Annotated in this window: 52 protein-coding genes, 2 tRNA genes and 1 other RNA gene (1 of these 55 running past the window's edge); 27 read left to right on the plus strand and 28 right to left on the minus strand. The window is 59.3% G+C overall.

Annotated features, from left to right (window positions below; genetic code table 11):
• The 7 genes from sucB to WMQ00_RS11110 all read left to right on the plus strand — a co-directional run.
• On the plus strand, positions 1-1136 hold a 1136-nt coding region (gene sucB, locus WMQ00_RS11080; RefSeq protein ID WP_340441040.1), incomplete at its 5' end, for a 2-oxoglutarate dehydrogenase, E2 component, dihydrolipoamide succinyltransferase.
• A 292-nt stretch (positions 1137-1428) separates the two neighbouring features.
• The gene (gene gcvP, locus WMQ00_RS11085; protein ID WP_340441041.1) at positions 1429-4272 is read left to right on the plus strand and encodes an aminomethyl-transferring glycine dehydrogenase; all 2844 of its coding nucleotides are present in this window, start codon (positions 1429-1431) and stop codon (positions 4270-4272) included.
• Between the two features lie 2 nt (positions 4273-4274).
• On the plus strand, positions 4275-5387 hold the full coding sequence (gene gcvT, locus WMQ00_RS11090; protein ID WP_023021160.1) for a glycine cleavage system aminomethyltransferase GcvT: 1113 nt from the start codon (positions 4275-4277) through the stop codon (positions 5385-5387).
• Between the two features lie 36 nt (positions 5388-5423).
• A complete protein-coding gene (gene gcvH / locus WMQ00_RS11095) occupies positions 5424-5816 on the plus strand; it encodes a glycine cleavage system protein GcvH (protein WP_023021159.1) in 393 nt (130 codons plus the stop codon).
• An 80-nt stretch (positions 5817-5896) separates the two neighbouring features.
• Positions 5897-6706: a lipoyl(octanoyl) transferase LipB gene (gene lipB / locus WMQ00_RS11100; protein WP_340441042.1), complete on the plus strand. Its 810-nt coding sequence runs from the start codon at positions 5897-5899 to the stop codon at positions 6704-6706.
• A gap of 121 nt (positions 6707-6827) precedes the next feature.
• Complete coding sequence (gene lipA, locus WMQ00_RS11105) at positions 6828-7892, plus strand: lipoyl synthase (protein WP_023021157.1); 1065 nt, start codon at positions 6828-6830, stop codon at positions 7890-7892.
• An 81-nt stretch (positions 7893-7973) separates the two neighbouring features.
• Positions 7974-8759 carry a DUF4191 domain-containing protein gene (locus WMQ00_RS11110; protein ID WP_239207506.1) on the plus strand — a complete coding sequence of 262 codons (786 nt, stop codon included), beginning with the start codon at positions 7974-7976 and terminating at the stop codon, positions 8757-8759.
• Positions 8760-8835: 76 nt separating this feature from the next.
• Here WMQ00_RS11110 and WMQ00_RS11115 read toward each other — a convergent pair whose 3' ends face one another.
• Positions 8836-9309: an RDD family protein gene (locus tag WMQ00_RS11115; RefSeq protein ID WP_023021155.1), complete on the minus strand. Its 474-nt coding sequence runs from the start codon at positions 9307-9309 to the stop codon at positions 8836-8838.
• A 118-nt stretch (positions 9310-9427) separates the two neighbouring features.
• Between WMQ00_RS11115 and glnA the strand changes: the two genes are divergently transcribed.
• From glnA to WMQ00_RS11130, 3 genes are all read left to right on the plus strand, one after another.
• Positions 9428-10861, plus strand: a complete 1434-nt coding sequence (gene glnA, locus WMQ00_RS11120; RefSeq protein ID WP_239207505.1) for a type I glutamate--ammonia ligase — start codon at positions 9428-9430, stop codon at positions 10859-10861.
• A gap of 241 nt (positions 10862-11102) precedes the next feature.
• Positions 11103-12068 carry a TDT family transporter gene (locus WMQ00_RS11125; protein ID WP_084279088.1) on the plus strand — a complete coding sequence of 322 codons (966 nt, stop codon included), beginning with the start codon at positions 11103-11105 and terminating at the stop codon, positions 12066-12068.
• 74 nt (positions 12069-12142) lie between these two features.
• A complete protein-coding gene (locus WMQ00_RS11130; RefSeq protein ID WP_023021152.1) occupies positions 12143-12523 on the plus strand; it encodes a hypothetical protein in 381 nt (126 codons plus the stop codon).
• Here WMQ00_RS11130 and WMQ00_RS11135 read toward each other — a convergent pair.
• From WMQ00_RS11135 to thrC, 4 genes are read right to left on the minus strand one after another with little or no spacing between them, the layout of a single operon-like run.
• The gene (locus WMQ00_RS11135) at positions 12520-13065 is read right to left on the minus strand and encodes an NUDIX hydrolase (protein WP_200288843.1); all 546 of its coding nucleotides are present in this window, start codon (positions 13063-13065) and stop codon (positions 12520-12522) included. The two genes, WMQ00_RS11130 and WMQ00_RS11135, sit on opposite strands and share 4 nt — an antisense overlap.
• 29 nt (positions 13066-13094) lie before the next feature.
• Positions 13095-13883 (minus strand): trypsin-like serine protease, encoded by a 789-nt coding sequence (locus tag WMQ00_RS11140; RefSeq protein ID WP_340441043.1) that lies wholly within the window; start codon positions 13881-13883, stop codon positions 13095-13097.
• A 22-nt stretch (positions 13884-13905) separates the two neighbouring features.
• Complete coding sequence (locus WMQ00_RS11145) at positions 13906-14052, minus strand: hypothetical protein (RefSeq protein WP_023021149.1); 147 nt, start codon at positions 14050-14052, stop codon at positions 13906-13908.
• A gap of 3 nt (positions 14053-14055) precedes the next feature.
• Positions 14056-15498, minus strand: a complete 1443-nt coding sequence (thrC, locus tag WMQ00_RS11150) for a threonine synthase (RefSeq protein ID WP_340441044.1) — start codon at positions 15496-15498, stop codon at positions 14056-14058.
• Between the two features lie 39 nt (positions 15499-15537).
• On the opposite strand from thrC, the gene WMQ00_RS11155 reads away from it, so the two are divergent.
• Entirely contained in the window at positions 15538-16845 is a 1308-nt protein-coding gene (locus tag WMQ00_RS11155) for an MFS transporter (RefSeq protein WP_049361303.1), read from the plus strand.
• A gap of 14 nt (positions 16846-16859) precedes the next feature.
• On the opposite strand, the gene WMQ00_RS11160 is transcribed toward WMQ00_RS11155, so the two are convergent.
• From WMQ00_RS11160 to WMQ00_RS11185, 6 genes are all read right to left on the minus strand, one after another.
• Positions 16860-17567 carry an AAA family ATPase gene (locus WMQ00_RS11160; RefSeq protein WP_023021146.1) on the minus strand — a complete coding sequence of 236 codons (708 nt, stop codon included), beginning with the start codon at positions 17565-17567 and terminating at the stop codon, positions 16860-16862.
• Positions 17568-17577: 10 nt separating this feature from the next.
• Positions 17578-17796, minus strand: a complete 219-nt coding sequence (locus WMQ00_RS11165; protein ID WP_023021145.1) for a hypothetical protein — start codon at positions 17794-17796, stop codon at positions 17578-17580.
• Between the two features lie 145 nt (positions 17797-17941).
• On the minus strand, positions 17942-18445 hold the full coding sequence (locus tag WMQ00_RS11170) for a hypothetical protein (RefSeq protein ID WP_023027875.1): 504 nt from the start codon (positions 18443-18445) through the stop codon (positions 17942-17944).
• Positions 18402-18746: a hypothetical protein gene (locus tag WMQ00_RS11175; RefSeq protein ID WP_023021143.1), complete on the minus strand. Its 345-nt coding sequence runs from the start codon at positions 18744-18746 to the stop codon at positions 18402-18404. Before WMQ00_RS11175 ends, WMQ00_RS11170 begins: the two co-directional genes overlap by 44 nt.
• Positions 18747-18843: 97 nt before the next feature.
• Complete coding sequence (locus WMQ00_RS11180) at positions 18844-21915, minus strand: bifunctional [glutamine synthetase] adenylyltransferase/[glutamine synthetase]-adenylyl-L-tyrosine phosphorylase (protein ID WP_316360604.1); 3072 nt, start codon at positions 21913-21915, stop codon at positions 18844-18846.
• 7 nt (positions 21916-21922) lie between these two features.
• Positions 21923-23260, minus strand: a complete 1338-nt coding sequence (locus tag WMQ00_RS11185; protein WP_023021141.1) for a glutamine synthetase family protein — start codon at positions 23258-23260, stop codon at positions 21923-21925.
• A gap of 192 nt (positions 23261-23452) precedes the next feature.
• Between WMQ00_RS11185 and WMQ00_RS11190 the strand changes: the two genes are divergently transcribed.
• On the plus strand, positions 23453-24511 hold the full coding sequence (locus WMQ00_RS11190; protein ID WP_316360782.1) for a DUF2786 domain-containing protein: 1059 nt from the start codon (positions 23453-23455) through the stop codon (positions 24509-24511).
• Positions 24512-24646: 135 nt separating this feature from the next.
• Positions 24647-26377 (plus strand): CYTH and CHAD domain-containing protein, encoded by a 1731-nt coding sequence (locus tag WMQ00_RS11195; RefSeq protein WP_086587349.1) that lies wholly within the window; start codon positions 24647-24649, stop codon positions 26375-26377.
• A gap of 58 nt (positions 26378-26435) precedes the next feature.
• Here WMQ00_RS11195 and WMQ00_RS11200 read toward each other — a convergent pair whose 3' ends face one another.
• Positions 26436-26624: a hypothetical protein gene (locus WMQ00_RS11200; protein WP_023021138.1), complete on the minus strand. Its 189-nt coding sequence runs from the start codon at positions 26622-26624 to the stop codon at positions 26436-26438.
• Between the two features lie 259 nt (positions 26625-26883).
• Between WMQ00_RS11200 and WMQ00_RS11205 the strand changes: the two genes are divergently transcribed.
• Positions 26884-28158: a galactokinase family protein gene (locus WMQ00_RS11205; protein ID WP_023021137.1), complete on the plus strand. Its 1275-nt coding sequence runs from the start codon at positions 26884-26886 to the stop codon at positions 28156-28158.
• Positions 28159-28170: 12 nt separating this feature from the next.
• Here the strand turns inward: WMQ00_RS11205 and WMQ00_RS11210 are convergent, their stop codons facing one another.
• From WMQ00_RS11210 to WMQ00_RS11230, 5 genes are all read right to left on the minus strand, one after another.
• A complete protein-coding gene (locus WMQ00_RS11210; protein WP_239204450.1) occupies positions 28171-29565 on the minus strand; it encodes a ribonuclease catalytic domain-containing protein in 1395 nt (464 codons plus the stop codon).
• Between the two features lie 25 nt (positions 29566-29590).
• An RNA gene (gene rnpB, locus WMQ00_RS11215) (RNase P RNA component class A) lies at positions 29591-30040 on the minus strand.
• A gap of 15 nt (positions 30041-30055) precedes the next feature.
• Positions 30056-31189 (minus strand): bifunctional RNase H/acid phosphatase, encoded by a 1134-nt coding sequence (locus WMQ00_RS11220; protein WP_316360632.1) that lies wholly within the window; start codon positions 31187-31189, stop codon positions 30056-30058.
• Entirely contained in the window at positions 31189-31905 is a 717-nt protein-coding gene (locus WMQ00_RS11225; protein WP_086587344.1) for a zinc ribbon domain-containing protein, read from the minus strand. The genes WMQ00_RS11220 and WMQ00_RS11225 overlap by 1 nt, the downstream gene beginning before the upstream one ends.
• A complete protein-coding gene (locus WMQ00_RS11230) occupies positions 31906-33045 on the minus strand; it encodes a Nif3-like dinuclear metal center hexameric protein (protein ID WP_200288831.1) in 1140 nt (379 codons plus the stop codon).
• Positions 33046-33140: 95 nt separating this feature from the next.
• Between WMQ00_RS11230 and WMQ00_RS11235 the strand changes: the two genes are divergently transcribed.
• Together WMQ00_RS11235 and WMQ00_RS11240 are read left to right on the plus strand one after the other, a co-directional pair.
• Positions 33141-33632: a low molecular weight protein-tyrosine-phosphatase gene (locus WMQ00_RS11235; protein WP_316360482.1), complete on the plus strand. Its 492-nt coding sequence runs from the start codon at positions 33141-33143 to the stop codon at positions 33630-33632.
• A 10-nt stretch (positions 33633-33642) separates the two neighbouring features.
• Positions 33643-34647: an SURF1 family cytochrome oxidase biogenesis protein gene (locus tag WMQ00_RS11240; protein WP_284799222.1), complete on the plus strand. Its 1005-nt coding sequence runs from the start codon at positions 33643-33645 to the stop codon at positions 34645-34647.
• 218 nt (positions 34648-34865) lie between these two features.
• Here the strand turns inward: WMQ00_RS11240 and WMQ00_RS11245 are convergent.
• Positions 34866-34938, minus strand: a tRNA-Val gene (locus WMQ00_RS11245).
• A 68-nt stretch (positions 34939-35006) separates the two neighbouring features.
• The gene (locus WMQ00_RS11250; protein WP_023021130.1) at positions 35007-35405 is read right to left on the minus strand and encodes a DUF3052 domain-containing protein; all 399 of its coding nucleotides are present in this window, start codon (positions 35403-35405) and stop codon (positions 35007-35009) included.
• 337 nt (positions 35406-35742) lie between these two features.
• Between WMQ00_RS11250 and aceE the strand changes: the two genes are divergently transcribed.
• Positions 35743-38490 carry a pyruvate dehydrogenase (acetyl-transferring), homodimeric type gene (gene aceE, locus WMQ00_RS11255; protein ID WP_200288829.1) on the plus strand — a complete coding sequence of 916 codons (2748 nt, stop codon included), beginning with the start codon at positions 35743-35745 and terminating at the stop codon, positions 38488-38490.
• A 115-nt stretch (positions 38491-38605) separates the two neighbouring features.
• Here aceE and WMQ00_RS11260 read toward each other — a convergent pair whose 3' ends face one another.
• Positions 38606-39604, minus strand: a complete 999-nt coding sequence (locus WMQ00_RS11260; RefSeq protein ID WP_023021128.1) for an alpha/beta fold hydrolase — start codon at positions 39602-39604, stop codon at positions 38606-38608.
• A gap of 27 nt (positions 39605-39631) precedes the next feature.
• Between WMQ00_RS11260 and WMQ00_RS11265 the strand changes: the two genes are divergently transcribed.
• Together WMQ00_RS11265 and WMQ00_RS11270 are read left to right on the plus strand one after the other, a co-directional pair.
• On the plus strand, positions 39632-39925 hold the full coding sequence (locus WMQ00_RS11265; RefSeq protein ID WP_023021127.1) for an acyl carrier protein: 294 nt from the start codon (positions 39632-39634) through the stop codon (positions 39923-39925).
• Positions 39922-40707, plus strand: coding sequence for an HAD-IIA family hydrolase (locus WMQ00_RS11270; RefSeq protein ID WP_023021126.1), 786 nt, complete (start codon positions 39922-39924; stop codon positions 40705-40707). Before WMQ00_RS11265 ends, WMQ00_RS11270 begins: the two co-directional genes overlap by 4 nt.
• 82 nt (positions 40708-40789) lie before the next feature.
• Here WMQ00_RS11270 and WMQ00_RS11275 read toward each other — a convergent pair whose 3' ends face one another.
• The gene (locus tag WMQ00_RS11275) at positions 40790-41200 is read right to left on the minus strand and encodes a hypothetical protein (RefSeq protein ID WP_051138330.1); all 411 of its coding nucleotides are present in this window, start codon (positions 41198-41200) and stop codon (positions 40790-40792) included.
• Positions 41201-41700: 500 nt separating this feature from the next.
• Positions 41701-42495, minus strand: a complete 795-nt coding sequence (locus WMQ00_RS11280; protein WP_200288828.1) for a serine hydrolase domain-containing protein — start codon at positions 42493-42495, stop codon at positions 41701-41703.
• Between the two features lie 156 nt (positions 42496-42651).
• Between WMQ00_RS11280 and WMQ00_RS11285 the strand changes: the two genes are divergently transcribed.
• Positions 42652-44343: an alkaline phosphatase D family protein gene (locus WMQ00_RS11285; protein WP_200288827.1), complete on the plus strand. Its 1692-nt coding sequence runs from the start codon at positions 42652-42654 to the stop codon at positions 44341-44343.
• Positions 44344-44490: 147 nt separating this feature from the next.
• On the opposite strand, the gene WMQ00_RS11290 is transcribed toward WMQ00_RS11285, so the two are convergent.
• Entirely contained in the window at positions 44491-45579 is a 1089-nt protein-coding gene (locus tag WMQ00_RS11290) for an alkene reductase (RefSeq protein ID WP_340441045.1), read from the minus strand.
• Positions 45580-45722: 143 nt separating this feature from the next.
• Entirely contained in the window at positions 45723-47330 is a 1608-nt protein-coding gene (locus tag WMQ00_RS11295) for a mechanosensitive ion channel domain-containing protein (RefSeq protein ID WP_316360480.1), read from the minus strand.
• A 147-nt stretch (positions 47331-47477) separates the two neighbouring features.
• Between WMQ00_RS11295 and WMQ00_RS11300 the strand changes: the two genes are divergently transcribed.
• Positions 47478-47999 (plus strand): hypothetical protein, encoded by a 522-nt coding sequence (locus tag WMQ00_RS11300; protein ID WP_232212601.1) that lies wholly within the window; start codon positions 47478-47480, stop codon positions 47997-47999.
• Positions 48000-48023: 24 nt separating this feature from the next.
• Here WMQ00_RS11300 and WMQ00_RS11305 read toward each other — a convergent pair whose 3' ends face one another.
• Complete coding sequence (locus tag WMQ00_RS11305; protein WP_340441046.1) at positions 48024-49079, minus strand: trimeric intracellular cation channel family protein; 1056 nt, start codon at positions 49077-49079, stop codon at positions 48024-48026.
• Between the two features lie 106 nt (positions 49080-49185).
• Positions 49186-49259: transfer RNA gene (locus tag WMQ00_RS11310), tRNA-Ile, on the minus strand.
• Positions 49260-49391: 132 nt separating this feature from the next.
• Here WMQ00_RS11310 and WMQ00_RS11315 point away from each other — a divergent pair.
• The 4 genes from WMQ00_RS11315 (at position 49392) to WMQ00_RS11330 (ending at position 53807) form a co-directional block, all read left to right on the plus strand.
• Entirely contained in the window at positions 49392-50297 is a 906-nt protein-coding gene (locus WMQ00_RS11315) for a DUF5067 domain-containing protein (RefSeq protein WP_340441047.1), read from the plus strand.
• 456 nt (positions 50298-50753) lie between these two features.
• Complete coding sequence (locus WMQ00_RS11320) at positions 50754-51569, plus strand: PTS sugar transporter subunit IIA (RefSeq protein ID WP_239207489.1); 816 nt, start codon at positions 50754-50756, stop codon at positions 51567-51569.
• Positions 51570-51580: 11 nt separating this feature from the next.
• On the plus strand, positions 51581-53158 hold the full coding sequence (locus tag WMQ00_RS11325) for a PTS ascorbate transporter subunit IIC (RefSeq protein WP_340441048.1): 1578 nt from the start codon (positions 51581-51583) through the stop codon (positions 53156-53158).
• A 37-nt stretch (positions 53159-53195) separates the two neighbouring features.
• Positions 53196-53807 carry a hypothetical protein gene (locus tag WMQ00_RS11330; protein WP_340441049.1) on the plus strand — a complete coding sequence of 204 codons (612 nt, stop codon included), beginning with the start codon at positions 53196-53198 and terminating at the stop codon, positions 53805-53807.
• 6 nt (positions 53808-53813) lie between these two features.
• Here WMQ00_RS11330 and WMQ00_RS11335 read toward each other — a convergent pair whose 3' ends face one another.
• Complete coding sequence (locus tag WMQ00_RS11335) at positions 53814-54296, minus strand: MarR family winged helix-turn-helix transcriptional regulator (protein ID WP_034655444.1); 483 nt, start codon at positions 54294-54296, stop codon at positions 53814-53816.
• A 100-nt stretch (positions 54297-54396) separates the two neighbouring features.
• Between WMQ00_RS11335 and WMQ00_RS11340 the strand changes: the two genes are divergently transcribed.
• Positions 54397-54816, plus strand: coding sequence for an organic hydroperoxide resistance protein (locus tag WMQ00_RS11340; protein WP_086587329.1), 420 nt, complete (start codon positions 54397-54399; stop codon positions 54814-54816).
• 54 nt (positions 54817-54870) lie between these two features.
• Positions 54871-55290 carry an organic hydroperoxide resistance protein gene (locus tag WMQ00_RS11345; protein ID WP_023021112.1) on the plus strand — a complete coding sequence of 140 codons (420 nt, stop codon included), beginning with the start codon at positions 54871-54873 and terminating at the stop codon, positions 55288-55290.
• Between the two features lie 83 nt (positions 55291-55373).
• Here WMQ00_RS11345 and WMQ00_RS11350 read toward each other — a convergent pair whose 3' ends face one another.
• Positions 55374-56150, minus strand: the 3' portion of a protein-coding gene (locus WMQ00_RS11350) for an aminotransferase class I/II-fold pyridoxal phosphate-dependent enzyme (RefSeq protein WP_239207485.1). Its footprint extends 282 nt past the window's final position; only the last 777 of its 1059 coding nucleotides appear in the window; its start codon lies beyond the right edge, outside the window — the gene reads right to left on this strand; the stop codon is at positions 55374-55376.

The raw sequence follows: 56150 nt of genomic DNA on the forward strand, positions 1-56150 counted from the left end.
GCATCGGCGACGAAAACGCCACCGCATCCTCCTCCGACTCCAAGCCAGAACCACAGGCCGAAGAAAAGAAGGAAGAGGAAAAGAAGGAAGAGCCAAAGGCAGAGGAAGATAAGAAGCCGGAGCCAAAGGCAGAGGACAAGAAGGAAACCCAGCAGGATTCTTCTCTCAATACCTCCGCGAAGGTCAACAACGGCGACAACGTTCCTTATGTCACCCCACTGGTACGCAAGCTGGCTGACAAGCACTGCGTAGACCTCAACAACGTTGAGGGCACCGGCGTCGGTGGCCGTATCCGCAAGCAGGACGTGCTTGCTGCCGCTGGCGAAGGAGACGCACCTGCCAAGTCTGGTGCGCAATCCGACAACTCCCCACGCGCTCGTTGGTCCACCAAGTCTGTGGATCCGGCCAAGCAGGAGCTTATCGGCACCACCCAGAAGGTTAACCGCATTCGCGAAATCACCGCTTCCAAGATGGTAGAGGCGCTGCAGATTTCCGCACAGCTTACCCACGTGCAGGAAGTCGACATGACTGCCATCTGGGATATGCGCAAGAAGAACAAGCAGGCATTCATCGACAAGCACGGTGCCAACCTGTCCTTCCTGCCATTCATCGTGAAGGCTACCGCTGAGGCCCTAGTCTCCCACCCGAACGTCAATGCGTCTTATAACCCAGAAACCAAGGAGATGACCTACCACGCGGACGTCAACATCGCTATCGCTGTTGATACGCCGAAGGGTCTGCTCACCCCGGTCATCCACAAGGCACAGGACATGACCCTGCCGCAGATCGCGCAGCAGATTGCGGAGCTGGCTGATAAGGCCCGCAATAACAAGCTGAAGCCGAACGATCTGACCGGTGCTACCTTCACCGTGACCAACATCGGTTCCGAGGGCGCCATGCTCGATACCCCGATCTTGGTTCCGCCACAGGCCGGCATTCTGGGTACCGCAGCCATTGAGAAGCGTCCGGTGGTTGTCAACGAAAACGGCCAGGATGCCATTGCCATCCGCCAGATGTGCTACCTGCCATTCACCTACGATCACCAGGTGGTTGACGGTGCGGACGCAGGCCGCTTCATCACCACCATCAAGGATCGCCTGCAGACCGCGGACTTCCAGGCAGACCTCGAAGTCTAAAGGTTCTATCGCCGCTTAAAGCCTTCCAGCCCTACTGCGGGGCTGGAAGGCTTTTGCCATGTCTGGGGTGCCAAGTGGGGGTGATAGTTCCGCCTTTAGCTGAACCATCCATCCCGTTTTATTCGAGGCTTTTCGCGGTCGTTCCCCCTAAGCCCGTGGTGAGCGCCTTAGGAGCCACCTTAGACAGTGATGCGGTGCATAAAAGTTTCTCAAGGGGGATCGGCTCACCCATTATTAAACATATAATTAGGGCGGTTATAGCCATTGTCCCTCACTAAGGAGTCTCACTGACATGGAATTCATCTCCCGCCACCTAGGGCCGGATTCTACGGAGCAGGCCACCATGCTTGCGAAGGTAGGCTACGACAGCGTGGACGCGCTGGTCGATGCCGCCATTCCCTCCAAGATCCGCGCCGCAGAATTGCCTCAGCTTCCTGAGGCACTCTCGGAGGATGAAGCACAGGCTACGTTGCGGGAGTACGCCAACCAGAACACTGTGCTAAAGCCTTTCTATGGTCAGGGCTTTTCAGATACCCTCACCCCAGCGGTCATCCGCCGCGGTCTGCTAGAAGATGCTGGTTGGTATACCGCTTATACGCCGTACCAGCCGGAGATTTCCCAGGGGCGTCTGGAAGCGCTGCTGAATTTCCAGACCATGATTGAATCCCTCACTGGACTACCGATTGCGAATGCCTCTCTCTTGGATGAGGCTTCTGCTGCGGCTGAGGCCGTGGGCCTTATGTCCCGTGCGGTAAAGAAGGGCCGCCGTGTAGTGCTCGATTCCCGCCTGCACCCGCAGGTGCTTACCGTCGCCGCGGAGCGTGCCCGCGCGATTGACCTCGAGGTGGAAATCGTCGACCTGCGCGAAGGCCTCGTAGGCGAGGACCTCATTGGCGCCGTCATTGCCTACACCGGCACCGAGGGCGACATTTTTGATCCCTCTTCCCTCATCGAAGAGCTGCATACCCGCGGCGCGCTAGACGCTGTGGTCACCGACCCGCTTTCCCTGCTTCTCTTGGAAGGCCCTGGCTCACTGGGCGCCGATATTGTACTAGGTTCCTCCCAGCGCTTCGGCGTGCCGCTCTTCTTCGGTGGCCCGCACGCTGCTTATATGGCGGTTACAGAAAAACTCAAGCGGCAGATGCCTGGCCGCATCGTCGGTGTTTCTAAGGACGCGGATGGTCGCCCGGCCTACCGCTTGGCACTGCAGACTCGCGAGCAGCACATTCGCCGCGAGCGCGCCACCTCTAATATCTGTACTGCGCAGGCGTTGCTAGCTAATGTCGCCTCCATGTACGCCGTCTACCACGGTCCGCAAGGCCTCAAGGCTATCGCACAGCGCGTGCATGGGCTTGCCTCCAGCTTCGCCCAATCCGTCAAGGATGCCGGAAAGCAGCTGGTATCTGAAGACTTCTTCGATACAGTCACCGTCGCCGGCGTGGATGCCACCAGCATCAAGGAGAACCTCCAGAAGGAGGGATACCTCGTGCGCGCGATCGGTGAGGACAAGGTATCGGTGTCCTTCGGTGAGTCGGCGACTAAGGAGGACGTCGCCAAGCTCGCCCAAGCCTTCGGCGCTGAGGCGACTGAGGCTGACTTCGACCTGCCTAAGAGCCTGCAGCGCAGCCAGGAGCCGCTCCAGCACGAGGTATTCAACCGCATCCACTCCGAAACCCAGATGTTGCGCTACCTGCGCAAGCTGGCTGATAAGGACTTAGCACTTGACCGCACCATGATCCCGCTGGGGTCTTGCACCATGAAGCTCAACCCCACCGCCGCCATGGAGCCGATTTCCTGGCCGGAATTTGCTGGCATCCACCCCTACGCCCCGGAAGAGACAACCACTGGCTGGCGCGCACTGGTCGAGGAGATTGAAGGTTGGTTGGCCGAGATTACCGGCTATGCCAAGGTCTCCATCCAGCCCAACGCCGGATCCCAGGGCGAGCTGGCCGGCCTTTTGGCCATCCGCCGCTACCACGTAGCCAATGGCGATAACGAGCGCGATGTAGTACTCATCCCGGCTTCCGCACACGGCACGAATGCGGCCTCGGCTACGCTGGCTAACCTGCGCGTTGTGGTGGTAAAGACCGCGGACGACGGCTCTATTGATCTGGCGGATTTGGATGAAAAGATTGCCAAGCATGGCAACCACATCGCCGGCATCATGGTGACCTACCCGTCCACCCACGGGGTCTTTGACCCAGAGGTTCGCGATGTTTGCGATAAAGTCCACGCGGTGGGCGGCCAGGTCTACATTGACGGTGCGAATATGAACGCACTGACCGGTTGGGCCCGCCCAGGGCAGTTCGGCGGCGATGTGTCCCACCTCAACCTGCACAAGACCTTTACCATTCCGCATGGCGGTGGCGGCCCAGGCGTGGGTCCAGTAGCAGTGGCCGAGCACCTTATCCCGTTCCTGCCCACCAATGCCGCGGATCCGCAGCTGGATGCAACCACTGCTACCCCGGTTGGGCAAGGCGTGCCTATTACCAGTACCAAGTACGGCTCGGCCGGTGTGCTGCCGATTTCCTGGGCATACCTAGCTATGAGCGGCGCGCAGGGACTTGCTCAAGCCTCCGCCCACGCAATTTTGGGCGCAAATTACCTGGCCAAGTCCCTGGAAGATTCCTTCCCTGTGCTCTACACCGGCAATGCTGGCTTGGTGGCCCATGAATGCATCCTGGATCTGCGCGCGCTTACCGACGCCTCTGGGGTCACCGCCGCGGACGTCGCCAAGCGCCTCGTAGACTTTGGCTTCCACGCCCCGACCCTGGCTTTCCCGGTGGCCGGCACCCTCATGGTGGAGCCCACCGAGTCCGAGGACTTGGGCGAGCTGGATCGTTTCATCGAGGCAATGCGCACCATCCGCGCCGAGATCCAAGAAATCATCGACGGCCAGGTGTCCTACGAAGGCTCCGTCATCCACCATGCTCCGTTTACCGCGGAGTCCGTTAGCGCCGATACGTGGGACTTTGTCTTCAGCCGAGAAAAGGCCGCTTGGCCAGTGAAATCCCTGCGCCACAGCTACAAGTACTTCCCGCCGGTGCGCCGCATCGACGAGGCCTATGGTGATCGCAACTTGGTCTGCAGCTGCCCGCCGCCGGAAGCATTCGATATCGACGATTCTGAGGAGTAAACATGACCGAACTACTTACCTCCCCACTCAATGCCGAGCACGAGAAGCTCGGCGCCACCTTTACGGCCTTCGGTCCATGGAACATGCCGCTGAAGTACCAGAACGAGCTAGACGAGCACCGCGCCGTACGCAACAGCGCCGGTCTATTTGACCTGTCTCATATGGGCGAAATCTGGGTCAACGGCGCCGACGCCGGCAAGTTCTTGTCCTATGCCTTCATCTCCAACTTTGAGCCCCTCAAGGTGGGCAAGGCCAAGTACTCCATGATCACCGCCGAGGACGGCGGCATCATCGATGACCTCATTACCTACCGCTTTGAGGAAGATAAATTCCTCGTCGTCCCGAATGCCGGCAACGCCGATACCGTGTGGGACGAGCTCAACAAGCGCGCCGAGAGCTTCGATGTCACCTTGAAGAACGAGTCCCGTGACGTGGCCATGATCGCCGTCCAGGGCCCTAAGGCCGCAGAAATCCTCGTCCCGTTGGTGGAAGACAATAAGCAGGACGAGGTCTACAACCTCGGCTATTACGCCGCCACCATGGGTAAGGTGGCGCGCACCTTTGCCATCATCGCGCGCACCGGCTACACCGGTGAGGATGGCTTCGAGCTCATTGTGTACAACTCCGATGCCGCGCAGCTGTGGGAAGAGCTGCTCAAGGCCGGTACAGAATACGACCTCAAGCCGTGCGGCCTCGCCGCCCGCGATTCCCTACGCCTCGAGGCCGGCATGCCTCTTTACGGCAACGAGCTCTCCCGCGACATCACCCCGGTAGAGGCGGGCATGGCCCGTGCCTTTGCCAAAAAGGAGGCCGATTTCGTCGGCTCCGAGGTCGTCCGCCAACGCGCCGCCGAAGGCCCGCAGGTAGCGATCACCGGTCTCACCTCCGAGCAGCGCCGCGCAGCCCGCGCCGGTGCCGAGGTTTTCGTGGGCGATGAGAAGGTAGGCACGGTCACCTCCGGCCAGCCTTCCCCCACTCTGGGACACCCAGTGGCCATCGCGCTGCTGAATACCGGCGCGAACCTCGAGCCCGGCTCCGCTGTAGAGGTGGAGATTCGCGGTAAGCGCTATCCTTTTGAAGTAACCGCGTTGCCGTTCTATAAGCGCGATAAGTAAGCATCTTTTCAACCAGCCCGAAAGGACCACATCACCATGGCTAACCTTCCTCAAGATTTTTCCTACTCCGAAGACCACGAGTGGGTCAACGCTGCCGCCGATGCCGTTGCTGGCGCTACCGTGCGCATCGGCATTACTTCCGTGGCTGCTGACCGCCTCGGTGAGGTCGTCTTCGCCGAACTGCCGGAGGTAGGCGATACCGTTACCGCCGGCGAGTCTTGTGGCGAGGTCGAATCCACGAAGTCCGTCTCTGACCTCTACTCCCCTGTCACCGGCACCGTAAAGGCCGTTAACGAGGATGTGCACGATGACTACGCTGTCATCAACAACGACCCGTTCGGCGAGGGCTGGCTTTTCGAGGTTGAGGTTGATGAGGCCGGCGAGCTCATGGATGCTGCCGCTTATGCATCCGCCAACGGCCTAGATTAATTCGACCCCACGCGGGAGGGTGTGCCACGCGCACCCTCCCGCTTTGCTTTGCCCACCGCACCAGAGGAAACTTTGAGTCTATGACTGCACCACGCGATCCTTTCTTCCCCGCCGAGCGTTCTATCCGCGCCTCCGATAAACCACTAGAGGTCCGTTTCTTGGGCCGGATGGACTACCAGGAGGCCTGGGACTACCAGGCCGAGGTAGCAGCCGCGCGCGCCAAGGGGGAACAAGACGATGTGGTGCTCGTAGTCGAACACCCCAATATCTATACCGCCGGCAAGCGCACCCAACCGGAAGATATGCCAGATAACGGCCTGCCCGTTATCACCGTTGACCGTGGCGGGCGCATCACCTGGCATGGCGAAGGCCAGCTGGTCATCTACCCCATTATCAAATTGGCCGAGCCCGTCGACGTCGTCGACTATGTCCGCCGCCTCGAGGAGGCCACCATCCAGACGGTCCGCCAGATGGGGGTAACCACCGCCGGGCGCATCGATGGCCGCTCGGGCGTGTGGGTTCCTTCCACTACCGAAGCCAAGGATCCCTCCGCTCCGAAGCGTGACCGCAAGATTGCCGCTCTTGGAATCCGCATTACTCGCGGGGTGACCATGCACGGTTTGGCGCTTAACTGCTGCAATACGCTGGAATACTACGACCACATCGTGGCATGTGGCATCGATGACGCCGATGTCACCACCCTATCGCTGGAGCTCGGACGCCAGGTCAGCCTCGAGGATGCCACCCAACCGCTTTTGCAGGCGCTTGATGACGCCCTCTCGGGCCGCCTCATTGTCGCCGACCACGCCTTTGGCTCAGCCCCTGATCCCACGAAGTTAGCGAATGAAAGGGCTAGACAGAGGCGTCGGCAAGCGCGGCAAGAACCCTAGTTTGGGGCTGGCGCGGAATAGGATGTGACCGCGGCGACTTATACCTAGAAGAGCTATTAGCCATCACCACCATCAACCGATAAAGTGAGTTTTTGTGACTGTTAAGCCTGAAGGACGCAAGATGCTCCGCATTGAAAAGAAGAATGCGGAGTCACCCATCGAACAAAAGCCACGCTGGATCCGCAACCAGGTTCGCACTGGCCCGGGCTATGAGGACATGAAGTCCCGCGTGGCTGGGGCCTCCCTGCACACCGTGTGCCAGGAGGCAGGTTGCCCGAATATCCACGAGTGCTGGGAATCCCGCGAGGCTACCTTCCTCATCGGTGGCGATAAGTGCACCCGCCGCTGCGACTTCTGCGATATTGCCACCGGCAAGCCGGAAGAACTAGACCGCGATGAACCGCGCCGCGTAGCCGAAAATATCCGGGAAATGGACCTTAACTACACCACCATTACCGGTGTTACCCGCGATGATCTCCCCGATGAGGGTGCATGGCTCTACGCCGAGGTCGTGCGCAAGATTCACGAGCTTAACCCCCACACCGGCGTGGAAAACCTCACCCCGGATTTCTCTGGCAAGCCAGACCTGCTGGAGGAGGTCTTCGAGGCCAAGCCGGAGGTCTTCGCGCACAACCTGGAGACCGTGCCGCGCATCTTTAAGCGCATCCGCCCGGCCTTCCGCTACGAGCGCTCCTTGGACGTCATCCGCCAGGCACATGATTATGGCCTCATTACCAAGTCCAACCTGATTTTGGGCATGGGCGAGACCGAGGAAGAGGTCGAGGAAGCTTTGCGTGACCTGCGCTCTGCTGGCTGCGATATCATCACCATCACCCAGTACCTGCGCCCCGGCCCGCGCTTCCACCCGATTGAGCGCTGGGTGCGCCCAGAGGAGTTTGTGGCTCACTCCAAGCTGGCAAAGGAGCTCGGCTTCGGCGGCGTCATGTCCGGCCCACTGGTGCGCTCGTCCTACCGCGCCGGCCGTCTCTACGTGCAGGCCATGGAAAAGCGCGGCTTCGAGCTGCCGGAAAACCTCAAGCACTTGGCGGAAACCTCCCAGGGTGCTACCGCCCAAGAGGCCTCCACCCTGCTGGAGAAATACGGCCCATCGGAAGAAACACCCGTGACCACCCGCATGGCCAAGGCTCCGGCTAATGCGAATTCGGCGGCGGCCACCGTCCGCTAAACCACACGTTTTCATAACGGCCTGCGCTTTCCGCGTGGGCCGTTTTAACATTCATGCCCGTTGACCTTTAAAGTAGGAGCCATGGCGAAAGATGACAAGGCAGCACTAAAGGCTGCAAAGAAGCAAGAACGCGCGGCCAAGCGCCAGCAGCGTAAGCAAACCTGGTCCCAAATGTGGCAAGCATTTAATATGCAGCGCAAGCAGGATAAGGCGCTTATCCCCATCATGCTGGGCGCCTTCCTGGGCATGGGCTTGCTTTTCTTCCTGATCGGCCTGCTTTTCCACGGCCAGTGGTTCATGCTCATCCTCGGCTTGGGCATCGGCGCGCTGCTCGCAATGTTCCTATTCACCCGCCGCCTGGAGCGCGATATGTACAAGCGCGTGGAAGACCAGCCGGGTGCTGCGGGCTGGGCACTCGAGCAGCAACTGCGCAATACCGTGGGCATCGTGTGGTCCGTAAAGACCGGTGTGGCCGCTACCCGCCAGCAGGATCTTATCCACCGCGTCATCGGCAATGCCGGCGTCATCTTCGTGTGCGAGGGCAATAAGAATCGCGTGCGCCCTACCCTCAACCAGCTTAAGAAGCGCGTAGACAAGATCGCCGGCGGCGTTCCCATCTACGAGATCTTCGTAGGCAACGGCGAGGACGAGGTCCCCGTATCCAAGCTGCGCAATAAGGTCATGAAGCTGCCGCGCAACTTCAATAAGAACGAGACCTATGAAAACATCCGCCGAATCGAAGCCATGGATTCCATGCCGGGCACCACCCCGGGCATGCCCAAGGGTCCAATGCCCCACCAGGCGCAGAACATGGCCGGCATGAACCGCCGCATGCGCCGCGCCCAGCAGCGCAAAAAGAATAAGTAGGGCGCCTAAAGCGAATCCCTGCCGCACCATATGAGGTGTGGCAGGGATTTTCTCTTGCCCGGAAAATCCGGGCGACTTAGGAGCGAATAACGATGGTACCGGTGGCGCGGTCATGCATTCCGCGTCCATCCGCATCAACCATGGCTGCTGGGAACAGCACACCGGTGAGCACCGTGCGCAACGCCGCGCGCCATAGGCCCACGCGGGCGCCGGGGACGTCGAGTCGCGCCACGCCCATACCCAACAGCAGCATGCCGGGGGTGCGAGCAAAGAGCCAACCACACACGATGCCCATGATGACCCAGAGGGCGTAGCCCAAGAAAGCCACACCGCCGAGTTCCGTAGTAAACATGTGGATGAGGTTGGCGATGAGCATGCACACGATCCAGTCAATCGCCACAGCGCCGGCGCGGCGGCCAACGGAAGCTAGTGACCCCGGTCCGGACTCCGGAAGACCCAGCTTTTCTCCCGGCCAGCGACCGGGGCCTTCCATATCATCGTATTCGCCCGGAATATTTGGGCCGTCGAGCCACGTACGCTTATCTGCCATGCTCACCAATCTAGCGGGCGGAAAGTGAGATGTGAAACGAGGGGAATCGCAATCCCTAGGGCGAGAACCTAGTAGGCTATAGAGAGACAATTCACCGGTCAACAACGAGGAGACAAACGTGTCTTTCGAGACAGTGCAGGACATCGTCCAGTTTATTAAGGACGAGGACGTAAAATTCGTCGATATCCGTTTTACGGACGTCCCAGGCACCGAGCACCACTTTTCCATCCCAGCAGAAGAGTTCACCGTAGAAGATGCCGAAAGCGGCCTCGCTTTCGACGGCTCCTCTATCCGCGGATTCACCACCATCGATGAGTCCGATATGACCCTGCTGCCGGATCCAGCCACCGCGCATATTGATCCGTTCCGCACGGCCAAGACCCTGAATATCAAGTTCTTCGTCCACGACCCATTTACCTTTGAACCGTTCTCCCGCGACCCGCGCAACATCGCGCGCAAGGCGGAAGAGTACCTGCAGTCCACCGGCATCGCCGATACCTGCAACTTTGGCGCTGAGGCCGAGTTCTACCTCTTTGACTCCGTACGCTTTGGCACCGACGTCCAGCACGGCTTTTACGAGGTTGATTCCGATGAAGGTTGGTGGAACCGCGATAGCGAAACCAACTTCGACGGCACCCCGAACACCGGCTACAAGACCCGCCTGAAGGGCGGCTACTTCCCCACCGCGCCGTATGACAAGCACGGTGAAGTGCGCGACGCCATGGTGGAAAACCTGCAAAAGGTAGGCTTCCACATCGAGCGCTTCCACCACGAGGTGGGCGCCGGCCAGAACGAAATCAACTACCGCTTCAATTCCATGTTGCACGCGGGCGATGACATTCAGACCTTCAAGTACGTGGTCAAGCAGACCGCAGCGCAGTGGGGCAAGACCGCCACCTTCATGCCCAAGCCGTTGGCTGGCGATAATGGTTCCGGCATGCACGCCCACATGTCCCTGTGGAAGGACGGCAAGCCGCTGTTCCACGATGAAGCCGGCTACGCAGGTCTTTCCGATATCGCCCGCTACTATATTGGCGGCATCCTCCACCACGCTGGTGCTGTGCTTGCGTTCACCAACCCAACGCTGAACTCCTATCACCGTCTGGTCCCAGGCTTCGAGGCTCCGATTAACCTGGTCTACTCCCAGCGCAATCGCTCCGCTGCAATCCGTATCCCGATTACCGGTTCCAACCCGAAGGCTAAGCGCATCGAATTCCGCGCTCCGGACCCATCCGGCAACCCGTACTTGGGCTTTGCCGCCATGATGATGGCCGGCATCGACGGCGTAAAGAACCGCATCGAACCACACGCTCCGGTAGATAAGGACCTCTACGAGCTGCCGCCTGCAGAAGCTGAATCCATCCCGCAGGCCCCGACCTCCCTCGAGGCTTCCCTCAAGGCCCTGCAGGAGGACATGGACTTCCTCACCGAAGGCGATGTTTTCACCGAGGATCTCATCGAAACCTACATCAACTACAAATACGAGAACGAGATTAACCCCGTTCGCCTGCGCCCGACCCCGCAGGAATTTGAGATGTATTTCGATTGCTAAAGCTGCGCTAGCCAGCGTCCTATAGGGGACGAAAGGGCACGCGCCTACAAAGCTCAGTCCCGAGACCTTCAGTGGGTCTCGGGACTTGCTTTTTCTAAGCCGACCCCGCGAGATGCGATCGATGCCACAAGATGATCTAGGCTTGACCCCCGCCCCTAAATCCATACTTAGCGAGAGTTCTCACCAGCCCAAACGAGAGCAAAATTCTGATAACCCGACCGAAAGAAATTAACATGTGGGTGTGACTGATAGATTCCGCCAACTCCCAGCCCCTGGCCCCGCGTGGGGAGGCAGCCTCATGGGCACCTCCATCGTTTCGCGCCTACTCGTGGAAGAAGGCATGATGATCCTGGCCGGCATTTTTGCCGCCATTGCGTGCGTCATCTTTGTCGTCCTCACCGCGGGTTTCTTGCGCTACCGCCATCCCAGCTTCGAGCGCACCACGATGGCGGAATGGTCGATGTTTTTCATCGGAATCTTGGCGCTCGGCGCCGCGCTTTCCGGGCTCACGGACATTCCTACTTTCCGCCTCATAGGCTTTTGGATCGGTGGCCCAATTACGGTTATCACGTGGGCTATCCAGCTCACACGCTTTGATGGCGAGCCGAAGTTCACCTGGGGCCTGCCACTGGTTGGCCCCATGATTTCGGCCTCGGTTTCTGGTTGGCTGGCTCACGATTACGGCCAGTTCTACCACGTAATGGGCACGATATTTTTCTTCATGTCCCTGGTAACGGCGGTGCCGACCTTTGCTCGCGTGTACTGGGCCGCATGGCACGGGAAGGTGGATTTTACCGGCGCGAAATCAGCCACTGCCTGGGTACCACTAGGCGTGGTAGGCCAGTCCACCACGGCTATGCAGATTCTTTTCCCCGGCCCGGTATCCATTTATTACGGCCTGACTGCCCTCATCATCGCCATTCCGCTATCCATCTACGCGATGTTTACCTTCTATCCCAATGTAGCTCGGTGGGTCCCCTATTCCCCTGCCTGGTGGTCGTGCACCTTCCCGCCGGGAACCGTCAGCATGGGCGGCCACCAGCTGGCATTGGTCAATGGCTCCGAGCTTATCGACGCCATTGCGCTCACCATCCCGGTTCTCCTCACCGCACACTGGATGCTGTGCTCCACCCGCTTCCTGAGCTGGGTATGGGAAGGCAAAAAGGAAACAGGCCCTGAAGAGCCACTTATCACTACAGGCCAATAAAAGGAGCAAAGAGGAGCAGCCACTATGCGAGACTCCAGCTTTGAAGATTCGAAGCGCCGCAACGGTCGCCGGTGATGTATAGTTCCTCCCCCATCACCTTCATCGCTTGGGAATGCGCGGACCTGACTGCAGTAAGACAGGTACTCGCCGGCGTGCAGCGAAACGGCATCTATCTCTACGGCGAGCACCTGCTCTTGGAGACGTCGTGGCTGGGCCAAGGCGCACGGGACTTCTACGCCACAGCATGGCGCTGGAGTGCAGATGATTGCCCGCTTTTCTATGAGTTGGCGCGACAGGGCAAGGTCCTCATCACCATTAATACTGCGGTGATTGCCTGCGGCGATAAAGAAGACATCGCCACTGCGCGCGACTGCATTGCACAAGAGCTTATCGCCGCCCGCAATCCGCAGCATCTGTGCAAGCTGCTTGCCGACGCCGCAACAAAGCCGACCTAAAGCCCTGGTTGCTCGCTGCGCTTCATCCAGCCCATACGTGGAACAAAGCCGCGGGGATGTTTCATCTGGGCTACTGCGTCAGCAATCATGAGGCGGTGGCGGCGCGAAACGCTATCGGGAAGCTTCGCCACCGAGAACCAATCCGCCTCGGTATTTTCTTCATCACTAATGACCGGCTCTGCGCCCTCTGCTACCGATACACGCAGCGCCGTTCCCATGAAGGTGCACTCATCGCCATTGGGATAGGTCACTGGGCCGGTTTGCCCTACGCCCAAAAGCGCTTCCACCTTGGCCTCGAGTCCGACTTCTTCTTTGACCTCTCGCAGCGCAGTGGTGGTAATTTCCTCGCCCGGCTCACAGATTCCTTCCACCGGTGTCCACACACCATTATCGGAGCGCTTGACTAGGAGCACGGAAGGAACCTCCCACAATGCGGCATCTGCGGGTACATCGCGGAGGATAATGGCGCTACAGGCCGGCACGAAGATCTGATCCTGACCAATCTTTTCGCGCAGCTGAACAATGAAATCTGGAGTCGGCATGCCACCTAGGGTAGACCAGTGCTGCCGATCTAGGCCATCGGGCCTAGAACCTTCTTGGCAAGCCGTTGAATATCGGTAGCCAAGGTGAAAGTCAGCTCCATATCCGTCTGTGTGTTCTCGCAGGAACGCCCTTCTTCGAGGGATTGCGTCGTTCCGGAGACCACGCCCACGATGGTCTGTTTGCCTTCTACCTCGCCATAGACCGGCCCGCCCGAATCGCCATTGGTACTGCACACGTGTGCCCGTGCAGCAAGCGAATCCCACTGGCGGTCCTGCCAGGTAAGCTGCGCAATTTCCGCATCATGGGATAGCGATCCACACGTCTCATTAGTAACCACGCCCAGCTTGCACACCTTCTGTGGCAGATGAGCCAGCGAGGTGGCGACGGTATTGTCCACTTCCCTGGGGACATAGTAATCAGCACTGCCGGTGATTTCGATAAAAGCTACGTCGAGGTCATAACTCTTTTCGGCGTAGATATCAGAATAAATGACCTCACCAATGGGCTCGGCGGGGTATTTGAACTCACCGTCGGCAAAGCCAGCCCAGACCTTATCGTGAGGTTTGCCGCAATGGCCGGCGGTAACGGCGATGGTGCGGGCGTCGGCAAGCGTAAATGACCATGCCGCCGTACAAGAGTGGTACTGGAAATAAGCGCCTGGCTGCGGGTCATCGCCGGAGAGCTCAAGAGCCGTGCCCGGCGCGATAGGCGCCACGGCCGGGGAATAGACCTCATTAGGAATGAGGTTTTTATAAGACAGGGCAGAAAAACTTGGTTCTTCCCCACCCCGAATCGGGCTGCAGGCCGCGAGGAGCACGGCCGTGCAGACTGCACCAACGCTAGTTGCTATCCGCGCCCGCATCCCCGGCGTCGTCCTTAGCGTCTTCATCCTTAGCCATCTCCGCCTGGGCCTTGAGATCGCGGATGAACTTTTCTGGGTCAAACTCGGTGTAGTGTTCCGGGCCGGCAAAATTTTCTAGGGCCATGAGCTAAACCTCCGTTTTCTGAATCGACGTGGTGATGTAATCCTTGACCACCGCAGCATCATTGGGCAAGTCCTTAACATGCCGCTCAGTATCGAGAATGCCAGCAAAACGCTCAGGCGGCTCGGGGGCAGAGCCAGTGGCCTCTGTGATGGTCTCTGCAAACTTCACCGGCAGTGCAGTCTCCAAGCATACGATGGGCGTCTCCAAGCCTTCGCGCTGCGCCCCGCGGGCGACCTTAATGCCATCGGCCGTGTGCGGATCCACCAGGTAGTTGAAACGCTCGTGCACGTCTTTGATGGTGGCGAGGCGATCGGCGTGGGTGGAGGAGCCGGATAGGAATCCGTACTCTTGACCGGCGGCGGCGATCTTCTCTTGGTTGAGGCTGAAACCGCCCTCTTTGACCTTCGTGCCAAAAAGCTCCGCTGCTTGGGCTGCATCGCGGCCGAGCAAGTCGAACACAAACCGCTCAAAATTAGAGGCACGCGAGATATCCATCGACGGCGAAGACGTAGCCACGGTTTCTGCGGCAGGGCGCGGACGGTAGTTTCCGGTGCGGAAAAACTCATCTAGCACGTCATTTTCATTGGTAGCCACGATGAGGCGATCGATGGGAAGCCCCATCTGGCGGGCGATGTGGCCGGCGCAGATATCGCCAAAGTTGCCGGTAGGAACGCTGAAGGAAACCTTCTGCTCGGCATTGTCGGTGACCTTCAGCCAGCAGGAGATGTAGTAGACCACCTGGGCCATAAGCCGCGCCCAGTTAATGGAATTGACCGCACCGATACGGTAGGTGGACTTAAAGTCGGCATCTCCCGAGACCGCCTTGACCACATCCTGGCAATCATCAAAGACGCCATCAAGGGCGATATTGAAGATATTCGGGTCATCCAGGCCAAACATCTGTGCCTGCTGGAAGGCCGTCATGCGGCCGGCCGGGGTGAGCATAAAAACGCGAATGCCCTGGCGACCTCGCATCGCATACTCTGCTGAAGAACCCGTATCACCAGAGGTGGCGCCCAAAATATTCAGCGTCTCGCCGCGGCGGGCGAGCTCATATTCAAAAAGCTCCCCCAAAAGCTGCATGGCCATGTCTTTAAATGCCGCAGTAGGTCCTTCAGAAAGGTGCCCGATAAAAAGGCCCTCTCCCAGTTCGGTAACGGGGACGATCTCTGGGTCTGCAAACTTGGGGCTGGTATAGGCCCGGGCAGCGATATCCTCGATATCTTGCGCCGGAATATCGTCAATGAAAAGCTTGAGCACCTCGGCCGCGAGTGCCGCATAGCCTTCATCCGCAAGGAGCGTGCGCCATGAATTTAAAGTGGCGAAATCCAACTGCGGGTAGCTCTCTGGCAGGTACAAACCTCCATCGGGGGCAAGCCCGCCAAGGAGAATATCCGTAAAAGATGCGGGCTGACGGGCGGTATCGCGGGTCGAAATATACTTCACACAAAAGAATCTTAGTAGTTAAGGCGTAAGGTATCAGCCATGTCGCAGCCGAATCCCAGAGAAGTCATTACCACTCAAGCTTTAGGCATTTGGGTGGCCGCCATGGCGGTCTACCTCGTAGCGATTACTGGCCGTACCTCTTTTGGCGTGGCCGGCCTGGACGCTATTGAGCGCTTCGATGTTGATGCCGGCCGTATCGCGGTCTTTACCTCCGTGCAGCTGGGCGTGTATGCCCTAGCCCAAATTCCTACCGGCATATTGATCGATAAATTTGGCCCACGCCTGCTCCTGGTAGTCGGCGCCGTCATCATGGGCATCGGTCAGGTTGTGCTGGGTTTTACCACGAGCTACGGCGTAGCCATCGCTGCCCGCATACTTATTGGCGCGGGCGATGCCACGGCGTTTCTCTCCGTGATGCGCATCCTTCCCTATTGGTTCCCGCTGCACCGCACGCCTATGTTTACCCAGGTGACCTCGTCGCTCGGGCAAATGGGCCAATTCATCTCCGCAGTGCCTTTCTTGTGGTTGCTGGGCGCAGCCGGCTGGACCGCCGCCTTCGTTACCCTTGGTGCGGTGGGCATTCTCGTGGCCATCGCCGCGATTGTGGCGGTGGCAGATTCACCGGAAAAGCTGGGCATTATCCCCACGGAAAAAGAACCGCCCAACTCTCAGGCCACCAGCATCCCGGCGCGCCTGAAGAAAGTATTCCGCTCCCCAGTGGCATGGCAGGCCTACTTCATTCACTACATCGGTATGCTCCCGCTCATCGTCTTTGTCATGCTCTGGGGAATGCCCATGATGACCCAAGGAATGGAGCTATCCAAGGCGAAGTCCAGCCTGGTGCTTACCTTGTTGGCGGTATTTTTGGTCCTCGTCGGCCCATTGCACGGCAAGATTTCCTCCCGCGCACAGCATATTCGCCCGTGGCTCAGCCTGGGTTTTGTAGCGGTCCACGTTCTGACCTGGCTCATTTTCTTTACCTTCGGCACCGACAGTGGTCTGGCCGCGATTTTGGTGGTGTCCTTCGTTACCGCGCTCTGCACGCCGACGGCTAACTATGGCTTCGATATCGTGCGCGAGCGCATGGATCGATCCGTGGTGGCCACTGCTACGGGCCTGGGCAATATGGGCGGGTTTACCTCCGGCATGCTGGGCGCTCAGCTCTTCGGCATGGTGCTGGACCATTCCTCTGCTGCCCCTAACTACTCCATGCCGGATTTCACTGCAGCCTCCGCGGCGGTGCTAGCCGTGTGGGTGGTCGGCATGATTGGTGTGGTAGTCACCCACTTCCTGCGGCGCCGCGCTGGCGAGGATGGGCCTTCTGTTACCATCGTGGAGGTTTCTTAAAGGCCAGAGCTTGGTTACTCGGGGTTGACAATAAAGCGGATGGTTCCTTCAGGATCCGCTAAAAGCTCACGGGTAGCCGCCACGGCTTCCGCCTCATCGAAGGCGATGCGTTCAAAGCCAGTATCGTTTAGTTCCACAATGTCTGCCCCCGGGCAGGCCAAAAGAATTGGCGAGTGCGTGGCGATGATTATCTGCGCGCCGCGGTCAACCGCTTGGGCTATTTCCCCCACTAGGACCAGCTGCCGGATAACGGAAAGACCCGATTCTGGCTCATCAAGGACATATACGCCTTGGCCATTGATGTGCTCATAGAGCATGTCGAAGACGGATTGTCCGTGCGAGCGGCGAGATAAATCTACGTTCTGGGACAAGGTGGAGCGGCCTGCGCGTTCGTCTGATGAATCTCCGCGTGCAATCAGATGCTCGTGTTTTTCAGCGCGTAGGAAATAGGCGCGTTGGATGACTTTATCCGTGACGCAGCGAATGGGGCTGCGGGGAACGATTTCATCGGGATCGTCCATCCGTCCGCCTTCGGGAGAGCAGCCCAAATCACTGGCCACACCGGCGAGCAAACTAGATTTACCAATGCCGTTTTCCCCCACGAAGACGGTTACCGGCCTCCGCAGCTTAAAGCTTCCTAGGTCGGCCAAGTAATCGAAAACCGGCAGCTTTGCCCTGTAGTCATCGGGCTTAAATTTCAGGCTTAGGGCATCAATCAGCATGGCCTCTAGACTAATTCAGCTCATCCAATATGCGCAGCGCGTCTTCACGTGTAGCTTCCGCACCAAAGTTTTTCAGGTGGCCAGCCAGTTCACCAGTGGGAAGTGATTGGGCGATGGTATCGGCCGGCACGGTATTGACGGCATAGGCCACTCCTACCCCACCGGTGATGGGGATGGCGATGGCGGCGATTACTCCCACCGCGGTCGATAGCGTGGACTTGAAAGTCATAGTCTCCTCCAAAGGCTTCGGCCCCGAGCACTATGCCCGTTACCAATTTGTGATGTTTTACCTTAGGAAGAGTTACTGCCAAGGCGATGCCTCGCAGCTGCGGGTTTCCTGGATTTTCGTCCCCAACTTGCACGGTAAAGACTGGTTAGTTTGCCGGGTAGCTTTCTGCGACGATGCCATCGCTAGCCGGCATAACAAGGCCTCGCTCAAAGGCCACGAGAACCGCTTTTTCATCGGATTCGCTGATGTCACCGGCTTCCACTGCACTGCTCAGCTCACGCTCAAGGTACACGCGCACATCAGACTTACCGTTTTCGGTCTGGGTAATATCTCGCGGGACGGATTTTAGGGGAATGCCCAATGCCTTAGCTAGGGAGGTCACCCGGTTAGCATCGGTGGAATTATCGTCCTTAATGGCACCATTGACCTGCGCAGGAACGTCTTCTTGGACTACGCCACCGGCCACGGCCTCGCCCACGGTCTTTGTCCCTTTGGGTGGATTGTCGCGGTTGGTTGCCCATACCCCTACTGCGATGGCCACGATGACGGCCACGGCCACAAAGACCCACAGATAGATGAGCTTGCGGCGGTGCGCCCCACTGATTTTAGCCATGGAAACCAGCGCCATCGCTAAAAGAACCGTAGTCATTGCCGCGCTGGTTTTCGCCGCGATCATTGAGGGCATCAATGATGGAGCGAATGGTGGCCTCCCCTATGCGGTCGGCGCGGCCCCATGAGCGAGGGGTTTGGCGGGAATTTTGCGGCGTTGATTCCGGGCTCGGCGGTGTGGGTTTTTGTTCCCGGGGTGTGGAGACCTCAATGGTCACTGTGGTGCCATCAAGGTGCAGGGCGTCGCCGTCGCGCACGCCCGCGGCACGCGCAGCGGAAAGCAATGCGGATAGCTCGCCTACCGTGGCGTTATCCACATCAAGTTGCAGCTTAAAAGACATAACTAGCCAGTCCTTCCTCTTTCCCATCCCACTCTAGAGTCCGGCAGTGCAAAAAGTAAGGCCGCAGTGCTCACACCGGGGATTTTCAAGGGCAACTCTAAGAATGCTCGAAGGATTCCTCCTCGCCCCAAAAGACTTCATCGACTACCTTGCGGGCATGCCGGGTTAGTTTCAAATAGTGTTCCAAAAACTCCTGGTTATCTTCCGGTGCCCATCCGGCGGCACCGGCTACTTGGGCCAGCTGCGGGCCAGGTCCAGGCAGTTGGTCCACGCGCTTGCCGCGCACAAGCACTAGCGCATTGCGGGCGTCGGTAGCCATAAGCCAGGCTTCGCGAAGGTCAGATACCTGCCCGGCGGAAAGGATAGCGGTTTCTTCCAAAGCATCAAGCACGCGCAGCGTAGACGGATCATGGAGTTCGGCGTACTCGTGGGCATGCATCATCGTCAGTAGCTGAACGGTCCATTCAATATCGGTTAGCGCACCGCGGCCAAGCTTGGTGTGAGTATTGCGGTCCGCGCCGCGCGGTAGGCGCTCATTGTCCACACGTGCCTTCATGCGCCGAATATCGCGAATGGTAGATGCGCTGGCGCCGCCTTCTGGATAGCGGAAGCTATCCACCATGGAAATAAAGCGCTCGCCTACCTCTTTATCCCCAGCAACGAAGGCCGCGCGCAATAAAGCCTGTAGCTCCCAGGACTCGCCCCATTCGCGGTAGTAACGCTCATAGGAGGAGATAGTGCGCGCCACCGCACCGGAGCGACCTTCGGGACGCAGGCCTAAGTCGACATCCAGTGGCGGGTCTCCCGAGGGTTTAGACAAGCGGCGCCGGAGCTTATCGACGATCCCGATGGCCCACTTCACTGCCTCCCCTTCTGCAGCAGAGTCAGCATCCTGTTCGGCGGGTTCTGCGACCACGAGCACGTCCGCATCTGAACCGAAGCCCAGCTCCATGCCTCCCAGCCGGCCCATGCCAATGACGGCAATGCGCGCTGGTGGCTCCGCATCCTCGTTGGCTAGGCGCCATGCCCGCACCTCGGCGCGAAGGGCAGCTTCCAGCACGGCATCCCAAATGGTAGATAGCTCATAACACACCTGCTTGACCGGCATAAAGCCCAGCAAATCCGCACTAGCAATGCGGGCAAGCTCTACCCGGCGCAGCGAGCGAGCCACCGCCACCGCCTTATCTGGGTCGGCGTGGCGCTTGCTGGAATTAACCAGTGCTTTGGAGACCTGCTCGGGCTTGGTTTCCAGTAGCTTGGGGCCAGTGGCGCCGTCGGAAAGCTGCTTTAGCGAATCCGGCGCGCTAATAATCAGATCCGAGGTAAACGGTGACGTGCCCAGGATGTGCATGAGCCGCTGGCCCACAATTCCTTCATCGCGCAGCATGCGCAAGAACCACGACCTATCGTTCGCAGCCTCGGAAAGTTTGCGATAGTTCAGCAGGCCCATGTCTGGGTCTGCGGTATCGGAAAGCCATTCCATCAAGGTGGGCAGCAAGATCGCCTGGATGCGTGCTTTGCGTGAGGTTCCTGCCGCCAGAGAAGTCAGGTGCTCGAATGCGCGGTCCGGGTGGTTATAACCCAGCGCGGCCAGCTGCAGCTTGGCGGCCTCGGGCGAGAGCTTCAGCTCATCGGCGGACATGGTGACCACAGAATTAAGAAGCGGCCGATAAAACAGGCGCGAATGCAGCTCGGAGATGCGCAGGCGAATCCGGCGCAGGTGCGAAAGCATGCGCTCGGCTGCGGATTGAGTGCCCTGCGGGTAGAAACCGGCGATGCGTGCTAGCCACTTCATCCCGTCTTCATCATCACTTTCCGGCAGCGTGTGCGTTCGCCGGAAGCGCTCCAATTGCAATCGGTGCTCAAGCAAACGTAAAAATTCATAGGCTTCGATGAGCTGGGTGCCGTCCTCACGGCCGACGTACCCTGCCGAAACCAACGCCTCCAGTGCATCCACCGTGGATAGTGCGCGAAGCGTTTCATCGGAACGCCCGTGCACCAATTGCAAGAGCTGGACTGCAAATTCAATATCACGCAGGCCACCCACGCCCAGCTTCAGCTCGCGATGTTTTAGTTCTGCAGGAACATTAGCCAGCACGCGGCGGCGCATGGCCTGGACGTCTTCCACAAAGGAGTCGCGCTGGGAGGCCGTCCACACCATCGGGCGAATCTGATCCAGATAGTCCTGGCCCAGTGGTAGGTAACCGGTCATCGCGCGCGCTTTCAGGAGCGCCTGGAATTCCCAAGTCTCCGCCCACCGCTTGTAGTAGGCAACGTGTGATTCCAAAGTGCGCACCAAAGCACCCGATTTTCCTTCTGGGCGTAAATTCGCATCTACTTCGAAGAAGGTGGTGGAGCCAATGCGATTGAACTCCGCCGCCAGGCGTATTGCCCGTGGGGTTGCCTCACTGCCGACGAAAATGACGTCCACATCAGAGATATAGTTCAGCTCCCCCGCACCGCACTTTCCCATCGCCATGACTGCTAGTTGTGCGTCTACAGGCTCGTCCCCGTAGATGGTGCGCACAGCGCAGGCGAGGGAGGCGGTTAAGGCAGCGTCGGCAAGCGCGGTGGTCAGAGCCGTAATCTGGCGGAATCCTACCTCCGGCTGGGGTGTGGTCTGGCCCTTGCGTGCATGGAAGGTACCGGCCACATCGCAAGCGGCAATGCGCATCATTAACGTGCGGTAGGTCGTGCGCAGCGCCTGCTTATGCTCTCCCTCGCCGGCGCGGTAGGTGCCCGGCGCGCTAAGATCCTCACGCGCCGGATCGGGCCGATCAATATCCTGAGCAAATTCCGCGGGCTGGGCGTCGACGGCGCCGAGCAGGCTCTGCAGCATCTCTTCGGGCTGTGGGAGGGGCTTTTCTAGCTCTCGCCACAACTCAGGGTTTGCCGCGAGGTGATCACCAAAGGCGGTCGAAGCACCCAGCAGGGCAAAAAGGCGCACACGCACCGTTTCATTGGCGCGCACAGCCTCATCGAGCTCTGGGACTTGTTCATAGATGCGGATGAGATTGTTGAGGGCCAGGTCTGGATCCCCCACGGCCGCAAGGGTCCACAAAAGATTGACCGATTCAGGGTTATTCCAGCCCAGCTGCTCAATATCCGAAGCAGCATGCGGGCGGGTAAGGCCAAGCGTAGCCGGTGAAGGTACAGCAGCAGGACGCATTATTCTCCTAGAAGTTCAGGTTATTGCGCAGCTCAAAGGTGGTGATCTGGCTCTGATAGTGATGCCACTCATCCCACTTGGAGCGCAGGAAGAACTCAAAGACGTGCTCGCCCAACACCTCCGCCATGAACTCGGATTTTTCAAACTCGCGCAAAGCCTGGTCCAGGCTGGTGGGCAGATCCTTATATCCCATTGCCCGGCGTTCGCGGCGGGTGAGCTGGTGGACATCGTCCTCAGCTGGATCATCGAGTTCGTAGCCTTCCCGGATTCCTCGCAGACCGGCTGCCAAGAGCACCGCATAACCCAAGTACGGGTTCATGGAGGCATCAATGGAACGAATTTCTACCCGGCGGGAATCTTCCTTAGTAAGCCGGTAGGTGGGCACGCGGACCAACGCAGAGCGATTAGACACACCCCAGGTTGCTGAACCCGGTGCCTCGTTGCCAAACATCAGGCGCTTATAGGAATTTGTCCACTGATTAACAATGGCGGACATCTCCGTGGAGTGTTCCAGGATTCCGGCGATGAACTGTCGGCCAGTCTGCGATAAGGAAAATTCATCGTCCGGATCGTGGAAGGCATTGGATTGGCCTTCAAAAAGGCTCAAGTGGGTGTGCATGCCGGAGCCTGGCAGATGCTCGAAAGGCTTAGGCATGAAGGTGGCGCGCACGTTGGAGTTGGTTGCCACCTGTTTGATTACGTGCCGGAAGGTCATGATGTTATCAGCCATGGTCAGCACGTCCGCATGGCGCAGATCAATTTCTTGCTGCCCCGGTGCGGTTTCGTGATGGCTAAACTCCGTGGCAATTCCCAGTGATTCCAGCGCCAGCATCGCCTTCCTACGGAAAAGCGGGGCGGTATCATGAGTAGCCTGGTCGAAATAACCACCATTATCGGTCGGTACCAAGTCCGTGAGTTCGCGGCCACGCTCAAAAAGGTAGAACTCGATTTCTGGTGAGGCCATGCAGGTAAATCCATCATTGGCGGCCTCGGTAACCTGGCGGCGCAGGATATGGCGCGGATCCACCATGGAGGGCTGGCCGTCCGGCTGCGCGATATCGCAGAACATGCGGGCCGATTGCAGGTCCGGCTCATCCATATCAAAGGGCAGAATCTGGAAGGTGGAGGGATCTGGCAGCGCAATGGTGTCAGACTCAGAGATACGGGAGAACCCTTCCACAGAAGAACCATCGAAGCCAACACCTTCTTCAAAGGCCGATTCCAGCTCGGATGGGCTCATGACCACGGATTTAAGGGCGCCCAAAATATCCGTAAACCACAGGCGGATAAAGCGGATATCGCGTTCCTCAACGGTTCGTAGGACAAATTCGTGTTGGCTATTCATGCCTTAGACCTTACCGGCTCACCTCCGAGGGATGTGCAGTTCATGCGACAGTTTTTCCAGGGCGAAATGCGCAGGTCGCAAGAGTATCTAGGGGGTATCAAGCGGGGGCTTTTCCTTCACGGGCCTACTGATGTGCATGCTTTGCTGAGGAAGCAAGCGAACACACGTACACCTCTTAAAGGACGAAGTTTTATGACCACCCACTGCGATGACCTTTCTGCTCACGTAATCGAACGCCTCATCACCGCCGCGCAACATGGTTGGGCACCGGCGGATTTAGAGCACGTCTTAGGCCCGCATGCTTACCCCATTATCTACCGTGCTAGCCCCCATGTGCCGGCACGGATTACCTCCCCTGCCTTACGCAAGGCCTGGCTACAAATGGCACCGCCGGACGAAAATTTCATTCCGCGCGATAAGCTGCGCGCCGTTATGAAAGAGCTAATTCACCTGCCTAGGCTGCGCGATACTGAACTTTTGGCCTCTGGCGAATCCTTGCGAGAAGACGGGCTTAGCGATAAACAACGCAAAATTCGCGCAAAGGTCCTAGGCCTCTTACGCAAGGCTGAGTCCACTAGTTTTGAAGACGAGGCCGAGGTTCTGATTTCTAAGGCGCAGTCCTTGCAACAGAAGTATCGCATCGAGGATCTACTTACTTCCGAGCTCCCCAATCTCATTTCCCACCGCGTGCACATTTACCCGCCCTATATCAAGCACCAGGCTTCCCTGCTCAGCACCATTTCTGACGCCAATGGATGCACCACGCTCCTCATCCATGACAAAGGCCTAGCCTGTGTGATTGGTGCTCCTGCCGACGCCGCCCATTGCGCCGACCTCTTTGCCTCCCTCAACCGCCAATGCGACTGGTTTATGCGTAACGACGATGGCGCGGAAATCGCCCGCGCTACCAATTCCACTGCCGCATATCGCCGCAGCTTCCGCCTGTCTTATGCCGCCCGCATCGGTGAATTGCTCACCCAAGCTAATGAGGACGGAATTGCTGAAAACCTGCGTGAGTCTCAGTATTGCTCTCACCATGCAGAGGCTGTAGCCACCCAAACCCTTCCCGCTTTGCAAGCACGCACCGATCACGCCATCGATACCCGCAACCGCCTCTTCCCCAATCTCACAGAGATGTCGCTATCAATGAACAGTCTGCACGGCATCAACGATGGCATTGCCGCTGCCGATAAATCTCACTTGGGAGGTGACGCCTCAGGGCTCGGTTCAGTTCCAGAAACTACACGGTAATTTCCCCTGTTTGATACGGTTCTTGGCCCCCGTTCCCTGCTAGCGAACGGGGGCAGAGTATGGCACCGCAACGAGGTCATTACAGGTAAGATCACCGATGAGATTGATTAGGTCTAGAAAGTAGAAGGTACGTGAATGTCTACACAGTCTTTTCTCGAAGTTGAAGCGAAATTCTCCGTAGCCGAGTCCACTCAGCTCCCTGAACTGACCCGCCTTGAGGGAGTTGACCACGTCGCAGACACGCGCCACCACGCACTTTCGGCCATCTACTACGACACTGAAGACCTCCGCCTCACCCACGCTAAGGTCACCCTCCGCCGCCGCACCGGAGGAAATGATGATGGCTGGCATATCAAGATCCCTAGCGAGGCTGGCCGTACCGAAATCCACGCAGAATTGGGAGAGCCTGTCGATGGCCGCTATGAAGTTCCTAGCGAGCTGCTCCATCAGGTTCGCTCCATTGTCCGCCACAACGAGCTCACCCCAATTGCTCAGGTAGACAACAAGCGCACCGAGATGGTCTTGGCAGATGCCGATAATAAGCCAGTGGCAGAGTTTTGCGATGACCATGTCACCGCCTTTTCCTTCCTTCCCGGCGGCGAGCAACAGTCGTGGCGCGAATGGGAAGTAGAGCTCGCAGGTGAGCTACCTGGTACCGAGGAAGGAACGCAGTTCATTCGCCGTGCTACCTCTCTTCTCATCGGTGCCGGTGCACGCGTATCTTCTTCCCCATCCAAGCTGAAATCGGCCTTGGGTGATTCGTATGCCAACGCCCCGCTTCCCCCGGCCCTGGTATCGCCGGACGTGGACCCGGATTCCCCTGCCGCCGCCGTGATCACCGCACTGCAAGCTAACCGCGACAAGCTGGTTGATTATGATCCACGTGTTCGCCGCGATGAGTGGGACTCGGTGCATCAGATGCGTGTAGCTACCCGCGAGCTGCGCAGCCACCTTCAGACCTTCCATGGCATCGTGGTCGGACCAGAAATCGAAAAAATTGAAGCCGATCTGAAGGAGCTCGCTGGCATTTTGGGGGTTGCTCGCGATGCGGAGGTTGTTGAAGAGCGCTGGCAGAAGCTGTTGGAGTCCGAAGATTCTGACACCTTGGATGATTCCACCCGCGAGCACATTGCGCAGGATATGGGCACCGCCTACCGCCGTGCGCACCGTCGCGTTATCGCCGCCCTTGATTCCGAGCGTTACCTCGAGCTGCTGGAGTCGCTCGACCGCTTGCTCGCGGATCCGCCAACGGCCGATAAGCAACAAGAATCCGCTCCGGTAAATGATGATGCGGAGCAGACGGAAGAACAGTCCTCTACGGAGGAAGGCGCTGCTTCTTCCGAGTCCCGCGAGGATAACGCGGCTGCTGCAGAGAAGGCCAAAAAGAAGCCAGAGAAGAAGTCCAAGGACAAGTCCGCGGACATGGACACTGTGATGGCGCAGCACCTTGAAAAGGCCTATAACAAGCTGGTCAAGCGCCATAAGAAGGCCGTAGAGAATTGGGATAACCCGGAGCTGTCCCTACACGAGCGCGAGGACTATTTCCACGATATGCGTAAGGCTGCAAAGAAGCTGCGTTATGCAGCAGAAGCAGCTGGTTCTGCCACCAACCTTAAGACCAAGCGTCTCTATAAGGCCTGCAAGCAGATGCAGTCGGTGCTCGGTGATTTCCAAGATTCCGTGACCTCGCGCGATAAGCTGCTCGAACTGGCAGATTCCGCTCGCCGCCGTGGGGAAAATACCTTTGGCTACGGTCTGCTCTATCAGCGCGAGCGCACCATCGGGCTGAAGGCGCTGGATGATTACGCCGAGTCTTTCAAAGACATCAAGGCGGCGTTTAAGCCGCTGCGTAAGAAGCTAAAGTAGCCGCGCTTCCCGGGCAGTTACCGGGAAACACGGCGTAGAAAAGATGGCTGGAGGTTATTTACTTCCAGTCATCTTCTTTGTCTGCGGCATCTGCCGCATCGTTGCGGGCGTGGGCAATCTCGATAGCGTTTTCTGCTTCTTCACGGGTGTCATACGGGCCCATTCGGTTTTCCCAGCCAGAGGTCTTGCCTTGGCTGACTTCCTTGGTGGTTGGATCGAAGAACCACTTCTGGTCTGCATCGCTCATAAAACTATCCTCTCAGTCGTAGCGCCAGCGGCACCGGCTGATCGCTGCCGCTGGTATGGTTTGTGTCCACACTACCCACGCCGTCTAAGCGATGCCCGCTAGAATGTGGGGCAGCACATTTCTTTTATACGATTCCATGTCGTATTCCCCGCCGCCGCACCAAAAGATGGCGGGCATTCGTTGCTTTAAGCGCACCGCCGCGTGCGAGTAGCAACGAAGACTACTGGTCCCAGAACCTGGAAAAGGAGCTTTAGCACCCATGCCACTGTGGTCAACGCCTGCAGAGCCTGTAGCCGAGCGCGCCGCCCAAGCACATACTGATCTCACGGGCAGCGCTCCAACTCATACCGCTAGCGCGCCGGCAACGTGGTCCCTTATTGGTGAACACATTGACCACTTCGGCGGCATTGTTGCCATGTGCGTGGACAAGCTACGTGCCGCTGCGGCAGTAAGCTCACGCACCGATGGCGTGGTAGCGGTACATTTTCACCCGGCAGAAGGTGAGCCTGCCCATGATTCGATAAGCCTGCAAGCGCTCGCAGAGCTGGCAACAGCGCAACAACCCACCACGGATGCAGAGGGCCAGCCAATCATTCCGCCGGCTCCGGAGGGAGGGCTGGCTGCCCGCGTGGGTGGCATTGTCCACACGATGATTAACCGCCAGTTGCTCTCTCGTGAGACAGCCGGTGCGGATATCACCATCGCCTCCGACATTCCGGAAGGTGCTGGTTTGGGTGCGGATGCCGCCGCGGACGTCGCGGTAGCGCTGGCACTCATGGGGGCTGATGCGGACCTGGATGCGCCGCTAAGGGCCCGGGTGGCAGATGTATGCACCCAGGCCGTTACTACCTTTGGTGCGCGGCCGCCTTTGCGTGCCCGCCATAGCGCGGCTCTGCGCAGCACGGGTGAGGGCGTATGCATCATGGATTACGCCGACGGTTCTGTCACCCACGCACCGCACCTTGTTGGTCGCGAGATAGCTGCCTTCGCGGTGGCGGTGCCGGAAGATTTTTCCGCGCAGGAAGAAAAGGCCATCGCCGATATCCGCCAGCGGGAGCGCTTTATTGATGATGCCTGCCATTCCTTTGGCACCGATTCGCTGCGCTTGCTTCCAGACGCCCAACAGCGCGTCCTCGATTGGCTCAAGGCCGTCCACAAGGTCTACGGCGAGGAGGGACACCCGAGCATCAGCGCCGCTACGGAATGGATGGCCTTTTATGAGGAAGAAACCCAGCGGGTAGAAAAGTTCACCCGTTTCCTGCGCTCGCATCGCGGCGCGGAGCTCTTCCCCATCCTTTTGCAATCACAGTCCTCCCTAGCCAATATCTACGGCTTGGACTCGGCAGAAAAACTCGCCGAGCTAGTCACGGTCCGCGGTGCCGTAGCGGGGCGTTCGGCACACGCGGGCACATCGAACGCAGTCATTGCCTACGTGCCGGCGAAGAGCGCGCATAATTTTGCGGCCGACCTGGCAGACGATGGCCTGCTCGTAGTCGAATTACAGCCGGGCGAGGCCGCACGCGGCGAGAGCTAGTAGCCTCACCAGCTAGTCAGCAGGCCACGCAAAGAGTACCTCGCGCGAATCGGTATCCGCTGTCACCAGCGAGACTGTGGTTTCGCTGCCGGTTTCTGGCGCGCCTACAGATTGGGCGAAGACTGGTGGCTCCGGCACAAAAATCCGAGCTTTGTCCCGCTTTGCATCGCCGCTTACGACGGTGGCCGGGAAATTGGTGCCGAGCCAGGGGCGCAGCACGGTGGCCTCGGTGAGGTTGAGGCAGGCCTTATCCACTTGGGAGGCAAGCTGCGAGGTAGAACGCATTGCGCCAATGACCTCCGTGGCGCGCTCCCCCACCCAGCCGGGAACCTCGTAGTCGCCGCAGAGGGCTAGACAAACCTCGGTGGCGAACCTATCGGACAGGCGCCGCAGCGGCGCGGTCACGTGTGCATAGTAGCCGCCTATCCCGGCATGCACCTGCGCTTCCTGCTCTCCTAGCCACGCATAATCGGCGCCTCGCAGGAGGCTTTGGGCCTCGCGCATGACTGCCATGCCGCGTGGGGAATCGGCGTCGACGGTGAGGAGAAACTGGGGAATGGGGGCATCGCCAAGCGCAAAGCCCAGGGCTTGGGCCTCGGCGCGAAATTGGCGCTCGTGCTCCGGTTCGGCGGCGGGCAAAGTACGCAGAAAACCCACGCCCGCTTCCTGCATGAGGCGTCCCGCGCACATGCCGGCAAGCAGAGAGATCTCCGAGTTATAGTCCATGACCTCATAGCGAGGCTCGATAATGAGCTCAAAGGTGCCATCAGAATTTTCCACTACGCGCTGGGAGGGCAGGCGCAAGGAAATGGCCTCGCGGCGCAGGGAGGACTCCTGGCGCAATCGTCCCACCTCCGGCAGCAATGCAATAGACGGGTGCAGGTTACCGGCCGCCAAGTCCGCGTGCGCGCCCTCATAGTCCAGGCGGGCCTGGGAGTAGATGAGCGCGCGCTCGACGTGGAAAGACTCCACCTCACCGGCGTCATCTAGATCAAAGGTCCACAGCACGGCCGGTTTATCGGTTTTAGGCAGCAGTGAGGCACGGTCTTCGGAAAGCTCGGGCGGGTGCAGGCGAGCTGGCGCATCGGGAAGATAAATAGTCTGGCCGCGGCGGAAGGACTCGCGCTCCAGCTCGCTGCCGGGCTCAATAAAGGCGGCGACATCCGCAATGGCATAAAAGACGCGGTAGCCACCATCGCGCTTTTCCAGGTAAACCGCTTGATCCAAGTCCATGGAGCCGGCGGGATCGAGGGTTACGAAGGGAATATCGCGGGCGTCGCGGCGCGAGTCGGCATACCGGTCTTGCGCGTGGGCGGCCTGGTGGGTGACCGCAGCCGGAAAATCGGTGGCTACCGAAAATTCTGCGGCAATGGCGCGGAAATCGAGCGGGGCGGCGTAGAGCTTCATGTCCACCACCATAAACGTCTTGGGGCGAATGAGTCGGCCTATAAGCCGGATTCTGTCTAATCGCGGCACTCCCAAGGGAGCACCGTGCGGTGAACATCCATCTAGACCAACCGTTGCCAGTTGGTTCCAGCAGCTACCTTCAGGCTCGAGCGAGCAGCCTTAAAACGCCTGATCGGGCCCCGCAACGTGGCGGGGCCGTGATGCCTTGCTCCCGGTGGGGTTTACCCAGCCACCGCCATCACTGACGGTGCTGGTGCGCTCTTAACGCACCGTTTCACCCTTACCTTGTTGCTCCAACTTGGGCCGAAGCTCAAGCGGAGGCACAAGGCGGTCTACTTTCTGTTGCACTTGCCCGCGGGTTTCCCCGGGTTGCCGTTAGCAACCACCGTGCTCTATGGAGTCCGGACTTTCCTCGGCGCCCACGCGGCAGCAGCTCGCTGCCCGTATGAAGCGACGCGATCACCCGGCCGGCTCATTCGCGTTCCTTATTCTAGCGCAGGCCTGCCAGGTGGCCCACATCGTTAAATCCGTGCACCATAGAGCCGCCTTCCCAGAATTCCACCTGGGAAATGGCAGCCAGGTCTAAAAAGAGATGACCAAAGGTAGCCGGCCCGGCATCAAGCGCCTGGCGGATAAAGGACTTAATCGGATTGACGTGGCTTACTACCAGCACGGTTTTGCCCGCAAAGCGCTCTTGTAGCTCCTTGCGGGTAGTGCGCACGCGGCGGTTTAGCGCCTGCAGCGATTCCCCGCCCGGACAGGCGACGCTCGCGTCATGCAGCCATTCCTCGTGCAGTTCCGGATCGCGCTGGTGGGCCTCGGCGGCAGTCTTGCCTTCCCATGCGCCGAAGTCCACCTCGATGAGTCCTTCCACGGTCTCTACCTCGATATCGCGGCCATTGGCCACGGCCGCCGCTGTCTCTTGGCAGCGGCGCAGGGGCGAGCAGACGATGGCATCAAAGTGGGCGTCGGCAAGCGCTTGGGCTGCGGCCAGCGCCTGCTTTTGCCCGAGCTGCGTAAGCCCCGGGTTGGCGCGCCCGGAGTACTGCTTAGCGGCCGACATGTCCGTCTGCCCGTGGCGCAGCAGGATAAAGCGGGTGGTAGGTCCGCGGTCCCCAAGCCAATCGGTGGGATGCGGCGCGGTGGTGTCGCGTTCCGTAGCCTGTGCCGGTTCGGCAGTATCTTCCTCCCCGACAACGATGCCTTCAGGATGTCCGGCGGCCCCGGCGTCCATGGCGTCATTGGATAGGGCGTCTGCCACCTTATTCTTGGCGCGCGGCACCCAGTTCAAGCTGAAGGAAGAAAAGCCGTTGATGTAGCCACGGGCGTGCAGGGCCAGCTTCTGCATGTCCGGGTGCTTGATCTTCCAGCGGCCGTTGATTTGCTCCACCACCAGCTTGGAGTCCATGTAGAACTCCACTTCGGTAGCGCCCATCTCGGTGGCGGCTTCCAGGCCGCGCAATAAGCCGTTGTACTCAGCGACGTTATTGGTGGACTTGGTACCTACTACGTAGACGATTTCGCGCAGGATGCGCTGCCCGCTGCCGTCATAAATAACGGTGCCGGAACCGGCCACTCCGGGGTTACCGCGGGAGCCGCCATCGGCGTAGATAATGACCTTCATTAGACCAAACGCACCAGGTAGGAGCCGCAATCGCCGCACTGCGGCAACTCATCGGCCGGGGCATTGCGCACGGCGTTTTGCTCCGCCGGCGGCAGGACAATGAAGCAGCCGCCACAAGCGCGGTTGGCCTTGAACTGGGCGGCGCCCACGCCGTTTTCCTCGCGCTGGGTATCGTACTCGCTCAGTACCCCGGCAGGCAGCTGTTGGCGCAGCTCGCCGATGCGCACGGCCGGATCTTCCTGGTTGGCGGCCGCCTCCTGTGCCGCCTCGGCCGCGCGACGCAGCTTTTCCAGCTTGCGCTCGGAATCAGAAACGCGCGCACCGTGTACGTCCAGGTTAGAACGCAGCGCGTGCACCTCATTATGGGCCTCTTGCAGCTCGCTCATGAGGTCTGCAATGCGGGACTTGGCGGCGTAGAGATCGTGCTCGAGGTCCTTGCGCGTTTCTGGATCCACGGCAGCGCCTAGCTGGCGCTTATCATCGCGCTCGCGCTGGCGCAGCTTGCGCTCATCGGCCTGGATGCGCAGGATTTCGGTCTCCATGTCATCGACGGCCATCTGCGCGGAGCCGGATGCATCCAGTAGGCGCTTGTGTTCTTCTTTAGCCTTGTCATACTCGGCTTGTTCCGGGATTTCCTTCTTCGCGCCATGGCCCTGCGAGCGTTCCAGGTTGGCCAGCTCCAGCAGTACCGGCTGTAGTTCTTGCGATAGTTTCACTTATGACTCCTTTGGGTGCGCAGAGATAGTCCACGGGTCGGTGCGCAGGCTGATAATTTCCGTATCCAGTTCTAAAGCATCCTCTACGATATCGCGCGCCTGGGCCGTCCACGGAAATTCGCTGGCCCAGTGGGCGGTATCGATGACGGCCGGCCCGCCGGCGCGCAAGTGCTCATCCACCGGGTGGTGGCGCAGATCCGACGTGACATACACGTCTACGCCTAGCTTCGCGGCCGCGGAGAGGAAGGAATCTCCCGAGCCGGAAGAAACCGCTACGGTACGCACCTTTTGTTCCGGATCCCCGGCGGCGCGGATACCCCAGGCGGTCTCGGGGAGGGCATTGGCCACCTGCTGGGTAAACTCGCGCAGGGTCATCTCCTGTGGCAGTTCTCCCACGCGTCCGGGGCCGAGCGCCTTATCCAGGTCTTGGTGGCCAGCGGTTTCCGTAATGTCATAGGCCGGTACTTCATAAGGGTGCGCGGCGTGCAAAGCCTGCAGCAAGGCGGAGCGAAGCGCGGCCGGCGCGACAAACTCGACGCGGATTTCCTCGCCGCGGTGCAGGGCGCCAATTTCACCCTCCGCCGGGTCTGCTCCTTCTTCCGGCTGGAATTGGCCCGTGCCCGCAATATCGAAGGAGCAGTGGGAGTAGGCACCGATGTGGCCCGCGCCGGCGTCGAAAAGCGCCTGCTTTACCTCCTCGGCCGCGGCAACCGGCACGTGCACGCCCCACTTATCCACGCCCTGGGGCTCCGGCACGATGGGCCGGCCGGGGTTGATTCCTACCAGCTCCGCGAGCTTGTCGTTGACGCCCGGCCGCGCCTTATCCGCGTTGGTGTGGGCCGCAAAGAGGGCAACGCCACTGCTCAGCAGCGTGTGTATGACCTTGCCCTTGGGCGTATCGGCCGCCACGGACTCCACCCCGCGCAAGAGCAATGGATGGTGGACCACGAGCATATCCGCGCCGAGTTCTACCGCCCGCTCCGCTACCGCCTGGGTGCAGTCCAAGGCAAAAGCCACGCGCTTGACCTCCGCGGTCGGATCACCGCAGATAAGCCCCACGGCGTCCCACTTTTCCGCCAAGTGCGGCGGGTAGGCCTCATCGAGTACGCGGCGGACATCGCCCACGCTCACAGCGGACATGGAGGTACTCCTTTATGCTCGTTTCATGGAATAGTTACTACTGCTATATCCTATCTTCCGCACCACAGTACTATTCGCGCGAAGGGGTTTTCCGCATGACCGAATCCGCTGCCCGCTCCGGCCTCTACCTCGTCTTTGTTTGCACCGGAAATATCTGCCGCTCCCCCATGGCAGAAATCATCGTGCGCGATGAGATGGAAAAGGACATGCTTGACCTTGTCGCCACCGTGGACTCCTGCGGCCTCGGCGGCTGGCATGTGGGCCAAGGAGCCGACCCGCGCGCCATTGCCGAACTGCGCCGCGGCGGCCACGATGGCGGTTCCCACCGTGCGGCCAAGCTGGGGGCCGAGCACATGGATGCTGATCTCTTCATCGCCATGGACACAGGCCACCGCGACGCCCTTATTGAGCGAGGCATCGACCCGGACAAGATCCGCTTGATGCGCAGCTTCGATCCCAACTCCCCGGAAGACGCGGACGTGGCAGACCCTTACTATGGTTCCGCCGCCGATTTCGAGACCACCCGCAACAATATCGAGGCCGCCGTGCCTGGCCTGCTGGATTGGATTCGCGCTCACCACGACTAAACTAGGCCCCATGCTAAAGACGTTCCTTAAGCCGGGTTGGGTTCTACTGCTGCTGTTCGTCGTGGCCTTTTCTTACCTCGCTTTTACCGTCCTCGCCCCGTGGCAGCTGGGCAAGGACGATGACATTGTGGAACGCAACGAGCTCATCACTCACGCCTATGAGGCTGACCCCCAGCCGGTAGAAGACCTCGTGGATGACCACGGTGCTATCAAAAACGATGAGTGGTCCCGCGCGACCCTGCACGGCCGCTACCTGCCAAAGGATGAGGTGCTACTGCGCCTGCGCCCGGCCGAGTCTGGCCCGTCTTACCAGTCCTTGGTCCCCTTCCGTACCGATTCCGGGCTGACCATCTTGGTTAACCGCGGCTGGGTCAAGGCCGGCGAGGCCAACGCTGTACCGGATATTCCCGCCGCTCCTTCGGGCGAAACCACTATTACCGGCATGATCCGCGCCGACGAAGCCCAGCACCAGTCCGCCCCCATTAAGCAGGAGGGCTACCAGCAGGTCTATTCCATCCATACGGAGCAGATTGCCTCGCTTATCGACGCCCCCTTAGCCCAGGACTACATCCAGCTTTCCGCGGACCAGCCCGGCGTGCTCAACCCCATGCCCATCCCGCAGCTCGACCGCGGCAACCACCTCTCCTATGGCTACCAATGGATTGCCTTTGGCATCATGGCCCCGCTGGGTTTGGGCTATTTCGTGTGGTCCGAAATCCGTGAGCGCCGCCGCCTGCGCGACGAGGAAGAGGCCCTCGCCGCCCTCGACGCCGATGCTTCCACCCCCTCCGAGCCTGGCTCTAGTGACGCCTCCGCCGCGGACCACACGCCCGCAGAACCAACGGCCGGCGCTGACTCCGCACCCAGCGAGCACGAAGCCGCGAACGACGATTCCACGGCCGTTCCCGCCGCGTCCTCCTCGCATGCCGCCAGCCGCCGCAATCGCTCCCGCTACGGCGACTCCAAACCAGATCACTACGCCAAACTAAACCAGCGCCGCCGCGAGCGCTACTAAGCCGACAACCCGCAGCCGTGGCTGAAGTGCCTGAGTACTTAGCCGAAGCCTAAGAAGCAGCCACGCTAATAGGGCTACTTCCCCAACTGCCATGCACAACGTGGCCGAAAGTTGGCCCACAGGCGCCTTAAGCCTTGAGTCCCTCCCGGGCTAGCCCGTGCCCATGCATACGGAAAAGACCGCCTCCCGGAAATCAATCCGAGAGGCGGTCTGTGTTGTGCGGCCTGAGGGGATCGAACCCCCGACCTATTGGGTGTAAACCAATTGCTCTTCCAGCTGAGCTAAAGCCGCATGCGCTCTTGCGCTGTTAGAAACAGTAGCGCAGGTTGCTAGAGCAACACAAATCAGCAGGTAAAGCCCTACTTCTTGGTGTATCCGCGCTGCACCAAGCAAGAGCCTTGCCACTCGCCTAGGCGCTCTGCCTTGGTCTGCACCAAGCCGGCCAGCTGAGCGGACTCAGAGATGAGCCCTGGCTCTACGGTGCCAGGCTTTCCGGCACCCGGGGTAAGCAGCCAGACCGCACCGTTATCGGCCAGCGGACGGCTCGCGTCAACGAGTCCATCCACAAGGTCGCCATCCTCGTCGCGCCACCAAAGAAGGACTACATCGCACAGCTCGTCATTTTCTTCTTCCAAGAAATCATCGCCGAGCACGGCTTCGATCGATTCAGAGATCGCGGTATCGCAATCCTCGTCCCAACCAAGCTCTAGGGCGATTTGCCCTTCCTTGATTCCGAGCTTGACTGCAGCGTCAGCCACTATGCATTTCCTTCCTAATTTGGTGAATGTCCGGTCCGCGCATCCCCCGCATCCTGCGGGTAAATCGCGGCTTAATAGAAGTATTTTAACGCCCACCGGCCCCTTTTACCCGCCTAAGGGGCGCAATTCCCCCATTTTGCAGGCCCTCCCGCCACTTCGCCCAGTTCCGCAGAGTTTGCAAACTACCCTCTTTTACCCCAATAAACCCGGCAAAGATACTGGTTATGGCGATGTAACGTACCGCACGTCCCCTTAAGTCGGGCTTCACAACCATTGTGGATCTGTGAGCGCGTATCCTAGTAAGCAAACTGTGCAGACCCTTATACAGGAGGTTTAAATGGCCGAGAAGGACGCCACCAAGGGCGACTCCAACTTCCCGCTCATCCGCGACGGCGTTGCATCGTATCTTCACGATAATGATCCAGAAGAGACCCGCGAGTGGATGGATTCCCTCGATGGTCTGCTGGAGCACTCCGATCCGGAGCGCGCACGCTACTTGATGCTGCGCCTGCTCGAGCGCGCTACCGCTAAGCGCGTTGAACTGCCTTCGTTGACGTCCACGGACTTCGTCAACACCATCCCAACCTCCATGGAGCCAGAGTTTCCTGGTGACGAGGAACTGGAAAAGCGCTACCGCCGCTGGATCCGCTGGAATGCGGCCATCATGGTGCACCGTGCACAGCGCCCAGGAATTGGCGTAGGTGGCCACATCTCGACCTACGCGGGTGCTGCCCCGCTCTATGAGGTGGGCTTGAACCACTTCTTCAAGGGCAAGGATGATCCTTCGGGCGGCGACCAAGTCTTTTTCCAAGGCCATGCCTCACCGGGCATGTACGCACGTGCTTTCATGGAAGGCCGCCTGACTGAAAAGGACCTTGATAGCTTCCGCCAGGAGGTATCCCGTGGCGAGGGCGAGGGGCTGCCGTCCTACCCGCACCCACGCCTGATGCCATGGTTCTGGGAATTCCCCACCGTGTCCATGGGCTTGGGCCCGATTAACGCTATCTACCAGGCACGCTTTAATAAGTACCTGGAGACTCGCGGCATCAAGGACACCTCCAAGCAGCACGTATGGGCTTTCTTGGGCGATGGCGAGATGGACGAGCCAGAATCTCGTGGCCTACTGCAGATCGCGTCGCTCTACGAGCTGGATAACCTCACCTTCGTGGTCAACTGCAACCTGCAGCGCCTCGATGGCCCGGTTCGCGGTAATACCCAGATCATCCAAGAGCTAGAATCCTTCTTCCGCGGTGCCGGCTGGGAGGTCATCAAGGTCATTTGGGGTCGTGGCTGGGATAAGCTGCTGGAAAAGGACACCGAAGGTGCCTTGGTCAACGTCATGAACACCACCTCTGACGGTGACTACCAGACCTTCAAGGCCAACGATGGCGCCTATGTGCGCGAGCACTTCTTCGGCCGCGATGAGCGCACGGCCAAGCTGGTAGAAGACATGTCCGATGATGAGATTTGGGCACTGCGCCGCGGCGGCCACGATTACCGCAAGGTCTACGCCGCCTATGCTCGCGCGCTGGAGAACAAGGGCACCGGCAAGCCAACCGTCATCCTCGCGCACACCATTAAGGGTTACGGCTTGGGCCACAACTTCGAGGGCCGCAACGCTACCCACCAGATGAAGAAGCTGACCCTGGATGACCTGAAGCGCTTCCGCGATAAGCAGGAAATTCCTTTCTCCGATGCGGAGCTGGAAAAGGATCCATACCTGCCGCCGTACTACCACCCAGGCAAGGACTCCCCGGAGATCAAGTACATGCTGGAGCGTCGTAAAGAGCTCGGCGGCTTCCTGCCGGAGCGCCGCGAGGACTTCACCCCGCTGGAGGCACCGGCTCTGGACAAGCTGCGCTCTGTACGCAAGGGCTCTGGCAAGCAAGAAGTAGCCACCACCATGGCCTTGGTGCGCACCTTCAAGGAAATTATGCGCAACAAGGAGCTGGGCAAGCGCGTCGTGCCGATCATTCCGGATGAGGCCCGCACCTTTGGTATGGACTCCTGGTTCCCGACCATGAAGATTTGGAACCCCCGCGGCCAGAACTACGTGCCGGTGGACCACGACCTCATGCTCTCCTACCGCGAAGCTACTGACGGCCAGATCATGCACGAGGGTATTTCTGAGGCCGGCGCCGCTGCCTCCTTTACCGCTGCGGCAACGTCCTACGCTACCCAGGGCGAGGCCATGATTCCGCTCTACATCTTCTACTCGATGTTCGGCTTCCAGCGCACCGGCGATGCCTTCTGGGCAGCCGGCGACCAGATGGGCCGCGGCTTCATCATTGGCGCAACCGCCGGCCGCACCACCCTGACCGGTGAGGGCCTGCAGCACATGGACGGCCACTCCCCTGTCTTGGCTGCGACCAACCCGGCCGTGGTTTCTTATGACCCGGCCTTCGGTTACGAGGTTGCCCACTTGGTTTCCCGCGGTATTGAGCGCATGTATGGCAAGGACAACGAGGCCATCATGTACTACCTCACCGTCTACAACGAGCCGGTACACCAGCCGGCCGAGCCGGAGGATTTGGACGTGGAGGGCCTGCACAAGGGCATCTACCACTTCAATACCGCAGAGGGCGGCTCCATTGCTGCCAATATCTTGGCTTCCGGTGTAGGCGTGCACGAGGCGCTGCGCGCACAGCAGATGCTTGCCGACGACTTCGATGTCAAGGCCTCCATCTTCTCCGTCACCTCCTGGAACGAGCTGGCCCGCGACGGCGCCCGCCGTAACAAGGAAGCCCTGCGCAAGGGCGAGGAGCCGAGCGAGGCTTTTGCTACCTCCCAGCTCAAGGGCTACGAGGGTCCGTTCGTTGGTGTCTCTGACTTCACCACCGAGCTGCAGGAGCAAATCCGCCCGTATGTCCCAGGCACCTACATCACCTTGGGCGCGGACGGCTTCGGCTTCTCCGATACGCGCGAGGGCGCTCGCCGCTACTTCAATATCGACGCCGAGTCCATCGTCGTCGCAGTGCTCGATGGCTTGGCTCGCGAGGGCAAGATTGAGCGCTCCGTTGTGGAGAAGGCAGCCAAGGATCTCAAGCTGGATGATCCGACCGTGACCACCCACATCGAAGACTAATCCCCGCTTTGGTGCTGGCTAGGCCCGCGCCACGCGCTACAAGAAAGGCGCCGCCGGCTTCCCCGCCGCGGCGCCTTTTGCGTACCCAGCCAACGGGCTTATGCATCCGGCCCGTCTATATCGCATCAAGGACGCGGCCAAGGGCCGCGGAGATAGCCTCGGGGTCTTCGAGGATCACCATGTGTCCGGAGCCTTCCACCGTCTGCAGGTTCGCGGCGGGCCAATGCTTACAGAGCACCTCGGATTGTGAACGCGGGGTGACAATATCGGCGGTTCCGACTACCACCTCGCCCTTGAGCTTCGCCAGCCGTGGGGCGGCGCCGTACTCGGCGTGTTCCAAAAGGTCGTCGAAGAAGCCGGAGTAGGAGGCCAAGGGGGTATCGAGAAGCATGGCAACGTGAAATTGCAGCTTCTCCATTTGTGGAAAGCCGGCCAAGGTCGCAGCAAAAAGTGGCGCAATGAACCGGGCGGCCTCAAAGCGCGCGCTATCGACGCGACCAGGCAGGCGCAGACAGAGGCGGTAGAGCGCATGCAGAGATTTCGACTGCAGAATCTGCGCTACGCCCTTTGCTGCAAAGCGGCGCATCGAAGTTGAAATTAGCAGCGCGCCCTTGATGCGCTCATAAACCTCGGCTGGAGCACGGCGGATGAGGTTTAAGGCAACCATGCCGCCCAGGGAATGGCCGACGATGACCAGGTTGCCACGGGGAGCGCGCTCTCGAATGACGGCGAGGACGTCGTCAGCCGCCGTATCAACGGTGCACTCCTCTGGGGCGACCGTGGAGGACTGGCCGTGCCCGCGCAAATCCACCAAGAGTGCACGCGCATTGCGACCGCGGAGATAATTGGCCTGGTCATAATAGGCTTCCGCGGATAAGCAATAGCCGTGAATGAAGACCACGGTTACTGGCGCGTCTTCGCGCCCCACCTCGTACCAGGCAATATCTAGGCCATCGTGTTCCACAGTGCCGGAAGCGCTGACCTGGGTAAGGCCCGGCTCGGTGGAGGGATCATGCAATCCGCCATAGAGTTTTTCTAGCTCGGCGCGGTGCGAGGGGCGCAGGCGCTTGAGCCAACTACGCGCCACAACGGAAGAACGTTTTCTCAATGCCATAACGGGATCAATACTAGACTGGTGGGCATGGCAAACGACCTCAGCGCCCAATTACAGGCAAAGTTCAACGCGAGCGCGCCGGAAAAGGAGCCGGAGCGCGATACGCTCGGCCAGCTCCTCGCGCTCATAAACAAGGTCACCGGTACCGAGGAAGATCTGAGCCGGGATAAGCGGCTGAAGGATATTGGCGTCGAATCGCTAGATCTAGTGGAGCTGACCGTGCGCGCGGAAGAGACCTTCCAGGTGCGTTTTTCTGAGGAAACGATGCTCAACTGCGAAACCATCGGCGATATTGCCGAGTATGTGGAGGACCACCAATGATTTCTTATCTATCCGATATGGACGGCGTACTCATCAAAGAAGGCGAGATGATCCCTGGCGCCGATAAATTTATCCAAGCGCTCAAGGATAATGACATCGAGTACATGGTGCTGACCAATAACTCCATGTCTACTCCACGGGATCTTTCTGCCCGCCTGCGCAATACCGGCTTGGATATTCCTGCCGAGCGCATCTGGACCTCCGCCACCGCCACCGCGAATTTTCTTTCCAGCCAGGTAAGCTCCAGCAAGGCCTATGTAGTGGGTGAATCCGGCCTTACCACCGCCATGCACGAGGCTGGGTGGATCCTTACCAACGATGACCCTGATTTTGTGGTGCTTGGTGAGACCCGCACCTATTCTTTTGAGGCCATCACGAACGCGATTAACCTCATCCGCAATGGTGCTCGTTTTATCGCCACCAACCCAGATGTCACCGGCCCTGCCCCAGAAGGAGTATTGCCGGCCACCGGTGCCGTGGCTGCACTGATTACCGCCGCCACCAACCGCGAGCCTTATTACGTGGGCAAGCCCAACCCAGTCATGATGCGCTCGGCGCTCAATCATATTGGTGCCCACTCGGAGCACACGGTGATGATTGGTGACCGCATGGATACAGACGTTAAGGCCGGTCTCGAGGCCGGCATGCGCACTGTATTGGTGCGCTCCGGCATCTCCGATGACCGAGAGATTTCTCGCTACCCCTACCGCCCTTCTGCCGTGCTGAAATCGGTGGCCGAGCTGCCGGACAAAATCTTTGATCCCTTCGCCGAGGAGGAATAGGCCGCCCTCAACCGGCCCTACTTATGGCAGAAGGAAAAGGGAGGGTGGACCAGCAGCTGTTGGTCCACCCTCCCTGTGCTTTCTACGGCAGGCGCACGGCAGCAGTAAAGCCGTGGCGCTGTGCAAGGTAGCGCACGACGCAGTCCAGCGCATCTAGCTCTTCGCGGGTGCCGGTCAGCACCTGGTGGCAGCCAATACCGCTGTCTGAGTGGGCACAGGCTTTGCCGCCTCGAGCAAGCGCCGCGACAGAAAGCCCATCCCGGAACCAGCGAGTGCACCACTGAGCGGTCAGTGGGTCATCGCCCGGAATGATAAATTCCGACTCGGTACGGATGCACCGATCCATGGCGCGTTCAATCTCCGAGCGCAGCGAGCGCGGCATCCCGGAAATCTTGAGCACACCGGTAACCACGGTGGCACCACCGTTGACGGAGGGCCACGCGGAGGTGGAGGCCGGCTGTTCAACCGGCGCAGGGTTAACGCACGTATTCATAGCCGATTCTCCCTCGACATAGATCACCACCGCACGAGGCCTGCCGGCCCGGCGCGATGCAAGACGAGCTTCGTCTTCCCCAACGAACTGTCTGATGCGTCTGCACACAATTTTCCTGCGTCACACCTCCCCCTACAACCCTCAACTTTCACTTCAACCCCCGTTTGCTAAACCTCAACCCCAGGTACAGACTGGGACTAAAGTTGCAGGTGAAACCAGTGTTATTAATGTGAAACTTGGCCTTTTCTGTGAACTCCCTAGGCTTGTTCTATATTCTCCACCAGACGGCCTGCTCATGGGCGCGAAAACCCTATTTGACTTACCTCCAACAGCGGCTAGTTACAGGCACGCCGCGATCCCAAGTTTTATGGCCCCTACCGCACAAAAATCCTCGATTTTCCCACCCTGCGGGGGAGCCTTCCACCGTGCCGCTTCCCCGATAAAAGGTTATAGACACGCGCTAGCGCACTGGAGGCGCTAGCTCCGCCGAGCCCGGACGCCTACAAGGCGTTCCAGATGGAGGTATTCGTATCGTGCCAGAGTGGCTTGCACCATTCGCCAAAGTCACGGTCCGTGAGCGCCACCATGGCATACTCGCCGGCCACCCAGAGGTAGGTGCCGGACATGCCAAAGTGACCGACGGCGTCGGCAGGCAGGGCACCCATCCAGTGTTCTTTGTCGCCGTGGATTTCAAAACCAAGGCCCCAGGTACAATCTTTAAAACTGCCGTAGCCCGGGACAATGCCGCGCAGGCCACCAAAATGGACGCGGCGCATATCGGCCACGGTGGATGGGTGCAGCAGCTGCGGATCCTGGACTTCCGCAGCAAAGGCCGCCAAATCTTTCACCGTGGAGACCAAGCCGTGACCGGCCGAACCTTCGAGACGAGTGGAATCCATGCCCAACGGGGTAAGTACACCCTCGCGTAGGTACTCGGCAAAGTCCATGCCCGTGGCATCGGCCACGGTATCTGCGGCCCACTCATAACCGGCCGAGGAATAGATGCGGCGTTCGCCTACCGGCTTCTGCGGCTCTCGGGAGTCAAAGGAAATGCCAGAGGCGTGTGCAAGCAGGTGTTCCAGGGTCGAGCCCTCCGGACCGGCCGGCTGCCCCAATTCCACCGCGCCTTCTTCCACGGCAAGCATCACGCCATAGGCCGCAACCAGCTTGGTCACCGATGCCACTGGAAACTCGCGGGCGGTATCTCCTACCGTTTCTATGACCTCGCCGCGGTGCAGCAAAGCACCGGCCACCGTATCCGCGGGCCATTGGCTGATCTGGCTAAATTCACTCATGCCCTCCAGCCTACTGAGCCAAGCCCGCCCAAGGCCCGCACTCTAGGGCCGGGCGAAGGGCAAGGAAGTTAACCGCCAGTTAAGACAAAAAGAACTCTTTATGTAATTGGCCTAGGATCGCTTGCACAGGCGGCAAACATGACGAAGCTTTAAATCATGCCTAGTAATTCTCAGAATCAGTCCGCTTCTGCCCGCGGAAACGTCAATCGCCGCCGCTTCCTGCAAACCACCGGCACCGCCGGCGCCGCCATCGCTTTGTCCACCGCCGCCGCCAACTCTGCCAATGCCCAAAGCAGCCTCTCCCCGCGCGTGGAGCAGCACATGGTAGAGCCCCAACTGGGCGAGCGCCCCTTCCTCCACGGCGTTGCCTCGGGCGATCCTATTCCGGATTCGGTCATTTTGTGGACCCGCGTAACCCCGGATGCCGATGCCATGCCGGGATCCGGCCTGGGCGAGGCCACCCGGGTGGAGTGGGAAATTGCCAAGGATGAGGGGTTCGGGGACGTCGTCAAGCAGGGCGAAGTGACCACCGACGCCAACCAGGACCACACCGTGCACGTGGATCCGCACGGCCTAGAGCCGGAGACCGTGTACTTTTACCGCTTTAAGGCGCAGGATAAGTACTCGCCCATTGGCCGTACCAAGACCGCCCCGGCGCTGAGCGCCTCCCCAGAAGAGCTCACCTTCGGTGTGGCTAGCTGTGCAAACTGGGAGTCCGGCTTCTTTAACGCCTATGGCGATATTGCCCAGCGCGGCCGCGCCGACCAGCTGGATTATATGATCTTCTTGGGCGACTATATCTACGAATACCCGCAGCGCGAGTACGCCGGTAATGGTCCGGTGCGCCTGCACCACCCTGCGCACGAGATTATCTCGTTAGAGGATTACCGGATTCGCTTCGGCCGCTACCGCACCGATGAAAACCTGCAAGCCGCACACGGGGCACTGCCGTGGGTTGTGGTGTGGGATGACCACGAGGTGGCCAACGATAACTGGCGCGAGGGCGCCGAAAACCACACCGAGGGCAAGGAGGGCGCCTTCCTCGACCGCCGCAAGGCCGCAATGCAGGCCTACTTCGAGTGGATGCCGGTGCGCGCAACCAATCCTTCCGAGCAGGGCCACCTCTACCGCAGCCTGACTTTTGGTGACCTGGTGGAACTAACCATGATGGACCTGCGCACCTACCGCGATGAGCAGGTGCGCTTTGGCCCGCACAAGATGGCCGCAGAAGGCCGCACGATGCTCGGATCCGAGCAATATAATTGGCTGCTCAATAAGATTGAGACCTCTTCTGCGAAGTGGAATATGCTGGGCAATTCCGTCATGTTCTCCCCCATGAACCTGGCTACCCTGCAAAAGGATGACAAGACCAAGCCGGTTTCTTCCTCGCTGTCTTCCAATATCACCGGCATTCCGGTCAATGGCGACCAGTGGGATGGCTACTCTGCAGAGCGCCGCCTGCTTATCGACGCCCTTTCCAAGCACGATGCCCACACCCTCTTTGTCACCGGCGATATCCATTCCGAGTGGGCGCATAATATCAGCAAGGATGGCCGCATCTTTGGCGCCGAGCTGGTCTGCGCCTCCGTTTCTGCGCCCAATGTCAACGAGCAGCTCAAGCTGCCGGAAGGCAACGAGCTTTCCAAGCTTGCCGAGCGTTACCTGCTAGGTGCCAACCCGCACACCCGCCACGTGGACTTGGACCACCACGGCTATAGCTTTGTAACCGTGCGCCCGGATTCCGCAGAAATGCACTGGCTGCGTGTGGATAACCTGCTGTCCGCTAAGTCCCCGGTGCGCGAGGCTGTGACCATGACCTGGCGCCCAGGCAAGGGCTATACCAAGTAGTTGTAAGTTCTGTCACATGACAGGCACTTGGTGTTAACGAACGGGTAGTACACCTTCGATAGGCATAGTGAAAGACCCTCTCTGGGGAATTTCACTACCTATCACTCTGATGCCTCTCGGCCCCCCCTTTATGCCGCGGATTTTTCCCTAGTCCGCGGCATATTCATAATCAATGTAGCCACGCTCGCCGCCCAGGTAGAACGTATCCTGGTCCGGCTCGTTGAGCTCCAAGCCCTCACGCCAGCGGCGCACTAGGTCCGGGTTGGCGATGAGCTGGCGGCCCACCACTGCGGCATCCACGTAGTCCAGCTCGATTTCACGTTGCGCATCTTCCTTGGAAGTCACCGTGGGGAAGCCATCATTCATCAGCACCTTGGTCACGCCATTTGCGCGGGCCTTTTGCGCCAGCGTGGCGATAAGCTCGCTTTCCGGCTCGCCGTGTAGCAGCGACACATAAGCCAGGTTCAGCGACGCCAGGGCATCGAGCAGTCCGCCGTAGGTGGCCAGCATGTCGTCCTGGTCATCCTCGATAACACCCTGCACATTGTGCGCCGGCGAGAATCGCACACCGACGCGGTCGGCACCGATTTCCTCCGCCACGGCGCGGATGACCATCTCCGGCAGGCGCCAGCGATTTTCCGGGCTGCCGCCGAATTCATCCTCGCGCTTATTGGACGAGGCCGCCATAAACTCGTGCAGCAGGTAGCCATTCGCGCCGTGGATTTCCACGCCGTCAACGCCGGCATCGATAGCCCGGCGCGCACCCTGGCGGAATTCCTCCACGATGCGCGGCAGCTCTTCCTTCTTCAGCTCCCGCGGGACCGGCGCATCCATTTTGCCGGAAAAGCCACGCACGGTTCCGCCCCAATCGAAGGAGCTCGGGGCCTCTGGATCTGCACCGTCAATCAGATCTGGGTGGCTGGTGCGGCCACCGTGCATGATCTGCATGAACAAGGTGCCGCCGGCCTCGTGAACGCGGTCTGCTACCGCACGCCAGCCTTCCGCCTGCTCCTCGGTGGCAATGCCTGCCTGGCCTGGAAATGCGCGGTTGGCCCACGCGGGGAAGGTGCCCTCCGTGACAACCAGCCCGGCCGTGGCACGCTGCGAGTAGTACTTCTGGTGCAGCTCGGTAGGTATTCCGCTTTCACCCGCGCGCTGGCGGGTCAACGCCGCCATGGTCACGCGATTATCTATCGTGTATCGGCCAAGTTCCAGAGGTTCAAAGAGTGAAGTCATGCCAAGTGCAACGCGCAGCCGGCTCGCACTATTTCATCTTTGCCACACAAAATCATTCCTGCACGTCAAGAGCTACGACATGAGCGTTCATGCCGGCTTTGCCAACCACAATAGGAAGCAGTGGTCGAAATGGAGGGCACATCCTACTGACGAGGCTCTGCCGGAATCTCTGTGCCTGCGCTACCGGCCGTTCCGGAAGCTTGGGCGCCGTCGCCGGCGTCGCCTCCCGCAGTGGGCGCAGTGCCGGCGCCGGTCCCGGAATCTGTCCCCGCATTGCCTGCACCATTGGCAGCGCTCGGAGCCGGGGAGGCATTACCAGTAGCGCCTGTTCCCTGCCTGCCGCCGGCAGGCGTATCAGTCACGCCAGTGTCATTAGTGCCCTGTGGGTAGTCGGTCTCCGTGGGAGCGGCACTATCTTCCGTTGGTTCGGACTGTGTACCGGTCTCGGTGGTTGCTGGGGTGGGTTGGTTTGAGGGGGCGTCGGAAAGCTGTGAGGAGGAGGTTTCCTTGCCGCTATCGCGCCAGTGCTCGGGCGAGAGCCAGCCCGCGTCCGCATTTTCGGGATTGCTCGAGGCCAAGGCCAAGGCACCGACGACAAACAGCGCGAGGACAAGGCCCGTGGTGGAGGCGCGGACTCGGCCGCCGAATGTCGCGATCTTTTGGAACTTGCTATTGGTCTCCAAGCCACGCCAGATGCCCTGGGAGGGCTCTGGTTCTTGGTCGTCCGCATCAGACAGCACGGGTTTTCCGGGGCCGTCGCTATCCGGGCCATCCACCTCAGCGTTCTCGGTGGCGGCACTGCGCTCCACCTTCGTCTCAGGGTGGGAGCCCTCCCCTGCGGTGGAAGCATCCTTTACGGATTCTTGAGCCGCGGTATTTCCCTGCGGTGGGGTCAGCGGGCGCTGCAGTTCATCGAGATCGGTCACGTTGTAGTGATCCCAGAACTCCGAGAGCAGCGCCGAGCGAATGGCGCGTTCCACTGCCCATTGGCGGGCCGGGTTAACGGTGACCAGCACGCGGTAGGTCACGTGCCACGACTGGCCGGCGGCCTGCGGGGCAACCAGCTGCGTGGCTGGCAGCACCTCGAGCTCGCCGTTGACATCCACGGCGATGGATGGCTCTTGGATGGCCTGCTCGGAGATGGTGCGCACCCGGCGTGTGATCTCCGGAAGGGTCTCGCCTTCTTGCACGGGCACGTCGAAGTTGACCACGGCACGCGACCATTCCTGGGAATAGTTTGTTACCGCCCCGGCAGAACTATTGGGCACGGTGACGAGCTCGCCGGTGGGAGTGCGCACCTTGGTGGTGCGCAAAGTCAGCATCACCACGGTGCCTTCCACATCGGTTACGCCATCAAAGCTGACGTAATCGCCTACACCGAATTGCTTTTCCGAAAGGATGAAAAAGCCGGAGAGGAAATCCGCAATGATGGACTGGGCGCCAAAACCCACGGCGGCCGAAACTATCGTCGCCGGCACCGCCGCGCCTACCGCAGGAACACCGATATTGGTCAGCGCCGCCCAAATGATGAGGAAGTACGCGATGGCCTGCACGATGTAGACCAACGCACCGGTCAGCGCCAGGCGCGCCTTGGTGGATTCTTCATCTTCATCGAGGCGGCGCTCTATGATGCGGATCGCCAGCCTGCCGATGCGTGGGATCAAAATGCCTATGAGCAGCAGCGCGATAAGCGGTAAGCCGTGGTCAACGAAGATGCTCCACAGCTCGTAGAAGTAATACTTCAGGTTCATGCCTCTACCGTAGGTGGCGGAGCTGAAAACTGGATGCCAGTTCACTGCCAGCCACCATGCAAACACTCCCCCCTCGCACAGCCCGTTTCCCCCTATGCCCTGCACAGACTCCGGCACCCGCCGCCTTGTTTAGCTACGGTATGGGGCATGAAGAAATCATTCCTTATTCCCTTCTTTTCCCTAGCCCTTTTTGCCACCGGTTGCGGCGGCAGCGACGAGACCGCCACCACCATTTCCACGGTGAAAGAAACCGTTACGGAAACGGCCAATGAAACGAGCTCTACAGAATCCAGCACCGAGGAAACGTCCACAGAAAAAACGACCACGGAAGTAGCAACTACAGATGCCGCGCAGCACGCCGAACCACAAACAGAAAATCAGGAAGCCGTGCAACCGCCTACCGAAAACCGGCAGCAGGAAAACACCGCGCAGTACCAATGCGCGGACGGCACCTGGGTGGAGTTTGCCGCGTTGTGCAAGGAATCAAACGCTCAACCGCCAGTACAAGCGCCCAATGGGCCGAGTGCGGAGTGTCCGGCCTACCTGTGCGGCTATGGCAACGATGCCAACGGCAACCGGAATAAGAGCTCCGGAGAAATCCAGACCCAATATGGCTGCGAGCAAGGCTATATCACGGACCCGCAGGTTTGCGGCGCGGTTGGGCGCTAAGCCGCCGCGCTAAAGAACCGCGGGCTAGTCGCGGGAGTCATAGCGCTTCATGAGGCGATCAATGAGTTCATCCGTAAGCTTGTCATCTTCCAAAATGGCATCAAGGAGGCGTTGGGATTCCTCGTGGGAGGCCTGTTCCTCCTCGGTGTAGGAATCACCGGTGAGGTCCACGCCGAAGTCCGTATCATCGCCTTCTGCTACCACTGTGCTGAGCTGATCCACATCGGATTCGAAGGACTCCAGAAATTCGCTGGCCTCTGCGGCGGCTTCTACGCGCCGCTTACCAGAGCGCACTTCCTTTTCAATGCGGCGCTGCAGCGCTGCCTCCATCTGGCGGTGGCGCCAAGAACGTAGGCGGTGCGGCTCGAGGCGGCGGCCGACGGCACGGCTTTTATTCTCGGCCTTTTTCGCAAGGACCTTCACCTGTGCGGCGGTGTCATTAATAGGTGCCCAGTCTTGGTAGGCCGGCACGCGCCACCCCGCCCAAATGCCCAGCAGCGCCAAGAAGATGGAGACCAAAGGTCCAATGATCATGCCCACGGCCATCATGTCGAAATGGTGGCCAACCAGCACAATAATCGCACAAGCCACGGCCGGAATAACTGTTGGCTGGTTATCACCAAATACGCTCGGCTCGCGCCCCATCACGATGTCACGAATCATCGAACCACCTGTGGCGGTAAACACGCCCATCATGATGCAGGGAATAAGCGGCAGGCCGTAGGTAATAGCCTTCACCGCGCCGGTGGCGGCCCACAGGCCGGAAACGACGGCGTCGCCATGCGCTTGCAGATAATCCCAGGTCTTGCCTTTGAAGTACACAAAGCGAGCAATCAGCGCGCCGGTAAAAGCCAAGTAGAGGTATTCCGGCTGGCTCATTGCCGCGACGGTGCCGCGGTTAATGAGCACGTCGCGCACCATGCCGCCGCCTAGCGACGAGAACATCGCAATGAAGAAAAAGCCGATGATATCGTAGCCACGCTTGCGCGCCATAGTGCCACCGATGATTCCCATCAGCAGCACACCACTGATATCGGACCAGCGGTAGAGAGATTCAATGAGCGGATCTACTTCAACCATATAGTTATTAGACTTCACCGTCCGCCCTTGCGCAATCAGCACACCCATATGCGCAGATAAGCACAAGAAGGCGCCAGCACTGCTTGCCGACGCCTCCCTATCACCGTGGGGCCAGCGGGGCTCGAACCCGCGACCAACGGATTATGAGTCCGTAGCTCTAACCGACTGAGCTATAGCCCCACGCAGATTGCACGCCCACTTGGGCGACTCTCTGCCCTGAAAAGATTAGTCAAAGAGCGGCCAAAGACCAATTTGCCCCCTTCGCTATTGAGTATTTGTACGCTTCCTACCCCCTGCGGGTAGAAGTTAATTATGCGCAAACTACTCTCTTCTCTCATTCTCGTCTCTGCTCTCACGCTTACCTCCTGCTCGGATAGCGGTAGTGACAGCTCAAAGACGAGCGACTCCAGTAATTCCGCGTCCGATGCACAGGCCGATGCGAAGTCCGTAATTGGAACGTGGAAGCAAGAGGACAGCGCTTCTGAAGATGGCTGGATGGAGGCCAGCATCACCGATGACGTCATCACCATCGAATGGGTCATGGACAACGGCGAAAATCGCATGATCTACTGGATTGGCACTTTTGACGCTCAAGCCGCCGCATCCGGTGAGACCGTTACTTCAAACCGCGATGCCGTTGCCACCGACTCTGAGTGGATGGCCGCTGGGTCCGACAAGAAAGATTTCTCTATCGATGACGACGCCTTAACTTTCAAGGTCGCGATTGAAGATAAGGAATTCACCACACACATGAAGAAAGTGAAGGATGATCCGACAACCATTAGAGAGCTAAAGAGCACGGATTTTGGCCAAACCTTTAAAAATGGAGTCCTGGATGTTCCAGCCGCCAAGTTCGAAATAACCGATCACCGTGTTATCAAGCCCGGTGAGCCTGGTAATGAAATAGGTGAAAAGCCACTTCTCGTCTTTAACTATGACGTAACCAATAAAACGGATGAAACTCTAACCACCACCGACTTTGTCGTGTACTTCACCGCCATCCAAGACAATGATCCGAATAAAGTAAACGAGCTCGACCTCGGTTCCTATATTGATCCTGAAACTGACGATACTCAGCTTGAGCAGATTAAAAAGGGAGGCACTGTCGCTGGAACCATAGCCTACGAGCTCGATGATCTAACTACCCCTGTGGACCTTGTTGCAACTAAGTCCTTCAGCCAAGATGAAATCGGACGCCAAACTTTCGAGCTCAATTAACTGCCCGTATACAACGCGCTTAAATCTCCCGTTCTAGCCGATACAGGAAGCGAAGCCCGCCGAGATACAACGCCCAAAGGAAATCGAGCCCATTTCTCACTGAGGCAGGCAGTACTTGACAGGCGTAGCCAGGCCCCTCCTGTATCCAATGGGAGGGGCCTGTTGTAGTGCGCAAAGCAGCACTTTAGCTGTGTTTCTCCCCGCGCCAGCGGGGATTTCTCATTTCCCTTCCCCTTAGCACAGGTCCATTTCCAGGTCCGGCCTTTCCGAGAACACACGGTCCCCTTTGCATTGCGACCACGCTAAAGACCGATAGAGCCAATTCGACCGCCCCTTGAGCGGTTGCAACTCCCCCAGTGCAAACGTTACCCCTGCATTTACCTCCCGTTTCTCCACGGCATAAAATCAAGAGTGACATTGACCTTGATGTCACAGCATTTGTGATGGGAGATACATATGACGACACTAGATTCCCTCTTGGTGCCCGGTGCCGTGGACTTGCACGGCACCGCCAAGGACTGGCGAGCAGCTATCCATCTTGCGGGATCGCTGCTTGAAGAAGCTGGCACGATAACCGCAGACTACACGGAAGCAATGGTGCACTCCGTGGAAGAAACGGGCCCATATATTGTCGTGGCTCCCGGTTTCGCTTTTGCGCACGCGCGCCCTTCGGAGGCGGTAAAAGAAACCTCACTGTCGTGGGTGCGCCTGGATAAGCCGGTGGAATTCGGGCATGATTCCAATGACCCTGTAGACCTCGTCGTAGCGTTTGCCGCACGGAGTGACTCCGAGCATCTGCAGGCGATGAAACAGCTCGCAAAGCTGCTAGCCACCAAACGCGACGAGCTTGATAGCGCAGAATCTGAAGAGGGGCTCCGCGCAGTCCTCACGGCATCGACGTCGAGTAAGAAACGCGCAGCTTCCACAGCAACGTCGGGGCCAAAGGCGCAACCAGCGAAGCAAACGGCCGCCGATTCTGTTGCCTCCAAAGGAAAAATTCTCACGGTATGCGGCAACGGGCTAGGTACGTCATTGTTCCTCAAAAACACCCTCGAGCAGGTGCTCGATGAGTGGGGTTGGGGTCCTTACCTCACCGTGGAAGCTACAGACACCATCTCTGCCAAGGGCCGCGCAGGCGAGGCGGATTTCTTGCTCACCTCCGGCGAAATTGCCGCAACGCTTGGCGATGTCGGAGTCCCCGTCTACGTCATCCAAGACTTCACCTCTATGCCTGAAATCGATGGGGCTCTGCGCGAGCTCTATGACATCTAAGGAGCATCCTCATGGACTTTCTTCTTGCTATAGCGAACTTCCTGGTAAATGAAATTCTCTCCGTGCCAGCGTTTCTCATCGGCATCATCACTGCGGTGGGTTTGGCAGCGATGGGCCGCGGTACCGGCAAAACCATTGGCGGCGCCATCAAGGCCACGCTCGGCTTTCTCCTTATCGGCGCTGGTGCAGGCCTAGTCACCGATTCTTTAGAGCCGCTGGGGGCCATGATTACCGGCGCCACGGGCGCCCAAGGCGTGGTTCCGACCAATGAAGCCATCGTAGGCATTGCGCAGGATCAGTTCGGCAGCCAAGTCGCTTGGATCATGATCTTAGGCTTTGTGGTTTCGCTGCTGCTCGCCCGCTTTACGCCAATGAGCTACGTGTTTCTTACCGGTCACCATGTTCTCTTCATGGCGACTCTTCTCACCATGGTGCTTGCACCAGCCGGGTATTCCTCGTGGATTGTCATCGCCTTCGGAGCAGCGCTCCTTGGCATTCTTATGGTTTCGCTCCCCGCCATCGCGCACCCATTTACCCGCCGCATTACCGGCGATGACTCCGTGGCCATCGGACATTTTGGCACTGCGGGGTATTTGGCTGCGGGCGGCGTCGGCAAGCTGGTGGGCGGCAAGGGTAAGAAAATGTCGCCCTCCACTGAGGACCTGAAATTGCCGGAAGGCCTGCGCTTCTTGCGCGATTCCATGGTGGCAACCGCGCTATCCATGGCGCTGATGTACGTGGTCCTCGCCGTGCTCTTCATTGCTCGCGCCGGTTCCGAGGAAGCCTTCACGGCCTTTCCAGATGGCGCCACTAATGTGAGCAATTTCTTGATGCAGTCCGTGACCCAAGGACTCCAGTTTGGCGTAGCCGTGGCCGTCATCCTGTTTGGCGTCCGCACCATCCTGGGCGAGCTCGTGCCTGCTTTCCAGGGCATCGCAGCCCAGGTGGTGCCCGGCGCGATCCCTGCACTGGATGCCCCCATCGTCTTTCCTTATGCCCAGAACGCAGTGCTCATCGGATTCATTTCTTCCTTCCTCGGCGGACTTGTCGGCCTCGCCGTCCTGTCTACCTGGCTCAATCCAGCCTTTGGCATTGCGCTGATTCTGCCCGGTTTGGTGCCGCACTTCTTCACCGGCGGTGCAGCAGGCGTTTATGGCAATGCCACCGGCGGCCGCCGTGGTGCCGCGCTCGGTGCTTTTGTCAACGGCCTCATCATTACTTTCCTGCCGGCATTCCTCCTCGGTGTCCTTGGTTCCTTCGGCTCTGCGAACACCACTTTCGGCGATGCCGATTTTGGCTGGCTCGGCCTGCTGCTGGGCTGGTCTATTCATGCCGACGGCGCACTGGGCCTCGTCTTCATCGCCCTTATCGCACTGGCTATTTTGGCTTTGGGCTGGGTATGCCAGCGCACGCTTGTCGACGCCCACTGGGACCCCACTCCCCACCGCCCTTCCCTCACCAGCAACGCCGATGCCGCCGCAACCAGCGGTGCAGCCGGCGCACCCACTTCCGCCGGCACAGCCACAAAGTACCCGAAGGTTCTGCCACCCGAAGGTGCGCCAGTTCCACCCGCTCGTATAGACCATTAGCCGCGCGCCACACCCCGAAGGGCGCTACAGTATCCCTATGCAACGCCCTTCCATTCTCCCTCTCGCGTCCGTGCTCCTCGCTACCGGTCTTGTGCTAAGCGCCTGCGGCTCCGGTTCAGACTCCAACTCTGATTCCACCCCAACAGAAGAGCCAGCCTTCTCCACTGCGCAAGATAGCAACTCCCCGGCTGGTGACAATGCAGAAGAAACCAGCCCGGAGAAGGAAACGAAGCAACGTCGCACCGAAACGGTCACCAAAGAGGCAGCCCCAGAGCAGCCCACACCACCGGCCGGCGGCAAACACAACATCCATGTAGGCCAGATTGGCGGCTACTGCGGTACATCTTCATCAGGCGATTCCATCGACGCCGGCGATGCGACTTCCTGCGAATTCGCCGCCGCGGTCTTTGATGCCGCGATGCAGGCCAGCTACACTCTGCGCTCCCCAGATCCCACGGTGACATCGGTATACCACGCGGATGTCTCCGCCAGCAGCCCGGTGACCAAGCAACCCTATGACCTTGACTGCCGCATGGGCAGCGACCAGCGAGTTCTCACGTGCGAAAGGCCCGGAGACAAAACAGTTCGCGCCTCATTCGAAACCGCCGACAAAAGCATATGGTCCAGGCGCGTGGCCACGACGAACTAAGCCCCCCTACCTCACAAAGTCTTCTTCGGACGGCCACGGTAGCTCCACGTCGACGGGAGTAGCGGCAAGGACATCGAGAGACTCTTTAAATTCCACTAGGTCGAGGCCCAACTTCTCATAAGCCTCGGCCATTGCTTCGGGGATGCACTCGGCGCGGGAGCGCAGGGCGTCGCCGTCGGCGGTGAGGCTAGCGAGGGTGCGGCGCTCGTCGGCGGGATCACGGCGCCGCTCCACAAACCCCTGCTTTTCTAGGCGCTTAAGCAGCGGGGTAAGCGTGCCGCTATCCAGACCGAGGCGGGAATCAATGAATTTAAGTGGCACCGGTTCGTCGGCCTCCCACAGCACCAACATGACCAGGTATTGGGGGTAGGTCAGCCCCAGCTCATCGAGGAGTGGCCGATAGGAACGCACTACCGCCCTACTCGCACGGTAAATCGAGAAGCACAGCTGACTATCGAGAGAAAGGTAATCAGTGGGCGCGTCATTCATAGCCAAAAGTATAGACGTCAAGAAAACATTGCCCACAATTTAATTGTGTACAATCAAAATTAGATATTAAAACCGGATTGTAAAATCGAAAGGAGCAATCATGGACGCCATGTACACCACCGAGGCACTAGCCACCGGAGCAGGCCGCAATGGCCACGCCACCGTCAAGGACTCTGACCTCGACTTCACCCTGGCCATCCCGAAGGAAATGGGAGGCAGCGGCGAAGGCGCCAACCCAGAGCAGCTTTTTGCCGCCGGCTACGCCGCTTGCTTCCACTCCGCTCTGCAGGCCGTGGCCCGCAACCAGAAGGTCGAGTTGGGTGACTCTGCGGTGGGTGCACGAGTGGGCATCGGAAAGCAGGGCGAAGGCTTCCAGCTCGCAGTGGACCTGGAGGTTTCCATCCCAGCTCAAGACAAGGCCACAGCCCAGCAGCTTGCCGACGCCGCCCACCAGGTCTGCCCCTACTCCAATGCCACCCGGGGCAATATTGAGGTCACCGTCAACGTCGTCGAGGACTAGAATTCTTGCGTACAATCGGCGGACGTACAAAGACCCGATAGAAAAGGAGTCATTATGGACGCCGTATACACCACCGAAGCACTGTCCACCGGAGCAGGCCGCGACGGCCGCGCCGTAGTCAAGGATTCCGATCTGGACTTCACCATGACCGCCCCAAAGGAAATGGGCGGCAGCGGTGAGGGCGCTAACCCGGAGCAGCTTTTCGCTGCCGGTTACGCCGCCTGCTACCACTCCGCACTCAAGGCAGTGGCCAAGGACAAGGGTGTTGACGTGGAGAATTCCTCCGTCGGCGCCCGCGTTAAGCTGGGCAAGAACGACGAGGGCTTCTTCCTCGGCGTTGACCTCGAGGTCACCATCCCAGGCGTTGAGGATGACAAGGCACAGGAGCTTGCCGACGCCGCACACCAGATGTGCCCTTACTCCAAGGCCACCCGCGGCAACATCGAAGTCAACGTTGGTGTTGCACAGGACTAATCCTTCAAGATTTTGTCCCAGCCCACGCCGCGCCAATGTGCGCCGCGTGGGTCCTCTTTTATGCCTGCTGGCACACCACCGGCCTACAGATGGAGAGATTCCAGTTCATTGCAAAGCGCATCAATCTGTGTCTTGGTGTGGGTAGCCATTAAAGTCACCCGCAAGATTGCGGCTCCGTGAGGTACGGTAGGCCACCGAATTGCGGGGACTATGAATCCTCGTTCAAGCAGCGCGGCGCTCGCTTCCATCGCTACAGATTCATCACCCACGTGAATAGGAATGATAGGCCCTTCTGGCTTCAAGGTTCCCCTGCGTTGATGCCAATAAGAAAAATTGTCCTGCAGACCGCCGACTAGATTCGGATTGGTTTCCAATAGGTTTACGCCCGCAATAATAGCGGCGCAATTAGCCGGCGTGGGCGAAGTGGAAAATACAAAAGAACGCGCTTGCTGGCGCAATAGTTGGGCTACTGGCTCGCTTGCTGCCACAAAGGCGCCTTCAGCTCCGAGAGCTTTACTGGCGGTAATGAGCTGAATATCGGGCCGAATGCCAAAGTGCTCTGGAAGCCCACGGCCAGTAGCTCCTATAGTGCCAAAGGCGTGGGCATCATCCACCATCAACCAAGCCCCGTGGTTGTCTGTGACTTTATATAGGTCGGACAAAGGGGCGAGCACGCCATCCATAGAAAACAGACCGTCTGTAACCACGAGTGCGTATTCGGTTGTTCTGGTGGATAAAGCCTTGTCCACGGCCTCTACATCGCGGTGCGGGGTCACAACCACGGTCGCGCCGTTCGCCTTGGCCAGCCTGCAGCCATCGATAATGCTGGCGTGATTTCGAGCGTCTGAGACAATAGTGAG

Source organism: Corynebacterium sp. KPL2825, assembly GCF_037908445.1.
In the GTDB taxonomy this organism is placed as follows: Bacteria; Actinomycetota; Actinomycetes; order Mycobacteriales; family Mycobacteriaceae; genus Corynebacterium; species Corynebacterium kefirresidentii.

Bases quoted from the DNA above. Each gene is read 5' to 3' on its own strand.
- gcvP (WP_340441041.1), top strand. From the start codon at position 1,429: ATGGAATTCATCTCCCGCCACCTAGGGCCGGATTCTACGGAGCAGGCC.
- gcvT (WP_023021160.1), top strand. From the start codon at position 4,275: ATGACCGAACTACTTACCTCCCCACTCAATGCCGAGCACGAGAAGCTC.
- gcvH (WP_023021159.1), top strand. From the start codon at position 5,424: ATGGCTAACCTTCCTCAAGATTTTTCCTACTCCGAAGACCACGAGTGG.
- lipB (WP_340441042.1), top strand. From the start codon at position 5,897: ATGACTGCACCACGCGATCCTTTCTTCCCCGCCGAGCGTTCTATCCGC.
- lipA (WP_023021157.1), top strand. From the start codon at position 6,828: ATGCTCCGCATTGAAAAGAAGAATGCGGAGTCACCCATCGAACAAAAG.
- WMQ00_RS11110 (WP_239207506.1), top strand. From the start codon at position 7,974: ATGGCGAAAGATGACAAGGCAGCACTAAAGGCTGCAAAGAAGCAAGAA.
- WMQ00_RS11115 (WP_023021155.1), bottom strand. From the start codon at position 9,309: ATGGCAGATAAGCGTACGTGGCTCGACGGCCCAAATATTCCGGGCGAA.
- WMQ00_RS11130 (WP_023021152.1), top strand. From the start codon at position 12,143: ATGTATAGTTCCTCCCCCATCACCTTCATCGCTTGGGAATGCGCGGAC.
- WMQ00_RS11135 (WP_200288843.1), bottom strand. From the start codon at position 13,065: ATGCCGACTCCAGATTTCATTGTTCAGCTGCGCGAAAAGATTGGTCAG.
- WMQ00_RS11145 (WP_023021149.1), bottom strand. From the start codon at position 14,052: ATGGCCCTAGAAAATTTTGCCGGCCCGGAACACTACACCGAGTTTGAC.
- WMQ00_RS11155 (WP_049361303.1), top strand. From the start codon at position 15,538: ATGTCGCAGCCGAATCCCAGAGAAGTCATTACCACTCAAGCTTTAGGC.
- WMQ00_RS11160 (WP_023021146.1), bottom strand. From the start codon at position 17,567: ATGCTGATTGATGCCCTAAGCCTGAAATTTAAGCCCGATGACTACAGG.
- WMQ00_RS11165 (WP_023021145.1), bottom strand. From the start codon at position 17,796: ATGACTTTCAAGTCCACGCTATCGACCGCGGTGGGAGTAATCGCCGCC.
- WMQ00_RS11170 (WP_023027875.1), bottom strand. From the start codon at position 18,445: ATGACTACGGTTCTTTTAGCGATGGCGCTGGTTTCCATGGCTAAAATC.
- WMQ00_RS11175 (WP_023021143.1), bottom strand. From the start codon at position 18,746: ATGTCTTTTAAGCTGCAACTTGATGTGGATAACGCCACGGTAGGCGAG.
- WMQ00_RS11180 (WP_316360604.1), bottom strand. From the start codon at position 21,915: ATGCGTCCTGCTGCTGTACCTTCACCGGCTACGCTTGGCCTTACCCGC.
- WMQ00_RS11185 (WP_023021141.1), bottom strand. From the start codon at position 23,260: ATGAATAGCCAACACGAATTTGTCCTACGAACCGTTGAGGAACGCGAT.
- WMQ00_RS11190 (WP_316360782.1), top strand. From the start codon at position 23,453: ATGACCACCCACTGCGATGACCTTTCTGCTCACGTAATCGAACGCCTC.
- WMQ00_RS11195 (WP_086587349.1), top strand. From the start codon at position 24,647: ATGTCTACACAGTCTTTTCTCGAAGTTGAAGCGAAATTCTCCGTAGCC.
- WMQ00_RS11200 (WP_023021138.1), bottom strand. From the start codon at position 26,624: ATGAGCGATGCAGACCAGAAGTGGTTCTTCGATCCAACCACCAAGGAA.
- WMQ00_RS11205 (WP_023021137.1), top strand. From the start codon at position 26,884: ATGCCACTGTGGTCAACGCCTGCAGAGCCTGTAGCCGAGCGCGCCGCC.
- WMQ00_RS11210 (WP_239204450.1), bottom strand. From the start codon at position 29,565: ATGAAGCTCTACGCCGCCCCGCTCGATTTCCGCGCCATTGCCGCAGAA.
- WMQ00_RS11220 (WP_316360632.1), bottom strand. From the start codon at position 31,189: ATGAAGGTCATTATCTACGCCGATGGCGGCTCCCGCGGTAACCCCGGA.
- WMQ00_RS11230 (WP_200288831.1), bottom strand. From the start codon at position 33,045: ATGTCCGCTGTGAGCGTGGGCGATGTCCGCCGCGTACTCGATGAGGCC.
- WMQ00_RS11235 (WP_316360482.1), top strand. From the start codon at position 33,141: ATGACCGAATCCGCTGCCCGCTCCGGCCTCTACCTCGTCTTTGTTTGC.
- WMQ00_RS11240 (WP_284799222.1), top strand. From the start codon at position 33,643: ATGCTAAAGACGTTCCTTAAGCCGGGTTGGGTTCTACTGCTGCTGTTC.
- aceE (WP_200288829.1), top strand. From the start codon at position 35,743: ATGGCCGAGAAGGACGCCACCAAGGGCGACTCCAACTTCCCGCTCATC.
- WMQ00_RS11260 (WP_023021128.1), bottom strand. From the start codon at position 39,604: ATGGCATTGAGAAAACGTTCTTCCGTTGTGGCGCGTAGTTGGCTCAAG.
- WMQ00_RS11265 (WP_023021127.1), top strand. From the start codon at position 39,632: ATGGCAAACGACCTCAGCGCCCAATTACAGGCAAAGTTCAACGCGAGC.
- WMQ00_RS11270 (WP_023021126.1), top strand. From the start codon at position 39,922: ATGATTTCTTATCTATCCGATATGGACGGCGTACTCATCAAAGAAGGC.
- WMQ00_RS11275 (WP_051138330.1), bottom strand. From the start codon at position 41,200: ATGAATACGTGCGTTAACCCTGCGCCGGTTGAACAGCCGGCCTCCACC.
- WMQ00_RS11280 (WP_200288828.1), bottom strand. From the start codon at position 42,495: ATGAGTGAATTTAGCCAGATCAGCCAATGGCCCGCGGATACGGTGGCC.
- WMQ00_RS11285 (WP_200288827.1), top strand. From the start codon at position 42,652: ATGCCTAGTAATTCTCAGAATCAGTCCGCTTCTGCCCGCGGAAACGTC.
- WMQ00_RS11290 (WP_340441045.1), bottom strand. From the start codon at position 45,579: ATGACTTCACTCTTTGAACCTCTGGAACTTGGCCGATACACGATAGAT.
- WMQ00_RS11295 (WP_316360480.1), bottom strand. From the start codon at position 47,330: ATGAACCTGAAGTATTACTTCTACGAGCTGTGGAGCATCTTCGTTGAC.
- WMQ00_RS11300 (WP_232212601.1), top strand. From the start codon at position 47,478: ATGAAGAAATCATTCCTTATTCCCTTCTTTTCCCTAGCCCTTTTTGCC.
- WMQ00_RS11305 (WP_340441046.1), bottom strand. From the start codon at position 49,079: ATGGTTGAAGTAGATCCGCTCATTGAATCTCTCTACCGCTGGTCCGAT.
- WMQ00_RS11315 (WP_340441047.1), top strand. From the start codon at position 49,392: ATGCGCAAACTACTCTCTTCTCTCATTCTCGTCTCTGCTCTCACGCTT.
- WMQ00_RS11320 (WP_239207489.1), top strand. From the start codon at position 50,754: ATGACGACACTAGATTCCCTCTTGGTGCCCGGTGCCGTGGACTTGCAC.
- WMQ00_RS11325 (WP_340441048.1), top strand. From the start codon at position 51,581: ATGGACTTTCTTCTTGCTATAGCGAACTTCCTGGTAAATGAAATTCTC.
- WMQ00_RS11330 (WP_340441049.1), top strand. From the start codon at position 53,196: ATGCAACGCCCTTCCATTCTCCCTCTCGCGTCCGTGCTCCTCGCTACC.
- WMQ00_RS11335 (WP_034655444.1), bottom strand. From the start codon at position 54,296: ATGAATGACGCGCCCACTGATTACCTTTCTCTCGATAGTCAGCTGTGC.
- WMQ00_RS11340 (WP_086587329.1), top strand. From the start codon at position 54,397: ATGGACGCCATGTACACCACCGAGGCACTAGCCACCGGAGCAGGCCGC.
- WMQ00_RS11345 (WP_023021112.1), top strand. From the start codon at position 54,871: ATGGACGCCGTATACACCACCGAAGCACTGTCCACCGGAGCAGGCCGC.